The sequence below is a fragment of the Streptomyces sp. NPDC055189 genome (assembly GCF_053606765.1).
In genome coordinates, this window is sequence record NZ_JBSGSG010000073.1 from 1 (window position 1) to 49,403 (window position 49,403).

Consider the following 49,403-nt stretch of genomic DNA (forward strand, 5'->3'; position numbering starts at 1 on the left):
TTCTCATCCCACTGGCGGGGGCGGCCGGTATCCGGCCGCACCGGCCAGAGACCTTTCAAGAACTTCCGAGGAGACACAAGACCGTGACGGACATCGTCGACGAGCTGAAGTGGCGGGGTCTTTTCTCCCTGTCCACTGACGAAGATGCACTGCGCAAGGCGCTCGCGGACGGTCCCGTCACGTTCTATTGCGGCTTCGACCCCACCGCGGCAAGCCTGCACGTCGGGCACCTGGTGCAGGTCCTCACGGTCCGCCGCCTCCAGCACGCCGGTCACCGTCCGCTCGCTCTCGTGGGCGGCGCCACGGGCCAGATCGGTGACCCGCGGCCGACCGCCGAGCGCACCCTGAACGACCCGGAGACGGTCGCGAACTGGGTGGCCCGGCTGCGCTCGCAGATCGAGCCGTTCCTGTCCTTCGAGGGCGAGAACGCCGCGCTGATGGTCAACAACCTGGACTGGACCGCGGGGATGTCCGCGATCGAGTTCCTGCGGGACATCGGCAAGCACTTCCGTGTGAACAAGATGCTGACCAAGGACTCCGTGGCCCGCCGCCTGGAGTCCCGGGAAGGCATCTCGTACACGGAGTTCAGCTACCAGCTCCTCCAGGGCATGGACTTCCTGGAGCTCTACCGGCGCTACGGCTGCACGCTGCAGACCGGCGGCAGCGACCAGTGGGGCAACCTCACGGCGGGCATCGACCTGATCCACCGCCTGGAGCCGGACGCCACGGTGCACGCCGTCGGCACGCCGCTGATGGTCAAGGCCGACGGCACCAAGTTCGGCAAGTCCGAGAGCGGCGCCGTCTGGCTCGACCCGGAGATGACCACGCCGTACGCGTTCTACCAGTTCTGGCTGAACGTGGACGACCGCGACGTCTCGACGTACTCGCGCATCCTCAGCTTCAAGTCCCGCGAGGAGCTCGAAGAGCTCGAGAAGCTCACCGATGAGCGTCCGCAGGCCCGTGCGGCCCAGCGCGCGCTCGCCGAGGAGCTGACGACGCTGGTGCACGGCGCCGACCAGTGCGCCGCGGTCATCGCCGCGTCCAAGGCGCTGTTCGGCCAGGGCGAGCTCGGCGACCTCGACGAGGCGACGCTGAGCGCGGCCCTCTCCGAGCTGCCGCGGGTGCAGGTCGGCGAGCTCGGTCCGGTGGTGGACCTCCTCGCGGAGGTCGGCCTGGTGGCGAGCAAGTCCGCGGCCCGGCGCACGGTCAAGGAGGGCGGTGCCTACGTGAACAACGCGAAGGTCGCCTCCGAGGACGCCGTGCCGTCCCGCGACGAGCTCCTGCACGGGCGCTGGCTTGTGCTGCGCCGGGGCAAGAAGAACCTGGGGGCGGTCGAGGTCACCGCGGGCTGACAAGCCACGCGCGAAGGGGGCCGGTCCGTACGGACCGGCCCCCTTCGCATGCCGCGTAGCCGCAGGTCAGGCCCGCTGCTGTTTGTTGCCTCGGATCATCTTGTACAGCATGTCTCCGACGCCCACGACGACGAGAGCCGCCACGAGTTGCAGGGCGTGCCGACCCCAGTCGATGCCCTTGGTGTCAGCGATGCCGAACCCAGAGGCAAGCGAGTTGCCGATGATCGCGCCGATGATGCCGAAGATCGTGGTCAGCCAGAGCGGACTGTGCTGCTTTCCGGGCAGGATCGCCTTGGCGATCAAGCCCAGCACGAATCCGACGACGATGGCCCACAACCAGCTCATAGCTGCCTCCTCATCCGGCTCAACATGAGCATTACGGTCAGTGTCGACCGATCCTCCATACGGCGCATGTCGGGCGCCCCCATACGTGGCCCGGCGCAGGCAGGACACCGAGAAGGGACCTGCCCCGGTCTCGAAGGCTGCGCAGCCCCGGCGTAACGTGGAGCAGGTCCGGGCCGGGGAGCGTCCGGCTTCTTGTGAGCAGGCGGTGGAATGTGATGCGGAAGCAGAGCGGCGCCCAGGTTTTCCGGATCACAGGGGCCCGGCAGGGTCTCGCGGACGATGTGCGCGGCAGGCAACGCCGGTACGTGATCTCGATGTCGATCCGTACTCTTTCGGTCATCGCCGCGGCGGTGCTGTGGAACGTCGAGCGGCATGTCGCCCTCGTCGCTCTGGTGCTCGGCATCCTCCTGCCGTACATCTCCGTCGTGATCGCCAACGCGGGCCGGGAGAGCGTCCCCTCGTTGCCGTCGACCTTCGTACCGGCACCATCCCGGCCAATTCTTCCGCCGCCGCCGGCGCGCGACGAGTCCGCGGAACCCGTCCCGGAAGGCGGCAGCGGCCCCGCACCGGGCGGTCCCAACACTCCGTACGGCCATCAGAACTGACCGTCGACGTTGCGCCAAGCTCAAGAAAAGCTCAGATCAATCATGTAGTTCCGGTGCCGGGTACCGGGTCCCCCATGACATACTTCGTACGCGCTCCGCATCCCCCGTCGGAGCGACAGACCGACGCCGGGCAGCTCCCCCCGTGGCTGCTCGGCGTCGCCTTGTTTTGAACGCATTTGGACGTTACCTGTGAGCGACGAAACACCGATCTGTTCCGCCAAGGGCTGCCGCGCCGCCGCCGTGTGGGTGCTCGCGTGGAACAACCCGAAGATCCACACTCCGGAGCGCCGCAAGACGTGGCTCGCATGTGAGGAACACCGCGAGCACCTCTCCCAATTCCTGGGCGTGCGCAGCATGTTGAAGGACGTCGTGCCGCTGGCGGAGTGGGAAGCCCGGAGCGAGTCCTCCGACTCCTAGCCGGTCCCCGACTCACTCCTGGCCCCCTGTCAGGCCCCGGCTTCTAGCCGCCGATCGCCGACATCGGGCGGTCGGGCTGCAGGAACGTCGGGTCGTCGAGGCCCGAGCCCGCCTTCTTGCCCCACATCGCGAGCTTCCATATGCGTGCGATCGCCTCGTCCGAGCCGTCCTGGCTGTCTTCGCCGTTGGCCCGCAGGGCCCCGCGCAGGTCCGTCTCCTCGGTGGCGAACAGGCAGGTGCGGACCTGGCCGTCGGCCGTGAGCCGGGTGCGATCGCAGGCCGAGCAGAAGGGGCGGGTCACGGAGGCGATGACGCCGACGCGATGCGGTCCGCCGTCCACGAGCCAGCGCTCGGCCGGTGCGGAGCCGCGCTCGCCGGAGCCCTCTTCGGTGAGCTCGAAGCGCGTACGCAGCGACTGCAGGATGTCACCGGCGGTGATCATTCCGTCGCGCTTCCAGCCGTGCTGGGCGTCCAGCGGCATCTGCTCGATGAATCGCAGTTCGTAGTCGTTCTCGACGGCCCAGGCGAGCAGGTCGGGGGCCTCGTCGTCGTTCAGGCCGGGCATCAGGACCGTATTCACCTTGACCGGGGTCAGGCCGGCGTCACGGGCGGCTTCGAGGCCCTCCAGGACGTCCTTGTGGCGGTCGCGGCGGGTGAGGGTCTTGAAGACGTCGGGGCGCAGCGTGTCCAGGGAGACGTTCACCCGGTCCAGGCCCGCGGCCTTGAGGGCCTTCGCGGTGCGCTTGAGGCCGATGCCGTTCGTCGTCAGGGACATCTTGGGGCGCGGCTCCAGCTGGGCGCAGCGCTCGACGATGCCGACGAGGCCGGGGCGCAGCAGGGGCTCGCCGCCGGTGAAGCGGACCTCGGTGATGCCGAGCTGCGTCACGGCGATGCGCACGAGGCGGACGATTTCGTCGTCACTGAGGAGCTCCGACTTGGACAGCCACTGCAGGCCTTCTTCGGGCATGCAGTACGTGCAGCGCAGGTTGCATTTGTCCGTCAGCGAAACCCGCAGATCGGTGGCCACTCGGCCGTAGGTGTCGATGAGCACGTGGGCCCCCTCCCTGATCCTGTGCAGCCGGTTCGGTTCAGATACCACGAGCCTACGTGACGGGACCGACAGCGTCGGGGGCCCGATCCCACGAGGAGCGGCACGGCCGCGTCGTAGAGATCTACCAATGATCTACGACGCGGCCGCTGACCTGCGCGTTTCAGAGGGACGAAGAGACCTCAGTGGGCTCCGGTACCGGTGAGGGACCGAACCTCCAGTTCCGCGTACTTGCCCTTGTCGGCCTCCTCCTTCGAGAGCATCGTGCCGATCCAGCCGAGCAGGAAGCCCAGCGGGATGGAGATGAGGCCCGGGTTCTCCAGCGGGAAGAAGTCGAAGTTCGCGTCGGGGAACATCGAGGTGGGCTTGCCCGAGACGACCGGCGAGAACAGCACGAGGCCGACCGCGGCCACGAGTCCGCCGTAGATCGACCAGAGCGCTCCCTGCGTGGTGAACCGCTTCCAGAAGAGGCTGTAGAGGATCGTCGGCAGGTTCGCCGAGGCCGCGACGGCGAAGGCGAGTGCGACCAGGCCCGCCACGTTGAGATCACGGGCCAGGGCACCGAGGGCGATGGAGACGATGCCGATGAAGACGGTCGACCAGCGGGCGGCCTTCATCTCCTCCTTCTCGGTGGCCTTGCCCTTGCGGATGACGTTGGCGTAGATGTCGTGCGCGAACGAGGACGACGAGGCCAGGGTGAGCCCCGCGACGACCGCGAGGATCGTGGCGAAGGCGACCGCGGAGATCACGGCGAGCAGGATCGCGCCGCCGGTGGAGTCGCCACCGCCGCCGATCTCCAGGGCGGCGAGGGGCGCCGCGGTGTTGCCCGCCTTGTTCGAGGCGATGATGTCGCCGGGCTTGAGCAGGGCGGCGGCGCCGAAGCCGAGGACGATCGTCATCAGGTAGAAGGCGCCGATGATGCCGATCGCCCAGTTCACGGACTTACGCGCGGCCTTGGCGGTCGGCACCGTGTAGAAGCGGATCAGGATGTGCGGCAGTCCCGCGGTGCCGAGCACCAGGGCGATGCCGAGGGAGAGGAAGTCCAGCTTCGAGGTGCCGCTCGCGCCGTACTTGAGGCCGGGCTCCAGGAAGGCCGAGCCCTTGCCGCTGTTGGAGGCTGCGGTGCCGAGCAGGTCGGAGACGTTGAAGTTGAACTTCAGCAGGATCAGGAAGGTGATCAGGACGGTGCCCGCGATGAGCAGCACGGCCTTGACCATCTGCACCCACGTGGTGCCCTTCATGCCGCCGATGGTGACGTAGACGATCATCAGGACGCCGACGAGGGCGACGATGAGGATCTTGCCCGCGTCGCTGGTGATGCCGAGCAGCAGCGAGACCAGGACGCCGGCGCCCGCCATCTGCGCGAGCAGGTAGAAGATCGAGACGACGATCGTGGAGGTGCCCGCGGCGGTGCGCACCGGACGCTGGCGCATGCGATAGGCCAGCACGTCGCCCATCGTGTAGCGGCCGGAGTTGCGCAGCGGCTCGGCGACCAGGAGGAGCGCCACCAGCCAGGCGACCAGGAACCCGATGGAGTACAGGAAGCCGTCGTACCCGAAGAGCGCGATGGCGCCCGCGATGCCGAGGAAGGACGCGGCGGACATGTAGTCGCCGGAGATCGCCAGGCCGTTCTGGAAGCCGGTGAACTGGCGGCCGCCCGCGTAGAAGTCGGCGGCGCTCTTGGTCTGGCGCCCCGCCCAGACGGTGATGCAGAGGGTCGCGACGACGAAGGCCGCGAAGAGGCTGATGATCAGCGTCCGGTGCTCGGAGGCGTCGGACGCCGCCGCCAGGACAGTGGTGTTCAGCGCGGGGCTCATGCGCCGGCCTCCATACGGGACTTGATCGCCTCGGCCTTGGGGTCGAGCTTGGCTGCGGCGTGGCGCGAGTAGAACCAGGCGATGAGGAACGTGGTCAGGAACTGCGCGAGGCCCAGGACCAGGGCGACGTTGATGTTGCCGAACAGCTTGGTGCCCATGAAGTCGCCCGCGTAGTTCGACAGCAGGACGTACGCGAGGTACCAGACGATGAAGGCGACGGTCAGCGGGAAGGCGAAGGAGCGGTGCGCCTTGCGGAGTTCACCGAACTCGGGGCTCGCTTGCTCCTCGAGGAATTCTGCCGTGGTCGGCGCGTACGGAACGGGGGCTTCTCCGTCCTTGGACGGTGGGGATGCTTCGGGGGCCACGGAGTCTCCTCGTGGTGCGGGTGCGGTGGGGACGGACAGCTGATCCATTGACTCTCTCTGATCCGGCAGTGATGCGGATCACGTAAGCCACGGATGGCGATGCTAAGGCCACGGGACGTGATCCGACAGGGGTCGATGTTGGTTCCGTTACCTGTTCAACGTCTCGGCGGCACGCCCGGCGCGGTGCTACGGACCGATTTCTTCCGGAATCCATTGCTGGCCTGGGAGTTCGGGGGATAACTTCACCCTGCACGACCCGTCATGTACCTGCCCGATCACGAGATGTGTTCGGGCAGTTCACGTATCCGGATGATGTGGAGATCCCATGGCTCATCTGCGTTCCAGACGTCGCATCGCGCTCAGCGTGCCCCTCGGTATCGCGCTCGCGGCGTCGGTCGGCTTCGCTCCGGGCGTCGCGACCGCGGCCCCCGACGCTCCCGCCACCGCGTCGGCGAAGGCCGAGGCCCCCAAGCTGGCGTACGTCGTCAACACCCGCACAGACTCCAAGACCATCGCGTACGTCAAGAAGGCGATCGCCAGGGCGGACGGCACCGTCGTCGTCGCGTACCCGAAGATCGGCGTCATCGTCGCGCACTCGGCCAACCCCGACTTCGGCAAGCAGCTGCGCAAGGTCAAGGGGGTCCAGTCCGCGGGCGCGACCCGCACCTCGCCCCTGACGGCCGCGGGCACCACGGAGGAGGGCGCACCGACCCTCCTGTCGAAGTCCGAGGCCAAGGCACTGAAGGCGAAGGCGGGTGCGGCCGCCGAGCCGCTCGAGGCCGACCAGTGGGATCTGCGCGCGATAGGCGCCGACAAGGCGGCGAAGATAAACCCGGGCAGCAAGAAGGTCACCGTCGGCGTCATCGATACCGGAGTCGACGACACCCACGCCGACCTCGCGCCCAACTTCTCGGCCTCGCAGTCGGCGAGCTGTGTCGGCGGCAAGGCGGACACCTCGCCCGGCGCCTGGCGCCCGGAGAAGCCGGACCACTACCACGGCACGCACGTGGCCGGCGAGATAGCCGCCGCCCGCAACGACGTGGGCGTCGCGGGTGTCGCGCCCGGCGTGAAGGTCGCGGGCATCAAGGTGGCCGACCCGGTCAGCGAGCTGTTCTACCCGGAGAGCGTCGTCTGCGCCTTCGTGTTCGCGGCCGACAAGGGCATCGAGGTCACGAACAACAGCTACTACGTGGACCCGTGGCTCTACAACTGCATGGACGACCCCGACCAGCGGGCCATCGTCGACGCGGTCAACCGGGCCCAGCTGTACGCCCAGAAGAAGGGCACCCTGAACCTCGCGTCCGCGGGCAACTCCAACCACGACCTCGCCGCCGACGAGATCCTGGACGACTCCAGCCCGGACGACTCGACGCCGGTGCCCCGCACCATCGACCCGTCCGAGTGCTTCGACATCCCGACGCAGCTGCCGGGCGTGGTCACGGTCAGCGCGACGGGCGTGCAGAACCTCAAGTCGTACTACTCGACGTACGGCCAGGGCGTCATCGACGTCGCGGCGCCGGGCGGCGACGCCCGCCAGATCCCGGCCGACACCCCGTCGAAGAACGGCCGCATCCTCTCCACGATGCCGGGCAACCAGTACGGCTGGCTGCAGGGCACCTCGATGGCGTCCCCGCACGCCGCGGGCGTGGCGGCGCTCCTGAAGTCGACGCACCCCAAGGCGAGCCCCGCCGAGATCCAGCGGCTTCTCAAGAAGCAGGCCGACAACCCGGGCTGCCCGACGACTCCGTACGACCCGGACGGTGACGGCAAGGTCGACGCCGTCTGCGAGGGCGGCAAGAACAAGAACGGCTTCTACGGCAGCGGGATCGTCGACGCGCTCGACGCCGTGAAGAAGTGAGGGGCACGCGCACCATGACCGCACCTTTCACGCGCTCCCGGCGCGTGCTCGCACTCCCGCTCGGCATGGCGGTGGCCTCGGCCGTCGCCTTCCTGCCGGGCACGGCGTCGGCTCAGCCCGATGCCGCGTCACGGCCGGGCGGCCCCGTGCCGTCCGTCGTGTCGGCACTCGGCGCGTCCCTCACGGACGGCACGTCGATGAGCTACGTCGTCAACGTCCGCGCCGGGCACGGCGGTTCGCCGTCCGCCAAGACGTCGGCGTACGTGAAGAAGGCCATCGCCAAGGCGGGCGGCAAGGTCGTCATCGCGTACGACAGGATCGGCGTGATCGTCGTCCACTCGTCGAACGCGGGGTTCGCCAAGGAGATCCGCAAGGCGAAGGGCGTCGCGTCGGCGGGGGCCACCCGCACGGCGCCGCTGTCCGCGCAGTCCGACGACGCGCTCGAGGCCGACCGGCCGCTGAGCGCGGCCGAGGCAGAGAAGGCCGCAGGACAGGCCGGGGCGGGCCAGGACGAGCTGGAGCCGCTCCAGTGGGACCTGCCCGCCATCAAGGCGGACAAGGCCCACAAGGAGTCGCTTGGCAGCTCGAAGGTCACCGTCGGGGTCCTGGACTCCGGGGTGGACGACACGCACCCGGACATCGCGCCGAACTTCGACGCGAAGGCGTCCGCGAGCTGCCTGGGCGGCGTGCCCGTGCAGAAGGGCGACGCGTGGCGTCCGGTGGCCGGCGAGAGCGACCACGGCATGCACGTGGCGGGCACGATCGCCGCCGCGAAGAACGGCACCGGCGTCACCGGTGTCGCTCCGGGCGTGAAGGTGGCGAGCCTGAAGGTGGCCGAGCCGGCGACCGGCATGTACTACACGGAGGCCGTCGTCTGCGGCTTCATGTGGGCGGCCGAGCACGGCGTCGACGTCACCAACTCCAGCTATTACACCGACCCGTGGCTCTTCAACTGCAAGACGGACGCCGACCAGAAGGCCCTGGTCGACGCCGTCGGGCGGGCCACCCGGTACGCGGAGCGCAAGGGCGCGGTGAACGTCGCGGCGGCCGGTAACGCCGAGACGGACCTCGCGCAGGACGAGATCGTGGACGACTCGAGCCCGGACGACACGACGCCCACGGAACGGACGATAAAGACCGCGGACTGCTTCGACCTTCCGTCGCAGCTTCCGGGAGTCGTGACCGTCTCGGCCACGGGCGCGAAGGGCATCAAGTCCTCGTACTCGAACTACGGCAAGGGCGTCGTCGACATCGCGGCGCCGGGCGGCGACTCGACGAAGTACCAGACGCCGGACGCACCGGCCACGGACGGCCGCATCCTGTCGACCCTCCCGGGCGGCAAGTTCGGCTACAAGGCGGGTACGTCGATGGCGTCCCCGCACGCCGCGGGTGTCGCCGCGCTCATCAAGTCGGCTCACCCGCACGCGTCTTCGGCCAAGGTGAAGGCGCTGCTCTACGGCGAGGCCGACGCCATGAAGTGCACCGATCCGTACGACATCGACGGTGACGGCAAGGTCGACGCGGTCTGCGCGGGCGGCAAGAACAGGAACGGCTTCTACGGCGTGGGCATGATCGACGCGCTTGACGCCGTGCGGAAGTAACCCTCCTGCGTGAGGAGTCGGGCCGGGCGGTCGCGGACCGCCCGGCCCTTCGCGAGAGGATCTCGTTCCATGTATGAGTACAAGGACTCCGGGTTCGTCCGCGCCGACACGGAACACTGGGTGGCGGGGCGCCTTCGGCCGCGGTGGGAAGTGGTGCTCGGTTTTGTCGGCATGATCCTTTACGTGCCGTTCTGGATCGCGCTCGCGGCGGTGGTGATAGCCGGGGTCATCGTGGCGTTGCTCCTCGGGGAGATCGTCGGGTCGGTCAGCGACTCGGGCGAGAAGAAGCTGGACGGCATGGCGGACAGCATGCTGGAGCGTCTGAGGATGCCGCGCTGGTGCGTGACCTGGCCCGAGCTGCTCCACGAAGGGGACACGGCGTACTACCGCGCACGGGTCGACAAGGTCGTGGGCCGGTGGACGGCTCGCGCGTCCGCCCCCGGTAAGCCGAAGAATCCGGCCCCTGTCGCTTGCGAGATCACGTGGCGCAACTACCGCGGTGTGGGCGGCCATTACGTCGTCGAGACCGCGACCGCCCAGGGGTGGGAGCTGCGGCCGTCCGATCCGCGGGAGTCGGTCAGGCTGTGGTGGTCGGCGGCCACGCGGGGCGAGGCGGACGCGACCACGGCGCAGTAAGTGGCCTGGCGGGTGGAATGGGAATACGCCAGTTGTTTGCCAGGACTTGCCCGTTTAGGGGGTGCCTGGTGAAGATCTTGTAGTGAGCTCCATACAACCGTCCGCCGACCCCGGCGGCGAAGCCTCGGCCGACGCGACAGCCGCCACGCCCCGTGCCGCGCACCGCGCCTTGCGCCGCCCCTCGACGGGCAACGCCGTCGCCGTGCTGATCCTGGTGGCCGTCGCCGCCGCCGTCCCGCTGCTCGGCCCTTCCGCGGCCCTGAACGGCACCGGCGAGGCCGAGGCGCCCGGTACGGCCGGGATCACTTTCCTGCGGACGGTCATGTTCGCCGCGCTGTGCGTGCAGTTGGGCGAGGTGTACGCGATACGCCTGGCCCGCCGGGTGCCGGGGGCGCCGCTGGAGCGGGAGCCGCGGAGCTGGGCGGCGTACGCGGCGGGCGCGGGCCTCGTCGCCGCGCTCGGCCTCGCCTCGGTGGTGGCCACCGGCAACCTGGTGCCGCATCAGCTCTCCGACATGGACATCGGCGGCCTCTACGCCTCGCGGGACGGCAGGCTGGCGCTCCTGGAGGTCAACGCCTTCATCGCGGCGCTGCTGTGCGCCCGCTCCCGGCGCCCGTCCACCGCCGCGCTTCCGCTGGCCGCGGTGATCGTGGCGGAGGCGTTGCGGGCCCACCCGCCGGCCGAGGACACCCCGCTCATCGGCACCGGTCTGACGCTGGTGCATCTGACCTGCGGGGTGCTGTGGGCGGGCGGCCTGCTTCAGGTGCTGCGCATGCTGCGCCTGTGGCGGCCCTCCGCTCCGGAGGCGGGCGCGGCGGTACTGGGGCTCTACGCGCGCGTGGCGGCCGTTCTGCTCGCCGCCATCACCGTGACGGGGGTGTGCAGCACCCTGCGGCGGATGCCTGCGGGCACGGTCCTGGATCAGCTGACGGACACGGCCTACGGGCGCACGCTGCTGGCCAAGGTGCTCCTCGTGGTGGCCGTGGCCGTCCTCGCGCTGCTCGCGCGACTGCGGCTGAGCAGGGCAGCCGATCCGACCTCCGCCTACTCCCCCGCCCGTTGGGAGGTCATCGCCCTCGGGGCCGTCGTGGCGGTGTCGGCGCTGCTCACGGCGTTGCCGCTGCCGATTCGCTGGTGAGGCGTGCGGGCTGCCGGGACCACGCCGCCAGTACGCCGCAGGCCAGCAGGAATTGAGCGGCGATGTAGGTGAGCATGATCCAGAAGTCGGGACGGGGTGCCTGCGGCCACTCGGCGATGCCGGTCGCGATGAGGGTGTCCGACAGGAGGAACAGCGCGCCGCCCGCCGCCGCGGTGAGGCCCAGCCTCGTGGCCCCGAACGCCATCGCGGTGAGCAGGAGGCTGTAGCCCGCCACCGGGCCGCGCATGTCCGCGGGGAGGTCCGGCCAGAGGAGTACGACCGTGCAGATCAGCGCGGTGGCGTACGCGGCCACCAGCCACCCTCCTCCCCGCGCGGGTGCTGTGCCGTGGCGCTTGAACAGGGTGAGGTAGCAGACGTGGCCCGCCGCGAAGGAGCCCATTCCGGCGAGGAACGCGGGGTCGGCGTCGAGCAGGAGGAGGGTGTCGCCTCCCCAGCCGAAGAGGAGCGCGGCGGTCAGGAGGCGCGGGCCTTTGACTGCTACTACGTAGGCCGCCAGGAGCGGCATGAGCAGGGGCTTGAAGAGGGTGTGGGCCGCGTCTGAGCCTGCCAGGAGTGCGGTCAGGTCGCCCAGCGCGGCGAGGCTGAATGCCACGAGGAGCAGCTTGGCCTTGGTGGACGCTGCTTCTTCGGTGCCCGGCATCGAGGGTTGTGCCCACCCGTTCCGCCCTGCGGAACGCCTGCCCACAACGGGACCGGGGCTCACGCCGCGGTCTCCGTCACCGGCTCCGTTGTTGGCTTGGGGGCCTCGAGGGGCTGTGGTTGCCAGCCCGGACCGCGGAACAGCCTTCCGCCCCGTTCGCGCCAGCTCGTCGCCCGCCTGAGGTCCTTTGCTATCGCCGCGTACTCGTGTGTGGCCACCCGCAGCGGGTTGTACGTGGCGATGTTCTTCGTCAGGCCGTAGACCGGGCGGTCCGTCTCCGCCACCCAGGAGCCGAACATACGGTCCCAGATGATCAGGATGCCGCCGAAGTTGCGGTCCAGGTAGCCGCCCTGCGACGCGTGATGGACGCGGTGGTGGGAGGGAGTGTTGAAGACGAACTCGAAGGGGCGCGGCAGCTTGTCGATGCGTTCGGTGTGGATCCAGAACTGGTAGACGAGGTTCGCCGACGAGCAGAACGCGAGCGCCGCAGGATGCACGCCGAGGGCGATCAGCGGGACGTAGAACGGCCAGACGGTCAGGCTCGTCCAGGGCTGGCGCAGCGCCGTCGTGAGGTTGAACTTGCGGCTGGAGTGGTGCACGACGTGGCAGGCCCACAGGATGCGGATGACGTGGTGTCCGCGGTGCGACCAGTAGTAGAAGAAGTCCTGCGCGAGCAGCATCAGCGGGATCGTCCACCACAGGACGGGGATGTGCAGCGGCGTCAGCGCGTACACCGCCGTGTAGATCGCGACGATGGGGATCTTCCACAGGAGGTCGAATACGAGGCTGCCGAGCCCCATGGTGATGGAGGTGGCGGCGTCCTTCGTCTCGTACCCGGCCTCGTCCTCGTCGGGATGGATCCGCACGCTCACGATCTCCACGACGGTGAGCAGCACGAAGGCAGGTATGGACCACAGCACGACATCGGGCAGGTTCGGCGGCATGCGTGCACCGTAAGGGCCCGTTGTCGGCCGCCGCTAGACGTAGTTACCGACAAGTATTACCAGCGGTAAAGAAGTGGATGTTGGCAGTCCCCGCCAAAAGCGGGCGCTTAAACACAGGCGGTTACTCGGTAAAACCCGGTCGCTCGGACACCCACGGTCACTCAGACACCGACCGCCCCGAGCAACGCGCCCGCCCCGTACGTCACCGCCATCGCGAGCGCCCCTCCCCCCATGTTGCGCAGCACGGCGGGCCGCACCTTCGCGGAGCCGAGCCGCGCGCTGCTCCACCCCGTGAGGGCGAGCGCGGCAAGGACCGAGACGACGGTGACCGCCAGGCGCCAGTCGGCGGGCGGCAGGACGATCGCAAGGAGCGGAAGCAGCGCGCCCACCGTGAAGGCCACGAAGCTGGCCCAGGCGGCATGCCAGGGGTTGGTGAGTTCGTCGGGGTCGATACCGAGCTCCACGCGCGCGTGCGCCCGCAGCGCGTCCCGCTCGGTGAGCTGCTCGGCCGCCTCCCTCGCCACCTCGCGGCTCAGCCCCCGGTCCGCGAGCAGATCCGTCAGCTCGGTCAGTTCGGCCTCGGGCTGCTCCCGCAGCTCGCGCTTCTCCAGGGCGAGGGCCGCCTTCTCGGAGTCGCGCTGGGTGGACACGGAGACGTACTCGCCCGCCGCCATCGACATCGACCCGGCGAGCAGCCCCGCGAGACCAGCCGTGAGCAGCGCGCTGCGATCGCCCGTGGCGCCCGCGACACCGACGACGATTCCCGCCGTGGAGACGATGCCGTCGTTGGCCCCGAGCACCGCCGCGCGCAGCCAGTTGAGGCGGGAGGCCAGAGCGCCGCCATGTGGTTCGTCGTGTCCAGCTGCCTGATCGCTCACCCGGGGAGGGTCTCACCCCCGGGTGAGCGAGTCCGGCAGGGGCACGCCGTCACCGCGTCCGGCGGAGGCACGCCCTCACCGGCTCCCGCCGAGGCACGCCGTCACCAGACGCGCGCCGATCCTCCCGAGGCGAACACCGGGCTCGTCGCGCCTGCCGGTGTCTCCTTGAGGGGTTCCTCCAGCTCCCGGACCGTCGGCCCCACGCGCGCGGCGACCTCCCCGAGCCGCTCCAGGTCGAAGCCGTAGACGCGGGCCGCGTTGCCGCCGACCATCGCCGCGATCTCGTCCTTCGGCATGCCCGCGTAGGCGATGCGGAGTCCCTCGCGCGAGAAGGGGTGCGTGCCTTCGTCGTGCGGGTAGTCGCTGCCCCACATGATCTTGTCGATGCCGATCCGGTCCCTCATCTGCGCCTCGTGCGGACGCATGAAGCTCGCGCCGACGAAGCAGTTGTCGCGCCAGACCTCGGACGGCCCCTTGCCCATCGCGTCGGCGAGCCCCGCACCGAACTTCGACTCCGCCGTACCGCCGGCGCCCGCCTTGGAGGCCGCCGCGACAAGACGCCCGTGGTAGTAGTCCAGCATGTCGAGCACGCCCGGGATCCAGCCCGAGCCCTGCTCCGTGAGCACGAGCCGCAGCTCCGGGTGGCGTCGGAAGGCGCCGCCGAACACCAGGTGCCACAGCGCCCGGTGCGAGAACCACGTCGTCTCCACCATGAAGACGGCCCGCGCGGCCGGTTCCTCGCCGAGGGGCGGCGAGGCCGACCCCGCATGGTGGTTGACCGGCACGCCGCGCTCGGCACAGGCCGCCCAGATCGGGTCGTACGTGACCGAGTAGAGCTCCGCGAGTCCGCTGCCCGGCGGCGTGCCGGGCAGCAGAAGGCCGCCGTTCAGGCCCGCGTCGGCGGCCCAGTGGATCTCCTTGACGGCCTCGTCCACGTCGTTCAGGAGGATCTGGAAGACACCCGCCCTGCGCCCCGGGGCCGCCGCGCAGAAGTCGGCGAGCCAGCGGTTGTGGGCGCGCAGGCCCGCCCAGCGCTGCTCGAACTCAGCGCGCGTGGGCGCCGGTGCCATCAGGGAGGCGCTCGGGAAGAAGGGCGGGATGGTGTTCGGGAAGACGACCTCGCCGACGATGCCGTCCTGTTCGAGCTCGGCCACGCGGCGGTCCGAGTTCCAGTTGCGGTCGGCGGTGTCGGCGAGCAGGTCCTCGTACGGATTGACGTACGTGGCGGCCCACGCGTCGAACGCGTCGTGGTGGCCCGACGCCAAGTAGGGCTTGTAGTCCAGGAGATCGGCGCCCGCGTGGCAGTCGGCGGAGATGACGGTGTAGCGCTCCTCGGGCCCGCCTTCGGTCCTGTTCTCGCTCATGTCTGTGCCCCCAGTACCGGGAAGTCGTGGTCGGTCAGCCAGTGGCGTCCGACGTCGCGCGAGCGCGCCCAGGACGCCTCGACCGCCGACTGGTCGTCCTGCTGACCCAGTTCGGCGGGCGTCGGGCCGATCCGGCGGGCCAGCGGCGCCAGCTTCTCGGTGTCGAAACCGAAGACCTCGGCGGCCGCCAGACCCAGCATCCGGCGGGTCTCCCCCACCGGGATGTCGTGGAAGGTCTTCTTCAGCCACGTGCGCGTGTCGGGCCAGGTGCCTTCGGGGTGCGGGAAGTCGCTGCCCCAGAGGATGTTGTCGACGCCGATCTCGTAGCGCTGGGCGAGTTCGCGGCGCTTGGTATTGGTGGCGCAGATGAAGAGCTGTCGGTCCAGGTACTCGTGCGGGGGCCGCTTGAGCTCCGCGAACGGGGAGAGCTTCTTGCCGCCGTGCGCGCCCAGGTAGAGGCGGTCCATGAACCACAGGAGGTTCGGCAGCCACCAGCAGCCGGATTCCGCGACGCCGAACTTCAGCCCCGGATGGCGTTCGAAGACACCGGACCAGAGCATGAACCACAGCGGCCTCGCGGGCCACCAGGTCACTTCGGAGACGTAGATCCCCAGGTGGTCCCCGTACTCGTGGCGGGGCGCCGCCCCGGAGTGGGTCACCATCGGCATCGCACACTCGGCGGCCGCCGCCCACACGGGGTCGTAACGCCGGTCGTGGTAGGGGGCCTTGTCGACCCACATGGAAGGGATCATCAGCGCGCCGAGCCCGGACTCCTTGGCCCGGTGGATCTCGGCGACGACACGGTCGACCTCCCCGGTGACCGGCAACAGGGCGACACCGCAGTGCCGTTCGGGATGCTCGGAGACGAACTCGGCGAGCCAGCGGTTGTGCGCCTGCGCGCCCGCCATGCCGAGCTCCGGATCCTGGTCCCCGGAGAGGCCGAGGCCCACCCCGAAGGGCGCCGCCGTCTGGCTGTCGACGGCGTCCGCGTCGGGGAAGACGACCTCGGCGGCCACCCCGTCGCCGTCGAGCTCCTTGAGGCGCTGGGCGGTGTCCCAGCCGCCGCGCAGGCCCTCTTCGTTGTCCTCGAACCACTTGGCGGCGAACGCGTCGTTACGGATGCCGAGCCGCGTCGCCTCCTCGCGCCGGGCGCCGCGCTCCCCCAGGAACTGGTCGAAGTCCCGGTGGAACCGGCTGTCGAGATAGGGCCGGTACTCCTCGGTGGGCAGCCCGGCGTGGCAGTCGGAGGAGATGATCAGGTACGGGTCGTTCTGCTGATCGTTCTGCTGAGTCGTCATGGGCACGCCCCTCAGTCGGTCCTCAGTCAGTCCAGGATGAAGTTCTCGAGGTACGCCGGGTCGGCGCGGTCCAGCATCGACTGCGACCTGGCCTTGATCTGCCGGTCGCTGTGCTCGCTCCGCGGAAGCAGCCAGAAACGCCCGGCCGCGATCCCCTCCGCCACGAAGTCCGCGACCTCCTCGACCGGCGTGAACGCCACCTCCTTGCCCGCGTCCTTCATCGCGGACTCCCACTGGTCGAGGCTGCGGTAAGGCGTCTTGCGCGGGCGGGACTTGGCATAGCGGTCGGGGCGGTTGCGGTGCGACTCCCACAGCCCTGTACGCAGCATGTGCGGCCCCGGGAAGAGCACGGAGGCACCCACGCGCGCGTGCTCCGCCTTCAGATGCGCGTACAGGGACTCCGTCATCGTCACGACGGCCGCCTTGGTGACCGCGTACACGGACGCCGTCGGCAGCGGTGCGATGCCGCCGTCACCGGAGGACGTGTTGACGACGTGGCCGGGCTCGCCGCCCGCGATCATCCGGGGCACGAAGGCCTGGATGCCGTGGAAGACACCCCACACGTTGACCTCGAACGCCCACTTCCAGTCGTTCGGCTCGTGCTCCCACATGCGGCCCTCGGCGCCCGAGCCGACACCCGCGTTGTTGCACAGCACATGGACGGCGCCGAACTTCTCGTACGCCGCGTCCGCGAGGGCGAAGACCTGCTCGCGCGAGCCGACGTCGACCACGCGCGCGTGCACGCTCGCCCCGTCCTCGCGAAGACCGGCCGCCGCCTTCTCCAGGGCGCCCTCTTCGACGTCCGCGAGGACCACCTTCAGGCCGCCCGCCGCGAACCGCCGCGCCATGGCGAGACCGATGCCGCTCGCCGCACCCGTGACGACGGCGACTTGCCCTTGACGCAACTCCATGTCAGACGCTCCCCTCGGGCGGGCCGTCGAGGATCTGCTGCGGGTCGTCGTAGCGCTGGTGGATGTACGGAAGCAGCGCCTGCGCGCTGACCCGCTCGGCCACCCGGCCCTGCTGGTCGGTGGTCTTCTCACCGATGGTGATCTCGACGACCGCGCGTACGGGGAGGTCGGCGACCGGGTCGTACATCGACTCGCGCAGCACGACGTCCCCGGTGATGCCCTCCAGCTTGCGCGCCTTCTCGTTGCGCACGCAGTGCACGAGCACCGGATCCGCGTCGAAGCCCGAACCGTCCACCGCGGGCAGGAACTTGAAGTAGAAGTCCGTCTTCTGCACCGGATCGGGAATCGGCAGGGTGCCGCTGACCGCGCCGCGCACCTCCACGAAGGCGATGCCGTGCCGCGCCAGCGAGGCGCGGATGACCAGGCCGTCGCGCTCCACCTCGACCTCGCCCAGCTTCTTCGGCTCCCCGAAGACCTCACGCCCGCCGATCAGCGCCCGCTCGTGGGTCATCGGCATGACAAGGGGATACCAGCCCTCCACCCCCTCGTGCGCGGCGGCGACGGCCACCGAGCCCGCGCCGAGCGGATAGCCGGGCAGGTCGACCTTGCTGATGTTGGCCCGCACCAGGGGGCGCTGCCCGGGCTTCAGCGGGGGCGGCAGGACGGCCGCCACCGCGTCCGGATCGCTCTCCCAGACGGCCACCACACCGGTGGACCAGATGTCGGGCAGCTTCGAACTCGCGGTGCGCGCCGCGGCGATCTCCGCCTCGGTGCGCGCTCCGTAACGTACGCGTGCCATGTCGTACCACCCTTCGTCAGGACTACAAGAGGTCTTGCGGGCGGTTCTGTAACACAGTTACAACAGGAGGCGTGAAGAGTGAAGAGACGCGTACGCATCCGGACCGGGAACGCGGGCATCTCGACCGGGAACAGGTACTCGCCGCCGCCACGGCGCTCGTGAAACAGCACGGCCCTGCGGCCCTGACGATGCGCAGGCTCGCCGCCGAACTCGGCACCGCCGTCACCTCGATCTACTGGCACGTCGGCAACCGCGAGTCACTCCTTGACGCCCTCGTCGAGCGCACCCTCGCCGACCTCGGCGCCATCCGGCCCACCGGCCGCACCCCCGACCGGCGCATCGTCTCCGTGGCCCGCGCCCTGCGCCGGCAGCTGCGCGGCCACCCGCACCTCGTCGCGATGGTGCACGAACGCGGCCTCACCGAGCGGATGTTCCTGCCCGCCCAGCAGGTCCTGGTCCACGAAGTGCACGCGGCGGGCCTGCGCGGCACCCGCGCCGCCGACGCCGTACGCGCCGTGCAGGTCCACGTCGTCGGCCACGTCCTGGTCGAGCGGTACCGCGAACGCGCGCCCGTGCAGCGGCCCGGCGAGGAAGAGCTGTGGGGCGCGCGGACGGCCGAAGAGGACCCGGCACTGGCCCGCGCGCTCGCCCGGCCCGCCGACCCCGAGGCGCTGTTCACCCTGTCGGTGAACGCACTGGTGTCCGGACTTCTCGGCCCCGGAGCCACCCCTGCCGGCGACGGAACCGGCCACGCGACCGACCCGCGCACCGGACCGGGGAGCTGACTGTCAGTCGCGGCCCGTATCCTCATGGACCATGCTCGAAGACCAGACGACCGCAGCGTCCGCAGCCACCTGGCCGGCCGCGTACCCAACGGGGTACGCGGTCGTCGACGTCGAGACCACAGGCCTCGCCCGCGACGACCGCATAGTGTCGGCTGCCGTCTACCGCGTGGACGCCCGGGGCGAGGTGGAGGACCACTGGTACACCCTGGTCAACCCTCAGCGCGACCCCGGACCCGTCTGGATCCACGGCCTCACCAGCGACCTCCTCGCGGACGCGCCGCTCTTCAAGGACATCGCCGAGGAGTTCGCCGCGCGTCTGGCCGACCGCGTCCTGGTCGCACACAACGCCGTCTTCGACTGGTCGATGATCGCCAGGGAGTACGCACGCGCGGAGCTCACCGCCCCCGTGCGCCAGCGCCTGTGCACCATCGCCCTCTCCAAGGAACTGCGGCTCCCGCTGCCCAACCACAAGCTGGAGTCGCTCGCCGCGCACTTCGGCGTCGAACAGCGCCAGGCGCACAACGCGCTGGACGACGCGCGCGTGCTCGCCGAGGCGTTCCGGCCCAGCCTCAAGGCCGCGGCCAGCGGCGGGGTGCGGCTGCCGCTCCTGGAGTGCCTGCCGCTCACCGAGTGGTCCGACGGGGCGCCCCGGATCGTCCGCCAGCCGACCGGACCGGGCTCCGCGTCCTCCCCGTACTCCTCGTACGGTCCGGGCAGTTGGCGCCCCTCACGCAAGCGGCCCGCCTGCCCGTACCCCAACCCGGGACGGTACGAACCGGGCAAAGCACTCCAACAGGGCATGCGTGTCGCGTTCTCCGGCGACACCTCCGTCGAGCGCGAGCTCCTGGAGGACCGGGCGGTCGAGGCCGGCCTGCACATCGCCACGAGCGTGTCGCGGCTGACCAGCCTGCTCGTCACGAACGACCCGGATTCGGGCACCTCCAAGACCGTGAAGGCACGCTCCTTCGGCACGCCCGTCATCGACGAGGCCGCGTTCGGCCAGCTCCTCCAGGACGTCGCTCCGGCGGCGGAAGGCTGAGCCGCCCGCGGACGTCAGACGGGTGATTATCGGCCCGGCTTGCGCCTGCTTGCTCGCATGCGGGCGTCTCGCGTCCCACCCTGTGGCGCATGGCACGTTGCGAGGTCTGCGGAAACGACTACGGCATGTCCTTCGAGGTTCATGCCCAAGGGGCAGTGCACGTCTTCGACTGCTTCTCCTGCGCCATTCACCGCATGGCGCCCATCTGTGAGCACTGCCGGTGCCGGATCATCGGCCAGGGCGTGGAGGTGCAGGAGAAGTGGTACTGCGGTGCGCACTGCTCGCGCGCGGAGGGGCAGGTGGGAATCGTCGACAGGGTGTGACCCGGGCGCCGGGCCACGGACTCCCGCCGCCAGGTCACGGACTCCCGCCACCGGCCCGGAGTACCCCACTCCCGTGCACCCCATGGCCGAGTTGTACCGTCATGGGGTGTACCGCTTCCTGTTGACCCGGCAGTGGGTGATCCTTACCCTCATCGGCCTGGTTCTCATCCCCACGATGATCGAGCTGGGCTTCTGGCAGTTGCACCGCCACGAGCACCGCGTCGCCCAGAACGCGGAGATCTCGAAGGCGCTGGACGCGAAGCCGGTCCCGGCCGAGCGGCTGACCTCGCCCGGCCACTCCGTGGCGGACTCCGAGCGCTACCGCAGGGTGAGCGCACACGGCACGTACGACACGAAGGACGAGGTCGTCGTGCGGCGCCGCACGAACTCCGACGAGGAGATCGGCTTCCACGTCCTGACCCCGTTCGTCCTCGACAACGGCAAGGTCCTGCTGGTCAACCGGGGCTGGATCCCGGCGAACGGACCGCAGACCGAGTTCCCGAAGGTCCCCGCGGCGCCCAAGGGAGAGATCACCGTCACCGGCCGCCTGATGGCCGACGAGACGTCCGCGCAGAGCGGCATCAAGAACATCCAGGGGCTGCCGGACCGTCAGATCATGCTGATCAGCAGCGGGCAGCAGGCGCACAGCCTCGGCAAGGAGGTGCTCGGCGGCTATGTCGAGCTGACCTCGCCGGAGCCCCCCGGGGACTCCCCCCAGCTGATCGGCGAGCCCGAGCACGGCGACATCGGCCCGCACATGGCGTACGCCGTCCAGTGGTGGCTGTTCTGCACGGGCGTTCCCATCGGCTGGGTGGTCCTGGTGCGCAGGGAAGTGAAGGACCGCCGCGCGGCCGCCGCGGAGGCGCCCGCTCCGGAGGCCACGCCCGCTTCCGTGTAGCGCCACCGCCGGCCGTCGGGTTCCGCCCTCGCGTTCCGCCCTCGTGAAGCGGCAGGATGGGGCCATGGATCTTGGACTGAAGGACCGCGTCTACGTCATCACCGGAGCCACCCGTGGCCTGGGCAACGCCGCCGCGCGTGCGCTGGTCGCGGACGGCGCGAAGGTACTGATCACCGGCCGGGATGAGAAGACGGTCGCCGAGGCGGCGGGCGAGCTCGGCGACAACGCACGCGGCATCGCGGCGGACAACGCCGATCCGGCCGTCGCCGACCGGCTCATCGCCGCCGCGCGTGAGCATTTCGGCCGCTTCGACGGTGTGCTGATCAGTGTCGGCGGGCCCGCGCCGGGCTTTGTCGCCGACAACACCGACGAGCAGTGGGAGTCGGCCTTCGAGTCGGTCTTCCTCGGGGCGGTCCGCCTCGCCCGCGGCGCGGCGGCGGAACTCGGTGAGGGCGGCGTCATCGGCTTCGTCCTCTCCGCGTCCGTGCACGAGCCGATCCCGGGGCTGACCATCTCCAACGGGCTGCGGCCGGGGCTCGCGGGCTTCGCGAAGTCGCTCTCCGACGAGGTCGGGCCGCGGGGCATCCGCGTCGTCGGGCTGCTTCCGTCCCGTATCGACACGGACCGGGTGCGGCAGCTGGACGGTCTCTCCGCTGACCCCGAGGCGACCCGGGCGGGCCACGAGTCGCGGATTCCGCTGCGGCGGTACGGAACCCCGGAGGAGTTCGGGAAGACCGCGGCGTTCTTCCTCTCGCCCGCGGCGTCCTACCTGACGGGTGTCATGCTGCCGGTGGACGGTGGCGCGCGGCACGGGTTCTGAACCCCGTACGACCTCGCGCGAACTCGCACAAGATGTCCCGGAATACCGGACGGGCTGGATCATCCAGCCCGTCCGGCGTTCGGAGACATGCGGTCAACTGACCCGCTCGGCCCGATGCTTCACGCCCCGCAGCTGTACCACCGCTGGCAGCCGGTCCAGGCCCGCCGAATCCCTCGCGTGCGCCAGCGCCTCGGCGGAGAGCAGATGCAGCGCCTCCCCCGGCGTCGCGTGGGGCTCCAGCTGCAGGGACACCCGCGCCTCCGGGGCGTTGCGGCGGCCCGTCAGCCAGACCGCGGCCCGCTGCACGCCCTCCAGCGACTCCGCCTCCCCCACCAGTACGTTCTCCAGGGCCCGCCCGCGCAGCAGCGCCCCCTCGCCGTCGCCGGTCTCCACGAGCACCTCGGCCAGCCTCCGCCGCCGGAACTGCGCCACCAGCCACCACAGCGCGAGCAGCAGGCACACCGCGAGTACGGCGATCACCGTGGGCCAGAACCAGCCCTCGTCGCGCCACCGGTCCCGGTCCGCGTCGCTCAGCAGGACGTCACGCTTCCCGTCGTGGATCCACCAGGAGGGCGGCGACGCCCCGAGTCCGACTGCGAGCACCGAAGCGCCCCCGAGGACGAGCACCAGGCCGATCAGGCCGAGGACCACACGATTGACCGTCTTCAGCATCGCGCTCAGCCCTTCCTGCCGGGCCGCGCCACCCGCACCGAGAGCGCGGGGCCGCGGCCGAGACCCAGGTCCCTGATGCCGTCGGCCAGCGTGGCGTCCAGATCGCCGCGTACGTCGTCGAGTTCACGGAAGTGCGAGACGGCGTGGACGTCCACCTTGGAGCGCTTCATGCGGACCCGCACCGACTGCACGCCGGACACGTCCATTGCCCGGTCCCGCAGCACCATCGCGGCGGCGCCCCGGTGCAGCCCCGCCCGGACGTCCGGGTCCTCGCGCCGCATGGCGAGCACCGCCCGGAGGCCGGGGGTCGCGGCGAGCACGATCAGCCACAGCCCGGCGGCCACGGCAACCCCGGCGCCGACGAGGACCGCCGTGTCCTTCAGCGGCCGCTCGGCGAGTTCACGGGCGAGGTCGCCCCGCCACGCCATGGCGGAGTGTCCGGCCCGCACCGCCGCGATGTCGTACAGCAAGAGCCCCGCGCCGCCGAGGAGCAGCAGTGCGAGGACGGTGGCGGGCACGCGCCGGGGTGACCAGAAGCGGGTCGCCTTCGTGTCGTCGGCCAGGGTGGGCGGCGGGTCGTACGACGCCGCGGACGCCGACTGGTCCAGTTCGCTCTCGGCACGTTCGACGACGGGCACCGGCTGCGTACCGCCCGCACCGCCCGCCACATGAGACCCCTGAGCCTCGCTCATCGCGTCCTCCCCTGTGCCGCGCCGTGCACGTGTGCCGAGTGCAGCCGCTCGACCCGGACCGCGACCTCGGGCACTTCCATTCCCGCCAACGCCTTTACCCGCTCGGCGACTTGGCGACGCACCGCACCGCACTGCCCGCCGATGTCCGAGGGGTATGCGAGATCGACGCTGACGCGCACGCGGGCGACGTCATGGCGGACGGTGACGTCCGCGTGCGGCGGCGAGCCGTTCGCGGGCACCTCCGTCAGCGCCTCACGTGCCGCCTGCGCCGCGATCTTCGCGACGACCCGGTCGGCGATCCGGGTCGCACCGCGTTCGCCGGGCGCGACCTGTGCCGCCACGGTTCACCGCCGCCGGTCGTCGCCACGGGTACGGAAGAAGTCGCCGAGCTCCAGGTCCCCCTCGAGGAACCGGCCCGCGACAAACCCTATGGCGCCCAATGCGGCCACCAGCAGAAACGCCCCGAACCCGCCGAAGTACCCGGCGAAGCCGAGTGCCATTCCGGCCACCATGCCGATCACGGCCATGCTCATCGTGCGCTCCTAGAGTTTGCGCTCCCGGCGACAGCATTACTGAAAGCGGCCCTATGGGTGAAGACGGCACTGCTACTGAAGGCGGCCCTTCTACTGAAGGCGGCCTTGCGGCTCATCGTCTTCCTCGTCCGGGAGCTTCACGTCGCTCACCGCGATGTTGACCTCGACGACCTCAAGCCCTGTCATGCGCTCGACCGCCGAGATGACGTTCTCCCGGACGGCCCGCGTGACGTCCGCGATGGAGACGCCGTACTCGACGACGATCTCCAGGTCGAGCGCCGTCTGCACCTCGCCGACCTCGGCCTTCACGCCGCGCGAGACGGACTTGGAGCCCGAACCGCCGGGCACCCGGTCGCGCACGGCCCCGAAGGTCCTGGCGAGCCCGCCGCCCATGGCGTGCACGCCGACGACATCGCGGGCCGCGAGCCCGGCGATCTTCTCGACGACACCGTCCGCGATGGTGGTGCGCCCGCGGGTGGCGGGGTCTCCGCCGCCCCTCCTGGTCGAGCCGCTCTTCCCCGTCGCCTCGTCGGGTGACTCCTTCGTGAGGGTCTCCTGAGGCCGGTTCCGCTGTCCGGTGTCGCTCATCGCCGTCTGTCCCTTTCGAAAGGGGATCTGCTCCTTCGCCCACACTAAGTGCGGTTACGTCCTCGCGCGCCAGGGATGCGGCAGGCTGGGGCAATGACCGGTGACGGATGGACCCATGCGGTACGGCGGCAGCTCGGCCTGGGGCGAGTTCTTCCTCTGGGCGGCCCCGGTGACGGCGCCTGGCTGACCGAGGCGTGCGCGGGCGGGGTACTGCGCCATGCGGCGGACCAGGTGAGCGGCGTACGTCTCGGCGACCTGCGCCTCGCACTCGCCGACCCGTCGAAGGCGGACGTCTCCGCCGTACCGGCCCCGCCGAGCGCGCTGCCGCCGGGCCCGCTGCGGATCACGGCGGAGTTCGCGGCCGTGCCGGCCGAGCCGCTTCCCGCGGCGGCGGCCCGGCTGCGTACGGCGCTGTTCGCGGCGGCCGACGAGCGGCTGGGCCTGGTGGTCGAAGAGGTGGACCTCAGCGTGACGACGCTGCTCGACGCGGGGCAGGCCCCCGTCCGCGTACCACTGGACACGACGGACACGGAGACTCCGCCGGACGGGGCGCAGCCGGCCTCCAAGGGCGGGGACGAGGCCCGCGCGGCGAGCACGGCGCTCGCGGTGCCGGGCGTGCGGCGGCTGACCGGCGCCCTGGGCGGGCTCGGCCGCGCCGTGCACATCGACGAGTTGCCGACGACGGACACCGCGCTGCCGCGTCGCCACGCGCGCGTGGAGCTGGCGACGGACCGCGGGCACCGCGCCCTGGACGTGGCACTCGCGGTCCGCACGGCGGTCGGCAAGGCGCTGAAGGACCACCCTTCGGTGGCCGTACTGGTCACCGCGGTGGAGTGAGGACGGGTCACCGCGGTGAGGTGACGGCGTCAGTCGCCGAGCTCAGTCGCCGAGCCCCGCCAGGTCCCGCAGACGGCGCCCCTGCGCGGCACGCTCGGCGGTGCGCTGCTCCTCGTAGGTGCGACCGGCCACGCCCTGCAGGAGGGCCTTGGTCTCGATGACGGCGTCACGCGGCGCGGTGAGGAGTGCGGCCGCCAGGTCGCTCACGGACGCGTCGAGCTGGTCGGCGGGCACGACGAGGTTGGCCAGGCCGACGCGCTCGGCCTCGGGCGCGTGGACGAACCGCCCGGTGGCGCAGATCTCCAGGGCACGGGCGTAGCCGACAAGACCCACGAGGGGGTGCGTGCCGGTGAGGTCGGGCACCAGGCCCAGACTGGTCTCGCGCATGGCGAACTGCACGTCGTCGGCGGCGATCCGCAGGTCGCAGGCGAGCGCGAGCTGGAAGCCCGCACCGATGGCGTGCCCCTGCACGGCGGCGATGGACACGATGTCACTGCGCCGCCACCAGGTGAACGCCTCCTGGTACTCCGCGATCGTCGCGTCGAGGACGTCGTCCTCACCGCGCGCCAGATCGATGAATGACGGCTCACCGTCGAAGCCCTCGGGCGTGAACGCCTGCCGGTCGAGGCCCGCGGAGAAGGACTTGCCCTCACCGCGGAGCACGACGACACGGACACTGCCCGGCAACAACCGGCCTGCCTCGGCCAACGCCCTCCACAGCGCGGGAGATTGGGCGTTGCGCTTGGCCGGGTTGGCCAGCGTCACCGTGGCGACGGCCTCGTCGACAGTCAGGCGTACGCCGTCCTTGTCGAGTACCGGTGCGGATCCGCCGAGTTCACTGCCGGGCGAAACCATGGGGGCCTCCGATGGTGGTGTGCGGTCGGTCGGGACGCGCGGACGCGCCCGTAAGTGACTGCACAGTAACCACCCGACCGATCAGAGGATCGACCGGGTGGCCACCGTCGGAGCCGGTGAACCGCCCGCAGCCGTCAGCCGGCTGCGGCCTTCTTGCCTCGCGTCGCCCCGCCGCGTCCCCGCAGCGTGACTCCGGACTCGCTGAGCATGCGGTGCACAAAACCGTACGAACGGCCGGTCTCCTCGGCCAACGCCCGGATGCTCGCACCGCCGTCGTACTTCTTCTTCAGGTCTGCCGCGAGCTTGTCGCGCGCGGCGCCGGTTACCCGGCTGCCCTTCTTCAGAGTCTCGGCCACCCGTGCCTCCTCATGGGAAGTGCGCTCTGGACTTCTCATGATCACCCCTTCCGGGCTTCCTGGCCACCCATTCGGCAAGGTCCGTACGACGAGGTTTCCCGCAAGGGAAGGCGACACCACGAGCGGAATTACTGATTCCGTGTGCCGAATTCCATGCGGCTGAATGAGTTGAGGGAAGAACCACCAGGTCAGCGCGGTGGCTGGCGAGAAACGTGTCCGAGGCCACGACCTCAGGGGAAATCCGTGTATCCCACACTTCGGTACGAGGAGACCTCACACAGATGAAGGATCACGGATCGGCCGAATGATCCATACGCAGTGGATCAGTTATTCGATCAACCAATGTGGACACCCCGGCTGCCCGTACGGGCACCGCGTTGCCCGGATCAGGCGAGCGCGACCAGATCCGCGTAGTCCTGGCCCCACAGGTCCTCGACCCCGTCGGGCAGCAGGATGATCCGCTCCGGCTGGAGCGCCTCCACCGCGCCCTCGTCGTGCGTGACGAGGACGACCGCGCCCTTGTAGGTGCGCAGGGCGCCGAGGATCTCCTCGCGGCTGGCCGGGTCGAGGTTGTTCGTGGGCTCGTCGAGGAGGAGCACGTTGGCGGAGGAGACCACCAGGGTCGCCAGGGCCAGACGGGTCTTCTCGCCACCGGACAGGACACCCGCGGGCTTGTCGACGTCGTCGCCGGAGAAGAGGAACGAACCGAGCGTCTTGCGCACCGCCACGAGGTCAAGGTCGGGGGCGGCCGAGCGCATGTTCTCCAGGACCGTGCGCTCCGGGTCGAGGGTCTCGTGCTCCTGGGCGTAGTAGCCGAGCTTGAGGCCGTGGCCCTCGATGATCTGCCCGGTGTCGGGCTTCTCGGCGCCGCCGAGGAGCCGCAGGAGCGTGGTCTTGCCCGCGCCGTTGAGGCCGAGGATGACGACGCGGGAGCCCTTGTCGATGGCCAGGTCGACGTCCGTGAAGATCTCCAGGGAGCCGTACGACTTGGAGAGGCCCTCGGCCATCAGCGGCGTCTTGCCGCAGGGCGAGGGGTCCGGGAAGCGCAGCTTGGCGACCTTGTCGCTCTGGCGTACCTCGTCGAGGCCCGCGAGAAGCTTGTCGGCACGCTTGGCCATGTTCTGCGCGGCGACGGTCTTGGTGGCCTTGGCGCGCATCTTGTCGGCCTGCGAGTGCAGCTGGCTCGCCTTCTTCTCGGCGTTCTGGCGCTCGCGCTTGCGGCGCTTCTCGTCGGACTCGCGCTGCTGCTGGTAGAGCCGCCAGCCCATGTTGTAGACGTCGATCTGGGCGCGGTTGGCGTCCAGATAGAAGACCTTGTTGACGACCGTCTCGACCAGTTCGACGTCGTGGGAGATCACGATGAAGCCGCCGCGGTAGGACTTGAGGTAGTCCCTGAGCCAGACGATGGAGTCGGCGTCGAGGTGGTTGGTCGGCTCGTCGAGGAGCAGGGTGTCGGCGTCCGAGAAGAGGATGCGGGCCAGCTCGACGCGGCGGCGCTGACCACCGGAGAGCGTGTGCAGGGGCTGGCCGAGCACACGGTCGGGGAGGCTGAGCGCGGCGGCGATGGTGGCGGCCTCGGCCTCGGCGGCGTACCCGCCCTTGGTGAGGAACTCCGTCTCCTGGCGCTCGTACTGCTTCATCGCCTTGTCGCGGGTGGCGCCGGAGCCGTTGGCGATGCGCTGTTCGTTCTCACGCATCTTGCGGATGAGGGTGTCCAGGCCGCGGGCGGAGAGGATGCGGTCGCGGGCCAGCACGTCCAGGTCGCCGGTGCGGGGGTCCTGCGGGAGGTAGCCGACCTCTCCGGAGCGGCTGATGGTGCCGCCGGCCGGGACGCCCTCACCGGCGAGGCACTTGGTGAGCGTGGTCTTGCCCGCTCCGTTGCGGCCCACCAGGCCGATGCGGTCGCCCTTGGCGATACGGAAGGTGGCGTTCTCGATGAGGATGCGGGCGCCGGCGCGCAGCTCGATGCCGGAAGCGGTGATCACGGACAGACTCCTGGGCAGGGGGGGATGGACGGCGGAAAGAGGGAAGGCGATCACGCCGTCTAATGCACGAGGAGAATGGCCATGAGGCCAATTCTAACGGTGCGGTGCAAGCTCTTTTCCAGCCTGGGCCCTTACGCCGCCGGGGACGCCGCCCGGCAGCTCGTTGCCCAGGGGCGTACGCCGGGGCACGATCCGGCCGAGGTCGTCCACGGCGATCAGCTGTGAGGTCCACGGCGTCGCGGCGTCGCCGCAGGGCTGGGCGACCATCAGGGCGTCGCGGTGGCGCACGGAGCGGGCGGGTTCGAAGGCGCAGCCCGGCTCGGCGGGCAGCACCCAGCGCAGGTCGCCGTCGGCGCTGCGGTAGGCGGCGATGCGCTGCGGAGTGACGACGGCGAGCATGCGCCCGCGGGGGTCGAGCCGGTTGAGGACTCCGGCGGCGCCGCGGGCGGCGGGGGTGCGCAGCCAGGCGGCGCTGCCGGGGATGGCGCGGTGCCAGCGGACCGCGCTGCCGTCGGCGCGTGCGGTGTCGGTGACCAGGCCGTCGTTCCAGAGCGCGATGGCGTGCTCCGGGGCGGAGAGCAGGGCGAGCGGACGGGCTCCTTCGCGCTTGTACGTCCAGCGGGGCCGGCCCGTCTCCTTGTCGTACGCCTGGAGGGCGCGGCCCCTGGTCCGCAGGCCGGGGGCGGGCGCACCGGCGTCCACGCGCGCGTGGACGCTGACGTGATCCCCGTAGGGCGCCGGTCGCGAGTGGTGGGCGGCGGTGATGAGCGGCAGGGCGAGGAGGCCGAGGACCACCGGGAGCGCGAGCCGGGAGCCGCGGCGGGCGGGCACCTGTCCCACGGACCCGGACCCGGACCCGGTCATCCCGAACGGCACTACGGACACGACGCCCCCCTCTTCGGCATCTCTGCCGGTACCTCTGCCCACGCAACAGGCGCAGAGCGTAGCGGCGGTGTCACCGTGCGGGTCCGGGCGGCGGCCGCGACACGGCGCGCGGTCCGGCCGGGGTCCCCCGTTCGGACCCCCGTCCGGCGCCTCCCGAGGTCGGGCATATCAGGATGAAGGCGCCGACATCTCGGCACAGGGCGACGAGACGCCGCCCCGGATGCGAGGCAGAGGGTGGTGCGCCCATGCAGTTCGACGACGACGCCGATCTGGACACGTCCGAGGTACAGGACGTGCGGAACAGCCGGATTCCCGGCGGCAAGGCGACGGTCGGCGGCGGCATCGCGGGCCTGATCGCGCTGGTCCTGGGGCTGCTCTTCGGGGTCGGCCCGGACCAGCTCGGCCTCTCGTCCGGCAACGAGGAGCCCGCCGCGACGTCCTCGTCCCTCGCACAGGTCCAGCAGAGCTGCCGTACGGGCGAGGACGCGAACACCAAGGACGACTGCCGCATGGTGGCCGTGGTCAACAGCGTGCAGGACTACTGGCGCCCGGAGTTCCGGCGCAGGCAGGGCACCTACTCCGACGCGCCGACCGTTCTGTACACCAGCCGGGTGGGCACGGCGTGCGGCGCCGCGTCGTCGGCGGTCGGCCCGTTCTACTGCCCCGGTGACCGGAAGGTCTATCTGGACCTGGGCTTCTTCGACGAACTGCGGACCAAGTTCGGCTCCAGCGGCGGGCCCTTCGCGCAGGCGTACGTCGTGGCGCACGAGTACGGGCACCACGTGCAGAACCTGATGGGCACGCTGGAGCGCTCGCAGGACGGGCGTACGGGGCAGAACAGCAACGCCGTGAAGGTGGAGCTGCAGGCCGACTGCTACGCGGGCGTCTGGGCCCGGCACGCGACCCGTACCGCCGACGACAAGACGGGCAAGCCGCTGATCACCAGCCTCGACGACGCGGACATCCGCGAGGGCCTGGACGCGGCGGCCGCGGTGGGCGACGACCGCATCCAGGAGAAGTTCCAGGGCCGGGTCACCCCCGAGTCCTGGACGCACGGCTCGGCCGAGCAGCGCCAGCAGTGGTTCTACCAGGGCTACCGCACCGGCGACATGGGGCAGTGCAACACCTTCCGGTGAGGCATCCCCGGGCCCCGGTAGTCGGACGGGACAGTGCTCAGACGCCGCCGGTGTGCACCTGGAAGGCCGCCCGGCGCACGGCCTTGGCGAGCGCAGGGTCGGGGTGGGCCGCGGCCAGGGCCACCAGGACCTGGACGGTGCGGGGATGGCCGATGCGCCGGACCTCGTCCAGGAGCGCGGGCACCGTGGGCTGCACCGCGGACTCCAGGTGCCGGACGAGCAGATGCGTCTCCCCGTGGTCGGCGACCGCCGCGGCGGTGTCGACCCACAGCCACGTCGACTCGTCCCTGGTCAGGACCAGGTGGACGTCCTCGGGGTCGGCGCCCTCCTGCTCGGCGAGCCAGATGAGGGCGTAGGGCCGCAGGGAGGCCTCGTCCACGACGGACCGCACCTCCGCCTCGGCCGGGGCGCCGACGACCCGCAGGGCCTCGAAGGCGAGGCCGCGCAGGAGGGCGTCCTCGCCGCGGGCCGCGTCCAGGAGCTCGCTGACGGCGCTGCCGACGGGGCGGGCCGCCAGCCACGCGCGGTATTCGGAGCGGGCCGCGTTCGGGCGCAGGCGCGCGCAGCCGCGGAGCATGTCGTCGGCGGACTGCTCGATGTTGCCCGCCGGGCTCTGCGCGGCCACGCAGATCTGCTCCAGCTTGACCCAGACCGCCCAGCTGCCGAGCGGCGTGAGCGTGGCCTGCCCTTCGGCGAACGTCAGCGCGCCGACGGCGGCGAGGCCGCGCAGCGCCCAGTCCAGGAGGGTGGCAAGGGCCGGGGTCTCGGCCGGGTCGACCGGCTCGGGCTGCGGGCCGTAGGGGATCTCGCAGCGCTCCGTGCGCAGTTCGGTGACGCGCTGGTCCAGGAGGTCCAGGAGCTGGGGCACGGGCACGGGGCCCGCGGAGAGCTGCAGCAGGGTGAGGAGCTGCGGCATGGCCTCGACGGTCTCGGCCACGGTGGCGGGCGCCAGTTCGCGCGATGCCGCGTGGGCGAGCGACCAGGCGTCGAAGAGGGCGACCCAGCCGCGCAGCACCGCGGCGTCGTCGCGGTCCCAGGCGCGCAGCCGCCAGCCGGGGCGCGCGCTGTCGCCGTGCACCTCGATGAGGCCGGCGAGGCGTGCGGTGTCCCAGTCGGCGCGCACCTGATCCGGGGTCAGCGCGAGGTCCGCCGCGGCGCGTTCGGCGGTGGCGGCGGAGAGGGTGCCCCTGCCGTCGGGTGCCGCTCCGGCGCCGCTGCGTCCGGGGCGCAGGGAAGTGTCGGCCCAGCGGGCGACGCGGACGGCATCGGCGAGGCGCCTGCGCGCCATCCTGGCCAGCTCGCCGGGGGCGGGTGTGCCCTCGGGCGGCCGGGGTGCGGGACGGCGCGCGCGCTGCTGCGTCACGGCGCCGGGGGCGGTCAGGGGCCGCGCTGTGCCGCGCTCCGCCCCCGCTCGCCTCTCGGCCCTGGGGGATTGAGCGCGGACGAGTCGGAGCCTTGAGTCGCGCGGGATACGGGACGTCACGGGAGCAGTCTTCCTGTTGACGGTCCGAAAACCCAAACGGAATGCCTCCGCAGGGCTTCGGAGCGCTGCCCAAGAGGGCTCTCGCGCGCTACATGAGGGGCGTGAGGAAGCGCCGCAGCGCCTCTTCGTACCCTGCGGGGTCGGCGTTCCACATGGCTCCGTGGGGCGCATCCGGAACGGTGTGGAGAGTGACCAGTTCCGGGCGCCTCCCGGCCAGTTGACGGGACGGCGTCCAGGGCGCGATCACGTCGTCGGGGCCGTGGAAGAGGAGCGTGGGGACCTTGAGCGCCCCGGGGTCCGCGGTCTCCAGGATGCGGTCGCCGCGCAGCCCGGTGCGGCCCTGCGCGGCACGCACGGCGAGCGGAAGCAGGAGCCCTGGCGTGCGCCGGGCGGCGGCGAGCGCGCGCAGGGTGGTCTCCCAGTTGAGCACCGGGGAGTCCAGGACGAGTCCGCTGATCCTCTCGCGCAGGGCCGAGTGCGCCGCGGCGTGCAGGGCCATGGCGGCGCCGGTGGACCAGCCGTGCAGGATCACGTTCTGCGCGCCGTGTCGCACGGCGTAGCGGATGGCGGCGTCCAGGTCACGCCACTCGGTCTCGCCGAGGTGGCCGAGGCCGTCCGGGGAGCGGGGCGCGCCGAGGTCGCCCCGGTAGGCGATGTCGAGCACCGGGAACTGCTGGTGGTGCAGGAAGTCCATGACGACCATGGGGTGCTCGCGGGTCGTGCCGAGGCCGTGCACAGTGATCACCCAGGTGTCGCGGACCCCCGGCACGAACCAGGCGGGCAGACCGCCGAGTTCGCCGGGGATGTCGATGTCCGCGTGGTCGATGTCCAGGGCGGCGTGCGGGTCGCCGATGTGGACCTGCGGGGTGAGCCAGACCTTGTCGCCGGGTTCCAGGGAGCCGTGCGTGACGCGCTCCAGGCGGCGTACGACGGTGTCCGCCTCGTGCGGTGCGGCGTCCAGGACGGGGCCGATCACGGCATGGCTGCCGTTGCCGCTGAGGCCGTACGTGCCGGGGCGCAGGCTCGCCAGGGCACGGGTCAGGGTGATCTGGCCCGCGGCGGTCGAGTGGACCGTGAGGCGGGGCTCGGTCGGCAGCGGCCGGCCCGCCGGCGGCTTCAGGGCCGCGTTGCTGGCGAACCGGCCCGCGGCGACGGCGGCTGCGCCGCCCAGGAGGGCGGTCGTGACGGCGGTGACGGCCGTTGCCGTCGCTTTGGCTGGGCGCACCTGCCCAGTGTCCGGCGAGCGGGTGGCCACGGCCAGTGGGCGTAGCCCGCGGGGTGACGTCATGCCGTCCGCGTACCCGCAGGTGATGTGCCGAATCCGTGGCCCCGCGGGACGCAGCCGCCCCGGACACGGCCCTCGGCGCGGGACACAACCGCCCCGGAAACGGCCCTCACCGCTGGCCGTAGCCCCGCAATCTGTCCTCCGCTTCCCGCAGCTGCCCAGCGGTCAGGAGCGTCGGGGCGCGGCCGGGGACCGCGCTGGCCGTCAGCCAGAGGCGGGACATCCACTCCAGCTGTGCCGTGCGGTCGTACGCCTGGTCCAGGGTGGCTCCGTACGTGATGGTCCCGTGGTTCTGGAGCAGGCAGCCCGTGCGTTCCCTGAGGGCCCGGAGCATGTTCTCGGCCAACTCGTCGGAGCCGTAGGGCGCATACCGGGCAACCCGGACCGGACCGCCGAGTGCGGCCGCCATGTAGTGGATGGGCGGGAGCTCCGGGACGAGGGTGGAGACGGCGGTGGCGTGCACCGCGTGGGTGTGGACCACGGCTCCGGCGTCCGTGGTGCGGTAGACGGCCAGGTGCATGGGCAGTTCGCTGGTGGGGGCGAGGTCGCCGAAGAGCTGGTTGCCGTCCGCGTCGACACCGACCGCGTCCCGCGGTCCGAGGCGGTCGTACGGCACTCCGCTGGGGGTGACCAGGATCGCGCCGCCTGCGCCGCCGACGCGCACCGAGACGTTGCCCGACGTGCCGACCACCAGGCCGTCCGTCACCGTCCTGCGGGCCGCGGCCACCAGCTCGCCCCACGCCCGCCCGATCGCGTCCTGCCGGTCGTCGCCCCGCTCCCGCCAGTCGTCGCCCCGCTGCCCCGTCACGCCCCGCTGCTCCGTCATGCGGCGATCCTGCCAGCCGCGGGCGGCGGCACCGTAGTACGGAGCCCGGGAGTCCGTAAGAGCACAAATGCGCACACATCCCTCTCTGGCGGCGATTGGCCGACGGTCAACCGACATACGGCGATCTTCCAGTAGCCTCCGGGAGATTTGTCCCGCACGTCGCCATAGGGGGTAAATATGGCTCGTGACCACAAACCGTCCCACCGCCGAGCCCGCGTCATCGCGGCCTCAGTAGCGACTCTGGCTCTCGGGGGCACCGCCCTCACCGAGGTTCCGGTTTCGGCGGCGGGCAAGCCCAGAGGGCATGACGTCTCGTCGCACCAGAAGCACGTCAACTGGAATAGGGCCAAGAACAAAGGCGCACGCTTCGTCTACATCAAGGCCACCGAGTCCCACACGTACCGCAACCCCCGCTTCAAGCGGCAGTACAACGGCTCGCGCAACGCGGGGATCGTCCGGGGCGCGTACCACTTCGCCGTGCCGAGCAAGTCGTCCGGCAGGAAGCAGGCCGTGTACTTCATGAAGCACGGCGGACGGTGGCGGGCGGACGGCTGGACACTGCCGCCCGCGCTGGACATCGAGCGCAACCCGTACGGCAAGCGCAAGTGCTACGGCATCAGCAGGACCGGCATGGTCAACTGGATCAAGTCCTTCAGCAATGAGGTGAAGCGGCAGTCGGGGCGGCGCCCCGTGATCTACACGACCACCAAGTGGTGGAACGACTGCACGGGCGGCAGCCGCGCCTTCGGATCGAATCACGCGCTGTGGCTGGCGCGCTGGTCGTCGACGTCCGGGCCGCTGCCGAGGGGCTGGTCGTACCTCACGTTCTGGCAGTACGACAACGGCGGCAGGCTGCCGGGTGACCAGAATCTCTTCAACGGCTCGCTGAACCAATTGAAGAGGTTCGCCCGCGGGTAGTGCGAGGGTGGTCGGGAACCTCTGGAAGCCCGGATTCCGGGCCTCGCGGCGCCGCTCCGGTCGATCTTCGTCAGGGCCATGACGGAACCGGAGTGGCGGCCCCCCGGATTGGGTCACCGCACGGCCCGACCCAGTTCACTTTCCGTTCACCCTGCTTGCCTACGTTCCACTTGCCACTGACGTCCAACAGAAGCCTGGGTAAATGGAACACATCACGCTTCTCCTCGGGATCGTGATCGTTACCGCTCTCGTGTTCGACTTCACGAACGGTTTCCACGACACAGCCAACGCGATGGCCACAACCATCTCGACTGGCGCTCTCAAGCCCAAGACGGCGGTGGCCATGTCCGCCGTGCTGAATCTCGTCGGCGCTTTCCTCTCGGTCGAGGTCGCCAAGACCATCTCCGGCGGCATCGTCAACGAGGACGGACTGAAGACAGAGGTGATCTTCGCGGCCCTGGTGGGCGCGATCCTCTGGAATCTCCTCACCTGGCTGGTGGGCCTGCCCTCCAGCTCCTCCCACGCACTCTTCGGCGGCCTCATCGGTGCCGCCGTCATGTCGATGGGCTGGTCGTCGATCAACGGCGGCACCGTCGTCACCAAGATCCTGATCCCCGCGATCGCCGCGCCCCTGGTGGCCGGCATCGCAGCGACGCTGGCCACGCGCCTGACGTACCGCATCGGGCGCAACACCGACACCAAGGCGACCGCCAAGGGCTACCGCGCCGGTCAGATCGCATCGGCGGGCCTCGTCTCGCTGGCGCACGGCACGAACGACGCGCAGAAGACCATGGGCATCATCACGCTCGCCCTGATCACCGGCGGCGTCCTGAACCCCGGCGCGAACCCCCCGATGTGGGTCATCGTCTCGGCCGGCATCGCCATCGCGCTCGGCACCTACCTCGGCGGCTGGCGCATCATCCGCACCATGGGCAAGGGCCTGACCGACCTCGCGCCGCAGCAGGGCTTCGCCGCCCAGACCAGCGCCGCGACCGCGATCCTCGCCTCCTCGCACATCGGCTTCTCGCTCTCCACCACCCAGGTCTGCTCGGGCGCCGTGATGGGCGCGGGCCTCGGCCGCAAGGGCGGTGTGGTCCGCTGGTCCACGGCGACCCGCATGTTCGTCGCCTGGGGCCTCACGCTCCCGGCCGCCGGTCTGGTCGGCGCGGGCGCGGAGTTCCTCACCAAGCAGGGCCCCTGGGGCGTCGGCGTGACCGCCGCGCTCCTGGTGATCGGCTCCGCCGTCATCTGGATGCTGTCCCGGCGCAACGCCGTGGACCACACGAACGTCGCCGACGACGAGATCGGCGGCTCTCCGGCCGCCGAGCCCGCCGGCGTCGTGACCACCGCGATGGCCGCCGTCACTCCGCCGCCCACCGGGTCGGCCGTGGCGAGCGCCGACGTCGACTTCGTCAAGGCCACCATTGCGGCCCCGACCGGCACCGTGGCGGACCCCGCCCGGCCCGCCACGGTGTAAGGACTCAGCATGGACATCGACTGGGCAGCTCTCGGCTCCGTCTTCGGAGTCAGCCTCGCGGTGACGGTGGCCCTGGTGGGCCTGTTCACCCTCGGCATCGTCGCCCTCTCCAAGCGCGAGGCGGCAACGACGTCCGGTGCCTCCGCGACCGCGGGCAGCGCCCCGGCAGCGGCACGCACGGGCGCGTACGTCTGCTTCGCGCTCTGCGCGGCGGCCGTGGCGTACGGGATCTATCTGATCGTCGCCTGACAGCCGCTCCGGCCTCACAAGAGCCGGGTGGGACGCACCTCTCGCGGTGCGCCCCACCCGGCTTTTCGCGTGTCAAAAACCCCTCACTTCACACGATCGGGCACATGCGATGCGGCGAAGTGACATATGGCATAATGGGACCTAGCTGTCTGCTAGCGTCGGCTGCACATATGGCTTTCTGCCGTATGCCAATAAATCAACAGCCGTGACGACAGCGAGGAGCCACCATGTCGAGGGATGTCGACCCGAGCTTGAACCGCCGCAGGCTGCGCATCGCGCTTCGCAAGGCCCGCGACGCCGCGGAGCTATCACAGGGCCAGGCCGCCAAAGGCCTTGACTGGTCGTTGTCCAAGATCATGAGGATCGAGCAGGGCACGGTCAGTCTTTCCGTCACCGATCTGCGCGCCCTCCTCCAGCAGTACGGAGTGACGGACCCGGATCTCGGCGCGGAGCTCGAAGAAGCCGCCCGCGGTTCGAAGGGGCCCAGCTGGTGGGCCAAGTACCACGAAGTCATCGGACAGCAGTTCAGCCAGTATCTGGGTTACGAGAGCGCCGCCGCGTCCTTCCGCACATACAACCCGATCATCGTGCCCGGCCTTCTGCAGACGGACGAATACGCGATGGCGCTCCTCGCCCCGCGCGTCAGCGAGACGCGGGCACGCAAGATCGTGGAGCTGCGGACCGCACGCCAGGAGCGGGCCCTGGAGGGCGAGGACCCGCCGTACACGTTCTTCATCGTCGACGAGGCCGCCCTGCACCGGCAGGTCGGCGGACCGCGCGTGCAGCGCGCCCAGCTGCAGCGCCTCATCGAGATCTCGGACCGCCCGAAGGTGTCCCTCCAGGTACTGCCGTTCACGTCAGGTGCCCACTACTCCACCCTGAGCAGCTTCATCCTGCTCGGCTTCCTGGACGACGAAGACCTGCTCTTCCTTGAAGCACAGGGAAACCAGTCGATCCGTGACGACCACGAACTGATCGTGCGTCACCAGGAGTGCTTCGAGTCTCTCCGCGAGACCGCGTACGCCGGAGAGCAGGCCATCGACCTGATCAATCGGATCAGGGACGGCATTGACAGCTGATCTCCCGGACCCAAGGAGTCCGGGAGGGGCGAGGAGGCCTCAAGATGCCAGCCGCGTTGCGAGAGTGGTGGTGGGGGATCCTCGCGGCCATCAGGCAGGTGCCGTGGCGAAGCGGTGATCCGGATGGTGCGCAAGGTGCCGGTGGGGCCTCCAGCGGGAGCGGCACCGGCGCGGCCGACGGTGGCACCGCCGAGGCAGGTGGCGAGCAGCCGACTGCCGTCGGTCCCTCCTACAACCAACTCGTCCGCGAGGCCATGACCGACCAGGGCCGCACGGAGCGGATGGACACGCTGGACCGCCATCGCACGGACGACAGCGTCCGGATGTTCACGACCAGGATCGTCTACTGCACCGGCTGCATACTCGTCCTGGTGCTGACGCTGGCCGGGGTGCTCGTCATCCTGAGCGTCGTCGGCATGACGGGCTTCTGGACGGTCGGCTCGGTGATCGCCGTCTTCTCGGCCCCTGTCGTCGCGCTGAGCCGCCAGCTCACCCGGCTGATCTCGCTGACAGGGGCGACGCCCACGCTCAGCGACGACCGCCGTGCTGTGGTGCCCGCCCAGCGGCCCGAGCCCGGGGCCGGTGATCATGCCTGAGCTCGGCCAGGCCCCACCAGAAACCCATGAACACGGCGGCTGCCATGGCCACGAAGGCCCAGACGGCAAGCCGGGCGGCCGTTCCTTCGACGAGGAGCGAAGCCGCCGCGCCGACCAGGGCGGCAGCGGCGCCGAGCAACGCACACCCCGCCACGACCACGACGACCCCGGATGCCTTGCGTTTCCCCCCGTGCACACCGCCCACCAGGTGCCGCATTTCGGCGAGGTGATGCTCGGTCATCCTGTTCCCCCTCCCTCTCCCCCCGCACGAACGAGAGCGCTCAGGAACGCCTGCCAGCGCTCACCGGAGAAGACGACGCGTGGCCCCGACGGGTTCTGCGAATCACGGATGATCACCGCCTCCCGCACGAAGGCCACTTCGACGCAGTCTCCGGATTCGCTGTAACTGCTCCGGTGCCATGACCATCCGGACAAACTTTTACTGGACACGCCGACCTCCCCCGGCCGGAGAGCCGGCCTCCCTCGACGCGTGCCCATCGTCCTTCGCCCACGCCGACGCACGATAGTGCCGTGATCTTGGAAGGCCGACAGGTCCGCCGAGAACCACCGCACCACGTAACGACCCGGACCGAATCACGCTTGGACCGCTCTCCGGTTGTCGTGTTCCAGTCTAGGAAAGTTCAATTTCCAGGCCTAGGGAAAAATCGGCCTCATGTGGGCCTCGGCACACTCTCCCGTCCCAGGTCAACGGCAAGTTGACGGGCGTACGCGGGCGTGGTGGACTGCCGGAGCCATTACGGCGGCAGAAGAGGAAGCCGGTGCGAATCCGGCGCGGTCCCGCCACTGTCACCGAGGAGACGACTCCTCGGAAGCCAGGAACTCTCGCCGCCGATCTCGTCGAATCAGGGCGCGGACACCCTGAGTGAGGACATATCGCCATGCGCGGCCGCCCGTTGCCGGTCTCTGTGCCCCTGCCTGCTCCCCTCCGCGTCACGGCCGGCTGAAGCCATGAGTGCCGATCGCGACTTCGCGTACGGCGCCGCCGCCGGCCTCCTCGGTGATCTGTTCCTCGGCGATCCCCGCCGCGGGCATCCGGTCGCCGTGTTCGGGCGTGGCGCGGGCGTCGTCGAGCGTGTGCTGTGGCGCGACCACCGCGGGTGGGGCGCCCTGCACGCCGTGGTGTGCGCCGGGGGTGCGGCCGGTGCCGCCGCTCTGGCCTCTTGTCTCGTACGTGATTCACGCGCCGCGTCCGTCGCGCTGACCGCCGCCACCACCTGGGCCGTGGTCGGCGGCACCTCGCTTGGTCGTGAGGCGCGGGCCATCGGCGGGGCGCTCGCCGCCGGGGACGTCGAGGTCGCCAGGGAGCGGCTTCCGCATCTGTGCGGGCGGGATCCGCAGGCCCTGGACGCCGACGGCATCGCGCGGGCCGTGGTCGAGTCGGTCGCCGAGAACACCTCCGATGCCGTGGTCGGCGCCCTGGTGTGGGGCGCGCTCGGCGGGGTTCCGGGGCTTGTCGGTTTCCGGGCCGTGAACACGCTCGATGCCATGGTCGGGCACAAGTCCGCGAAGTACCGGCGCTACGGGTGGGCCTCCGCGCGCCTCGATGATGTTCTGGGGTGGCCAGGGGCCCGGCTCACCGCGGTTCTCGCGGCTGCCGCCGGGGATGCGCCCCGTGGCGCCCTGCGGGCCTGGCGCGCGGACGCCGCCAAGCATCCCAGCCCCAACGCGGGACCCGTGGAGGCCTCCTTCGCGGGGGCGTTGGGGGTGCGGCTCGGGGGGAGCCTCTCGTACGGAGGCCGGGTCGAGCACCGGCCCGTCCTGAACGGGGACGGGCGTGCCGTCGAAGTCGCCGACATCGAACGGGCCGTGAAGCTGTCGCGCCGGGTGGGGCTGCTTGCCCTGGGGGTCGCGGCAGTGGTGAGCACTATGCGGAAGGGCGGGGCCTGATGAGTGGTGGGCTGCTCGTTGCCGGTACCACGTCGGATGCCGGGAAGAGCGTGATCACCGCCGGGATCTGCCGGTGGCTGGCCCGTAAAGGGGTCTCGGTCGCGCCGTTCAAGGCGCAGAACATGTCCCTCAACTCCTTCGTCACGCGCGAGGGGGCGGAGATCGGGCGGGCCCAGGCCATGCAGGCACAGGCCGCCCGCGTCGAACCGAGCGCGCTGATGAACCCCGTGCTGCTCAAGCCGGGCAGTGACCGCAGCAGCCAGGTCGTCCTCATGGGCAAGCCCGTGGGCGAGATGAGCGCGCGCGGGTTCTTCGGGGGGTCTGGGGGGTCGTCCCCCGGGAAAGGGCTGCACGGCGGGCGCCAGGAGCAGTTGCTCTCCACCGTCGTGGGATGCCTCGAAGAACTCCGGGGCAGCTATGACGCCGTGATCTGCGAAGGCGCGGGCAGTCCCGCCGAGATCAATCTGCGGCGCACGGACATCGTGAACATGGGCATCGCGCGGGCCGCCCGCTTCCCCGTCGTCGTGGTCGGCGACATCGACCGCGGGGGCGTCTTCGCCTCCTTCTTCGGGACCACCGCGCTGCTGAGTGCAGAGGACCAGGAGCTGGTCGCCGGGTATCTCGTCAACAAGTTCCGGGGCGACGTATCGCTGCTCGAACCCGGGCTCGACATGCTCCATGAGCTCACCGGGCGGCGCACGTTCGGTGTGCTGCCGTTCCAGCGCGGCCTCGGCATCGACGAGGAGGACGGCCTGAGGGTGTCCCTGCGGGGCGCCGTACGGGAGTCCGTCGTCGCTCCCCCGGTCGGCGACGACGTGCTGCGGGTCGCCGTCTGTGCCGTACCGCTGATGTCGAACTTCACGGACGTGGACGCGCTGGCAGCCGAACCCGGCGTCGTCGTGCGGTTCGTGGACAGGGCCGAGGAACTCGTCGACGCCGATCTCGTGGTCGTACCGGGGACGCGCGGCACCGTCCGCGCCCTGCAGTGGCTGCGCGAGCGCGGCCTCGCGGACGCCATCGCGCGGCGCGCGGCCGAGGGACGCCCCGTGCTCGGCATCTGCGGCGGCTTCCAGGCGCTCGGCGAGCACATCGAGGACGACGTCGAGTCGCGGGCGGGAGCCGTGGACGGGCTCGGTCTGCTGCCCGTGCGCGTCCGGTTCGAACGGGAGAAGACCCTCGCGCGGCCCGTCGGCGAGGCGCTCGGCGAACCCGTCGAGGGGTACGAGATCCATCACGGCGTCGCCGAAGTCCTGGGCGGAGAGCCCTTCTTGGACGGCTGCCGCGTCGGCGAGGTGTGGGGCACGCACTGGCACGGCTCCCTGGAGAGCGACGCGTTCCGGCGCCGCTTCCTGACCGAGGTCGCCCGCGCCGCCGGACGCCGCTTCGTGCCCGCGCCCGACACCAGCTTCGCCGCGCTGCGCGAAGAGCAGCTCGACCTGCTCGGCGACCTGATCGAGCAGCACGCGGACACCGACGCGCTGCTCCGCCTGATCGAGACCGGCGCCCCGTCCGGCCTCCCCTTCATCGCACCCGGGGCGCCCGCACGACCGGCGGAGGGGGACGGGTGAGAGCCGCTGTCCCCCGGGCGAGAGCTGCCGCCCCTTGCCCCGCCCCGAACCACGTCATGGAGGCCTTGTGAGTACCCCCTATCCGTTCACCGCCCTCGTCGGGCAGGACGACCTGCGGCTCGCCCTGCTGCTCAACGCCGTCTCGCCGGCCGTCGGCGGAGTGCTCGTGCGCGGCGAGAAGGGCACCGCCAAGTCCACCGCCGTGCGCGCGCTCTCCGCCCTGCTGCCGCAGGTGCCCGTCGTCGCCGGCTGCCGCTTCTCCTGCGACCCGGCCGCCCCGGACCCCGCCTGCCCCGACGGTCCGCACGACGCCGGCGGCGCATCGGTGCGGGACGCGCGGATGGTCGAGCTGCCGGTCGGGGCCTCCGAGGACCGGCTCGTCGGGGCGCTCGACATCGAGCGGGCGCTCGCCGAGGGCGTCAAGGCCTTCGAGCCGGGGCTGCTCGCCGACGCCCACCGCGGCATCCTCTACGTCGACGAAGTCAACCTGCTGCACGACCACTTGGTCGACCTGCTGCTCGACGCCGCCGCCATGGGCGCCTCGTACGTCGAGCGCGAGGGCGTCTCCGTTCGGCATGCCGCGCGGTTCCTGCTCGTGGGCACCATGAACCCCGAAGAGGGCGAACTGCGCCCGCAGTTGCTCGACCGGTTCGGGCTCACCGTCGAGGTCGCCGCCTCGCGCGAGACCGATCAGCGGGTCGAGGTCGTGCGACGGCGGCTCGCGTACGACGACGACGCGGAGGGGTTCGCCGCGCGCTGGCACGAGGACGAGTCCGCGCTGCGGGACCGGATCGTCGCGGCGCGGGCGCTCCTTCCCCAAGTGACCCTCGGCGACGGGGCGTTGCGGCAGATCGCCGCCACCTGTGCGGCCTTCGAGGTCGACGGGATGCGGGCCGACATCGTGATGGCGCGTACGGCGACGGCGCTCGCCGCCTGGGCCGGGCGCACCGACGTACTCGCCGAGGACGTACGGCAGGCCGCTCTCCTCGCGCTTCCGCACCGGCGCCGCCGTAACCCCTTCGACGCCCCTGGCCTCGACGAGGACAAGCTCGACGACACGCTTGAGCAGAACGGCGACGACGAGGACGGGACGGACGGGGACGACGACCCCGACGGTCCGGGCGGGGGCGGCGTGCCGCCTCAGGGCGAGCCCGAAGCACCCGATGCCCCGGCGCCTGACGCGCACGACTCCCCCGCCGACGACGGCGGGAGCGACAGCGGGCAGGACGAAGACGCCTCCCCCGCGCAGGCTCCCGCCGCGGCGGCCGGCGAGCAGCAGGCCGTCGGGGCCTCCGAGCCGTTCCGTACGAAGATGCTGAGCGTGCCCGGCCTCGGTGAGGGTGCGGCCGGGCGGCGCTCCCGGGCACGGACCGAGCACGGGCGCACCACGGGAGCCCGGCGCCCGCAGGGAGCGCTGACCAAGCTGCACCTGGCGGCCACCGTGCAGGCCGCTGCCCCGCACCAGCGGGCGCGCGGCCGTTCTGGGCGGGGGCTCGTCGTACGGCGGGACGATCTGCGGCAGGCGACGCGGGAGGGGCGTGAGGGGAACCTCGTGCTCTTCGTGGTGGACGCCTCCGGGTCGATGGCCGCCCGTAAGCGGATGAGTGCCGTGAAGGGAGCGGTGCTCTCGCTGCTGCTCGATGCCTACCAGCGCCGGGACAAGGTCGGGCTCGTCACCTTCCGGGGTGCCGAAGCCGAGGTGGCGTTGCCGCCGACCTCGTCCGTCGACGCCGCTGCCGCCCGTCTGGAGACGCTGCCCACGGGCGGGCGTACGCCGATCGCGGCCGGGCTGCTCAGGGCGCACGAGGTGCTGCGGGTCGAGCGCCTCCGGGACCCGGCACGGCGTCCGCTGGTCGTGGTCGTCACGGACGGCAGGGCCACGGGAGGCGTGGAGCCGGTGGCCACGGCAGGGCGCGCCGCGCGGCTCTTCCAGGCTGCCGGGGTCGCCTCCGTGGTCGTCGACTGCGAGTCGGGGCACATCCGGCTCGGGCTCGCGGGGCAGCTGGCGGGCGAGCTCGGCGGAACGGCCGTGACACTCGACGAGCTGCGGGCGGAGTCCATCGCCGGGCTGGTCAAGGACGTACAGGGAACACAGATGAGGAGCGTGGCCTGATGCCGCAGGGACAGCCGAACGTGGTACCGGACGACGGGCTCACCACGCGTCAGCGGCGCAACCGGCCGCTGGTCATGGTGCACACCGGGATCGGCAAGGGGAAGTCCACCGCCGCTTTCGGCATGGCGCTGCGGGCCTGGAATCAGGGCTGGCCCATCGGCGTCTTCCAGTTCGTGAAGTCGGCGAAGTGGAAGGTCGGCGAAGAGAACGCCCTCAAGGTGCTCGGGGCGTCCGACGAGGGCGGGTCGGTCACCTGGAACAAGATGGGCGAGGGCTGGTCGTGGATCCAGCGGGAGCCCGCCGAGGGCGAGCCCAGCCACGAGGACAAGGCCCGCGAGGGGTGGGAGCAGGTCAAGCGCGACCTCGCCGCCGAGACGTACTCGCTGTACGTCCTCGACGAGTTCGCCTACCTCCTGCACTGGGGGTGGATCGACGTGGACGAGGTGATCGAGGTCCTGCGGGACCGTCCCGGGCACCAGCACGTCGTCATCACCGGGCGCTACGCACCCGAGGCCCTGGTCGAGTTCGCCGATCTCGTCACCGACATGTCCAAGGTCAAGCACCCGATGGACGCCGGTCAGAAGGGCCAGAGGGGCATCGAGTGGTAGCTCGGCTTGTCGTTGCCGCGCCGTCCTCCGGAAGCGGGAAGACGACCGTGGCCACCGGGTTGATGGCCGCGTTCTCGGCGACAGGGCTCGCGGTGTCCCCGCACAAGGTGGGGCCCGACTACATAGACCCCGGCTACCACTCGCTGGCCACGGGTCGCCCCGGACGCAACCTCGACGCGTACATGTGCGGGCCGCAGATGGTGGCGCCCTTGTTCAACCACGGGGCACGCGGGGCCGATCTCGCGGTGGTCGAGGGCGTCATGGGGCTGTACGACGGGGTCTCCGGGCAGGGTGAACTCGCCTCGACCGCGCATGTCTCCAAGCTGCTGCGGGCGCCCGTGGTGCTCGTCGTCGACGCGTCCTCGCAGTCCCGTTCCGTGGCCGCGCTCGTGCACGGGTTCGCGTCCTGGGACCCGGAGGTGCGGATCGGGGGCGTGATCCTCAACAAGGTGGGGTCCGCGCGCCACGAGGAGCTGCTGCGGGACGCCCTCGGCGAGTCCGGGGTGCCCGTCCTCGGCGCGCTCGGCCGTGTGGGGCAGGTCAGGACGCCCTCGCGGCATCTGGGGCTCGTCCCTGTGGCCGAGCGGCAGACCGAAGCCGTCGAGTCGGTGGACGCCCTGGCCGCCCGGGTGCGGGAGGGCTGCGATCTCGACGCGATTCTCGCGCTGGCGCGCAGTGCGCCCGCGATGACCGGTGAGACGTGGGAGCCGGGCGTGGGAGCCACTCGTACGCCGGACGAGCCGTTGAGCGGCGGCGGGCGCAGGCCCGTGGTCGCCGTCGCGGGCGGGGCCGCGTTCTCGTTCTCGTACACCGAGCACACCGAGCTGCTCACCGCCGCCGGCGCCGATGTCGTCATCTTCGATCCGCTGCACGACGAGGAACTGCCGCCCGGCACCGCCGGGCTGATCATCGGGGGCGGGTTCCCCGAGGTGTACGCGCCCGAGCTCTCCGCCAACGAACCGCTGCGCAAGGCAGTCGCCGACCTTGCGCTGAGCGGGGCTCCCGTCGCCGCCGAGTGCGCCGGGCTGCTCTACCTGACCCGGGAGCTGGACGGGAAGCCGATGTGCGGCGTGCTCGACGTGCGCTCCCGCATGTCGGAGCGGCTCACGCTCGGCTACCGCGACGCCGTCGCCGTGTCCGAGAGCCCGCTCGCGGCGGTCGGCACGCGGATGCGCGGGCACGAGTTCCACCGCACCGTCGTCGAACCGGGCGCGGGGGCGGCGCCCGCCTGGGGGATGCACTCCCCCGAGCGGCGCGTCGAAGGCTTCGTGCAGCAGGGCGTGCACGCGAGCTATCTGCACACGCACTGGGCGGCCGAGCCCGGCATCGCCCGCCGGTTCGTGGAGAAGTGCGCGCAGGAGGGCGCGGGGTGAGACCGGCCCGCGCCGCGGCCTCACTCCGCGATGCCCACCACCAGCCAGATGAACCCGGCCCCCGCCACCGTGCACAGCAGCGTCGAGCGCGCCGGATGGTCGTGGTGCGCCTCCGGGAGGATCTCCGCGGCGGCCAGGTAGAGCAGTGCGCCGCCGAAGAAGCCGAGATACGCGCCGAGCAGTTGCTCCGGAATGGTGAACAGGAGCGTCGACGCGGCGCCCACGACCGGGGCCACCGCGTCCGCGAAGAGCATCGCGAGGGCCTTGCGGCGGGCGTTCCCGTACAGACTGGTGAGCGTGTACGTGTTGAAGCCGTCCGCGAAGTCATGGGCGACGACCGCGAGCGCGACCGCCACGCCCATGCCGCCGCCGACCTGGAACGCGGCGCCGATCGCGACGCCGTCCATCACGCTGTGTCCGACCATCGCCCCGGCCGCCGTCAGGCCCACCTGCGGGACCCGGCCGTTCGTGTGCGCGTCCGCCCCGTGGGCGGCCTGGCGGCCCGCGAGGAGACGTTCCACCAGGTGCGCGGCGAGGAAGCCCGCGACGAACAGGAGCAGCGCCGCCGGTACGCCGAAGACCGGCTCCCCCGCGGCGTCCAGCGCCTCGGGGAGCAGGTCGAGGCCGACCACGCCGAGCATCAGACCGCCCGCGAGCCCCAGGACGAGGTGGCGCCGGTCGGTGACCCGCTGGGCCGTCCAGCCGCCCACCAGGGTCATCACAAAGGCGCCGAGCGCCACGAACACCGCCATGCGCCCTTGCTAGCCGATTGACCCCCTGCCCCGCACATCCACATCCGGCCGCGGAGCACGCCCCGACCCGTTTCCGTCCCGTACGAGAAGAGCCCGAGCCCATGGCAGACACCGAAGCCGCCACCGGCGGGGCCCCCTCGGCGATGTCCCTCGAACAGGTGGCGGCCGTCCACGAGCCGGCCGCCGGGATCGGTGCGCGGAGCCTCGTGGTGGGCGTCGGGGCCGGCAAAGGCGCGCCCGCGGATGAAATTCTCGGCCTGGTGGAGGACACCCTCAGGGACGCGGGGCTCTCCCCGGCCTGCGTCGCCGCGCTGGCGACCGTCGACACCAAGGCCGATGAGCCCGGCATCGTCGCGGCGGCGGCGCGGCTCGGGGTACCGGTCGTGACGTACGCGGCCGACGAGCTGGCAGGTGTCGAGGTGCCCAACCCCTCCTACGCGCCGCTCGCCGCGACGGGTACACCTTCCGTGGCGGAGGCCTCCGCATTGTGCGGCGGCGGTGAACTCCTCGTGCCCAAGCAGAAGTCGGCGCCGGGCGGGCGCGCGTCCATGGCAACCTGTGCCGTCGCGCGCCACGCGTCTCCCATGCGGGGCGCCGCCAGTGTCCGCACGTCATCCGAACGGAACAGGCACAGCAATCAAGGAGTTCCAGTGACCAGCCCGCCCGCACTGCTCATCGCCGGACACGGCATCAGGGACGAGGCCGGGGCGGACGCCTTCCAGGACTTCGTACGGGAACTCGCCCGCCGTGACCCCGGACTCCCGGTCGCCGGGGGCTTCGTCGACCCGTCGTCGCCGTCGCTCGGCGACGCGGTCACCGACCTGGTGGCGCGGGGGGCGGAACGTGTCGCGGCCCTGCCGCTGACGCTGGTTCCGGCCGGGCCCGCCGAAGGCGACCTCCGCGCGGCGCTCGCCCGTGCGAAGGGACGCCACCCCGAGGTCTCGTACTCCTGCGGCCGGCCGCTCGGCCCGCATCCCTGGCTCCTGAAGGTGCTCGGCCGCCGCCTGGACGAGGCGCTCGGCGGTGCGGCCCGCACGCCCCGGGACCGCGCGAACGTCACGGTGCTCCTGGTGGGCGCCGGTTCGGCCGACCCGCAGGCCAACGCCGAGGTGCACAGGGCGGCCCGGCTGCTGTGGGAGGGGCGCGGTTACGCGGGCGTGGAGACGGCGTTCGTGTCGCTCGCCGCGCCGGACGTGCCCTCCGGCCTCGACCGCTGTGTCCGCCTGGGCGCGACGCGGATCGTCGTCCTGCCCTACTTCCTGTTCACCGGCGCCGTGCCGGAGCGCATCCTCCAGCAGACGGACGGCTGGGCGGCGGCACACCCCGGCATCGAGGTGCACCCGGCGAACGTGATCGGCCCCGCCGAGGAGCTGCTCGATCTCGTCATGGAGCGCTACCGGGAGGCGGCGGCCGACGGCGACGCGCTGACGCCGACGCCGACGGACTCCGCTGCCGGAATTGATCACGTACCTCACGTACCTCACGCACCTCACGCACCTCACGCACCTCACGCACCTCACGTACCCCATGCATATGCCCGCTGAGCACGACGGCGGGCCGGACCTGCGGCATCACGGGGATGCCGAGGTCCGCGGCGCCGCCGCCGGTATCACCGACCTCGCGGTGAACGTCCGCGCGAACACCCCGCCCGCCTGGCTCAAGCGGCATCTGGCCGCCTCGCTCGACGGCCTGGCCGCCTACCCGGACGGCCGGGCGGCACGGGCCGCGGTGGCGGCGCGGCACGGCGTGACGCCGGACCGGGTGCTGCTCACGTCGGGCGCTGCGGAGGCGTTCGTGCTGCTCGCGCGCGCCCTGAAGGTGCGTCAGCCGGTGGTGGTGCACCCGCAGTTCACCGAGCCCGAAGCGGCGCTGCGGGATGCGGGGCATGCGGTGGGGCGGGTGCTGCTCCGGGAGGGGGACGGCTTCCGGCTCTCGGGGGCGGCGGTCCCGGAGGGCGCCGACCTGGTCGTGATCGGCAACCCGACGAACCCGACGTCGGTGCTCCACCCGGCCGCCTCGATCGCCTCGCTCGCCCGCCCCGGACGGTTCCTGGTGGTGGACGAGGCGTTCATGGACGCGGTGCCGGACGAGCGGGAGGCCCTTGCGGGCCGTACGGACGTGCCGGGGCTCGTGGTGCTGCGCAGTCTCACCAAGACGTGGGGCCTCGCGGGGCTGCGGATCGGTTACGTCCTGTCCGATCCGGAGACGATCGCGACGCTTGCGGGGGCGCAGCCGCTCTGGCCGGTTTCCTCGCCCGCGCTTGTGGCGGCGGAGGCGTGTGTGGCGCCTCGCGCGTTGGCTGAGGCGTCTGCGGCGGCGCGGCAGATCGCCTCGGACCGGGCCCATCTTCTCTCCGGGCTCCGGGAGTTCGCCCCCTTCGGGCTGCGGGCCGTGGAGCCCGCGGAGGGCCCCTTCATCCTGCTCCGGGCCCCCGGGGCCCTCGCCCTGCGCGACCGCCTGCGGGAAGGGGGCTTCGCCTTGCGGCGGGGGGATACGTTTCCGGGGCTCGGGGACGAGTGGCTTCGGGTGGCGGTGCGGGATGCGGGGGTCACGGATCGGCTGCTTGAGGCGTTGCGGGGGGCGTTGACCGGGTGATTCATCCCCAACCCCGCCCCTTCCCGAGAACCCGCTCGGCGCGGGGGCCCTGTGCCTTGTACGTGCCGTCATCACCGGCTCCGCCGAGTTCGTCCTGAAACGCCGGACGGGCTGAATGCATTCAGCCCGTCC

At 71.2% G+C, this 49,403-nt stretch carries 52 protein-coding genes, 1 pseudogene and 1 riboswitch; of the genes and pseudogenes, 27 read left to right on the forward strand and 26 right to left on the reverse strand.

Translation table 11 applies throughout. From position 1 onward, the window contains the following. Positions 1 to 83 precede the first annotated feature (83 nt). On the forward strand, positions 84 to 1,352 hold the full coding sequence (tyrS, locus tag ACWFR3_RS35295; protein WP_453738780.1) for a tyrosine--tRNA ligase: 1,269 nt from the start codon (positions 84 to 86) through the stop codon (positions 1,350 to 1,352). A gap of 66 nt (positions 1,353 to 1,418) precedes the next feature. On the opposite strand, the gene ACWFR3_RS35300 is transcribed toward tyrS, so the two are convergent. Beyond that, a complete protein-coding gene (locus ACWFR3_RS35300; RefSeq protein ID WP_383280725.1) occupies positions 1,419 to 1,697 on the reverse strand; it encodes a GlsB/YeaQ/YmgE family stress response membrane protein in 279 nt (92 codons plus the stop codon). Positions 1,698 to 1,912: 215 nt separating this feature from the next. Between ACWFR3_RS35300 and ACWFR3_RS35305 the strand changes: the two genes are divergently transcribed. Further along, positions 1,913 to 2,302: a DUF3099 domain-containing protein gene (locus ACWFR3_RS35305; RefSeq protein WP_453738781.1), complete on the forward strand. Its 390-nt coding sequence runs from the start codon at positions 1,913 to 1,915 to the stop codon at positions 2,300 to 2,302. 189 nt (positions 2,303 to 2,491) lie between these two features. After that, positions 2,492 to 2,719 carry a hypothetical protein gene (locus ACWFR3_RS35310; protein ID WP_365853339.1) on the forward strand — a complete coding sequence of 76 codons (228 nt, stop codon included), beginning with the start codon at positions 2,492 to 2,494 and terminating at the stop codon, positions 2,717 to 2,719. Positions 2,720 to 2,762: 43 nt separating this feature from the next. On the opposite strand, the gene moaA is transcribed toward ACWFR3_RS35310, so the two are convergent. The 3 genes from moaA to ACWFR3_RS35325 all read right to left on the reverse strand — a co-directional run bounded on the left by moaA (position 2,763) and on the right by ACWFR3_RS35325 (position 5,949). Beyond that, positions 2,763 to 3,770 (reverse strand): GTP 3',8-cyclase MoaA, encoded by a 1,008-nt coding sequence (gene moaA, locus ACWFR3_RS35315; protein ID WP_453738782.1) that lies wholly within the window; start codon positions 3,768 to 3,770, stop codon positions 2,763 to 2,765. A 179-nt stretch (positions 3,771 to 3,949) separates the two neighbouring features. Continuing rightward, the gene (locus ACWFR3_RS35320; protein ID WP_453738783.1) at positions 3,950 to 5,584 is read right to left on the reverse strand and encodes a solute symporter family protein; all 1,635 of its coding nucleotides are present in this window, start codon (positions 5,582 to 5,584) and stop codon (positions 3,950 to 3,952) included. Continuing rightward, complete coding sequence (locus ACWFR3_RS35325) at positions 5,581 to 5,949, reverse strand: DUF485 domain-containing protein (protein ID WP_453738784.1); 369 nt, start codon at positions 5,947 to 5,949, stop codon at positions 5,581 to 5,583. Before ACWFR3_RS35325 ends, ACWFR3_RS35320 begins: the two co-directional genes overlap by 4 nt. A gap of 325 nt (positions 5,950 to 6,274) precedes the next feature. On the opposite strand from ACWFR3_RS35325, the gene ACWFR3_RS35330 reads away from it, so the two are divergent. From ACWFR3_RS35330 to ACWFR3_RS35345, 4 genes are all read left to right on the forward strand, one after another. Continuing rightward, positions 6,275 to 7,807 carry a S8 family peptidase gene (locus tag ACWFR3_RS35330; RefSeq protein WP_453738785.1) on the forward strand — a complete coding sequence of 511 codons (1,533 nt, stop codon included), beginning with the start codon at positions 6,275 to 6,277 and terminating at the stop codon, positions 7,805 to 7,807. 14 nt (positions 7,808 to 7,821) lie between these two features. Beyond that, positions 7,822 to 9,408, forward strand: a complete 1,587-nt coding sequence (locus tag ACWFR3_RS35335) for a S8 family peptidase (RefSeq protein ID WP_453738786.1) — start codon at positions 7,822 to 7,824, stop codon at positions 9,406 to 9,408. 69 nt (positions 9,409 to 9,477) lie between these two features. Beyond that, positions 9,478 to 10,044, forward strand: coding sequence for a hypothetical protein (locus ACWFR3_RS35340; protein ID WP_453738787.1), 567 nt, complete (start codon positions 9,478 to 9,480; stop codon positions 10,042 to 10,044). A gap of 169 nt (positions 10,045 to 10,213) precedes the next feature. Further along, positions 10,214 to 11,182, forward strand: a complete 969-nt coding sequence (locus tag ACWFR3_RS35345; RefSeq protein ID WP_453738823.1) for a CopD family protein — start codon at positions 10,214 to 10,216, stop codon at positions 11,180 to 11,182. Here the strand turns inward: ACWFR3_RS35345 and ACWFR3_RS35350 are convergent. From ACWFR3_RS35350 to ACWFR3_RS35380, 7 genes are all read right to left on the reverse strand, one after another. Continuing rightward, a complete protein-coding gene (locus ACWFR3_RS35350; RefSeq protein WP_453738788.1) occupies positions 11,151 to 11,843 on the reverse strand; it encodes a lysoplasmalogenase in 693 nt (230 codons plus the stop codon). The genes ACWFR3_RS35345 and ACWFR3_RS35350 overlap by 32 nt on opposite strands. 59 nt (positions 11,844 to 11,902) lie before the next feature. Then, positions 11,903 to 12,787 carry a sterol desaturase family protein gene (locus ACWFR3_RS35355; protein WP_453738789.1) on the reverse strand — a complete coding sequence of 295 codons (885 nt, stop codon included), beginning with the start codon at positions 12,785 to 12,787 and terminating at the stop codon, positions 11,903 to 11,905. 161 nt (positions 12,788 to 12,948) lie between these two features. Beyond that, complete coding sequence (locus ACWFR3_RS35360; RefSeq protein ID WP_453738790.1) at positions 12,949 to 13,665, reverse strand: VIT1/CCC1 transporter family protein; 717 nt, start codon at positions 13,663 to 13,665, stop codon at positions 12,949 to 12,951. 101 nt (positions 13,666 to 13,766) lie between these two features. Continuing rightward, positions 13,767 to 15,029, reverse strand: coding sequence for an amidohydrolase family protein (locus ACWFR3_RS35365; RefSeq protein WP_453738791.1), 1,263 nt, complete (start codon positions 15,027 to 15,029; stop codon positions 13,767 to 13,769). Continuing rightward, positions 15,026 to 16,327, reverse strand: coding sequence for an amidohydrolase family protein (locus ACWFR3_RS35370; protein ID WP_453738792.1), 1,302 nt, complete (start codon positions 16,325 to 16,327; stop codon positions 15,026 to 15,028). Before ACWFR3_RS35370 ends, ACWFR3_RS35365 begins: the two co-directional genes overlap by 4 nt. 26 nt (positions 16,328 to 16,353) lie before the next feature. After that, entirely contained in the window at positions 16,354 to 17,238 is an 885-nt protein-coding gene (locus tag ACWFR3_RS35375; protein ID WP_453738793.1) for an SDR family NAD(P)-dependent oxidoreductase, read from the reverse strand. Position 17,239: 1 nt separating this feature from the next. After that, positions 17,240 to 18,037, reverse strand: a complete 798-nt coding sequence (locus tag ACWFR3_RS35380) for an acetoacetate decarboxylase family protein (protein WP_453738794.1) — start codon at positions 18,035 to 18,037, stop codon at positions 17,240 to 17,242. A gap of 71 nt (positions 18,038 to 18,108) precedes the next feature. Here ACWFR3_RS35380 and ACWFR3_RS35385 point away from each other — a divergent pair, with 71 nt between their 5' ends. The 5 genes from ACWFR3_RS35385 (at position 18,109) to ACWFR3_RS35405 (ending at position 21,902) form a co-directional block, all read left to right on the forward strand. After that, entirely contained in the window at positions 18,109 to 18,822 is a 714-nt protein-coding gene (locus ACWFR3_RS35385) for a TetR/AcrR family transcriptional regulator (protein ID WP_453738795.1), read from the forward strand. 31 nt (positions 18,823 to 18,853) lie between these two features. Then, positions 18,854 to 19,861: a DEDDh family exonuclease gene (locus ACWFR3_RS35390; RefSeq protein ID WP_453738796.1), complete on the forward strand. Its 1,008-nt coding sequence runs from the start codon at positions 18,854 to 18,856 to the stop codon at positions 19,859 to 19,861. A gap of 89 nt (positions 19,862 to 19,950) precedes the next feature. Continuing rightward, complete coding sequence (locus tag ACWFR3_RS35395; protein ID WP_365853305.1) at positions 19,951 to 20,184, forward strand: hypothetical protein; 234 nt, start codon at positions 19,951 to 19,953, stop codon at positions 20,182 to 20,184. 106 nt (positions 20,185 to 20,290) lie between these two features. After that, the gene (locus tag ACWFR3_RS35400; RefSeq protein WP_453738824.1) at positions 20,291 to 21,082 is read left to right on the forward strand and encodes an SURF1 family cytochrome oxidase biogenesis protein; all 792 of its coding nucleotides are present in this window, start codon (positions 20,291 to 20,293) and stop codon (positions 21,080 to 21,082) included. A gap of 64 nt (positions 21,083 to 21,146) precedes the next feature. After that, positions 21,147 to 21,902, forward strand: coding sequence for an SDR family oxidoreductase (locus ACWFR3_RS35405; protein ID WP_453738797.1), 756 nt, complete (start codon positions 21,147 to 21,149; stop codon positions 21,900 to 21,902). A 93-nt stretch (positions 21,903 to 21,995) separates the two neighbouring features. Here the strand turns inward: ACWFR3_RS35405 and amaP are convergent, their stop codons facing one another. The 5 genes from amaP to ACWFR3_RS35430 form a co-directional block, all read right to left on the reverse strand. Beyond that, the gene (gene amaP, locus ACWFR3_RS35410) at positions 21,996 to 22,574 is read right to left on the reverse strand and encodes an alkaline shock response membrane anchor protein AmaP (RefSeq protein WP_453738798.1); all 579 of its coding nucleotides are present in this window, start codon (positions 22,572 to 22,574) and stop codon (positions 21,996 to 21,998) included. Positions 22,575 to 22,579: 5 nt separating this feature from the next. Next, positions 22,580 to 23,266, reverse strand: a complete 687-nt coding sequence (locus tag ACWFR3_RS35415) for a DUF6286 domain-containing protein (RefSeq protein WP_453738799.1) — start codon at positions 23,264 to 23,266, stop codon at positions 22,580 to 22,582. After that, entirely contained in the window at positions 23,263 to 23,607 is a 345-nt protein-coding gene (locus ACWFR3_RS35420; protein ID WP_453738800.1) for a hypothetical protein, read from the reverse strand. Before ACWFR3_RS35420 ends, ACWFR3_RS35415 begins: the two co-directional genes overlap by 4 nt. 3 nt (positions 23,608 to 23,610) lie before the next feature. Next, positions 23,611 to 23,799, reverse strand: a complete 189-nt coding sequence (locus tag ACWFR3_RS35425) for a hypothetical protein (RefSeq protein ID WP_249590721.1) — start codon at positions 23,797 to 23,799, stop codon at positions 23,611 to 23,613. A 90-nt stretch (positions 23,800 to 23,889) separates the two neighbouring features. After that, a complete protein-coding gene (locus tag ACWFR3_RS35430) occupies positions 23,890 to 24,387 on the reverse strand; it encodes an Asp23/Gls24 family envelope stress response protein (protein WP_453738801.1) in 498 nt (165 codons plus the stop codon). A 93-nt stretch (positions 24,388 to 24,480) separates the two neighbouring features. Here ACWFR3_RS35430 and ACWFR3_RS35435 point away from each other — a divergent pair, with 93 nt between their 5' ends. Further along, positions 24,481 to 25,224, forward strand: a complete 744-nt coding sequence (locus ACWFR3_RS35435; protein ID WP_453738802.1) for a nucleopolyhedrovirus P10 family protein — start codon at positions 24,481 to 24,483, stop codon at positions 25,222 to 25,224. 42 nt (positions 25,225 to 25,266) lie between these two features. On the opposite strand, the gene ACWFR3_RS35440 is transcribed toward ACWFR3_RS35435, so the two are convergent. The 4 genes from ACWFR3_RS35440 to ACWFR3_RS35455 all read right to left on the reverse strand — a co-directional run bounded on the left by ACWFR3_RS35440 (position 25,267) and on the right by ACWFR3_RS35455 (position 29,305). Beyond that, a complete protein-coding gene (locus ACWFR3_RS35440; protein ID WP_453738803.1) occupies positions 25,267 to 26,079 on the reverse strand; it encodes an enoyl-CoA hydratase/isomerase family protein in 813 nt (270 codons plus the stop codon). A 134-nt stretch (positions 26,080 to 26,213) separates the two neighbouring features. Continuing rightward, a complete protein-coding gene (locus tag ACWFR3_RS35445; protein ID WP_055550175.1) occupies positions 26,214 to 26,435 on the reverse strand; it encodes a helix-turn-helix domain-containing protein in 222 nt (73 codons plus the stop codon). Positions 26,436 to 26,821: 386 nt separating this feature from the next. Next, positions 26,822 to 28,420: an ABC-F family ATP-binding cassette domain-containing protein gene (locus ACWFR3_RS35450; protein ID WP_453738804.1), complete on the reverse strand. Its 1,599-nt coding sequence runs from the start codon at positions 28,418 to 28,420 to the stop codon at positions 26,822 to 26,824. Between the two features lie 93 nt (positions 28,421 to 28,513). Continuing rightward, complete coding sequence (locus ACWFR3_RS35455; protein ID WP_453738805.1) at positions 28,514 to 29,305, reverse strand: outer membrane protein assembly factor BamB family protein; 792 nt, start codon at positions 29,303 to 29,305, stop codon at positions 28,514 to 28,516. Between the two features lie 245 nt (positions 29,306 to 29,550). On the opposite strand from ACWFR3_RS35455, the gene ypfJ reads away from it, so the two are divergent. Continuing rightward, a complete protein-coding gene (gene ypfJ / locus ACWFR3_RS35460; RefSeq protein WP_453738806.1) occupies positions 29,551 to 30,441 on the forward strand; it encodes a KPN_02809 family neutral zinc metallopeptidase in 891 nt (296 codons plus the stop codon). Positions 30,442 to 30,478: 37 nt separating this feature from the next. On the opposite strand, the gene ACWFR3_RS35465 is transcribed toward ypfJ, so the two are convergent. The 3 genes from ACWFR3_RS35465 to ACWFR3_RS35475 form a co-directional block, all read right to left on the reverse strand. Further along, positions 30,479 to 31,924, reverse strand: a complete 1,446-nt coding sequence (locus ACWFR3_RS35465) for a hypothetical protein (protein ID WP_453738807.1) — start codon at positions 31,922 to 31,924, stop codon at positions 30,479 to 30,481. A gap of 88 nt (positions 31,925 to 32,012) precedes the next feature. After that, the gene (locus ACWFR3_RS35470; RefSeq protein ID WP_453738808.1) at positions 32,013 to 33,149 is read right to left on the reverse strand and encodes an alpha/beta hydrolase family protein; all 1,137 of its coding nucleotides are present in this window, start codon (positions 33,147 to 33,149) and stop codon (positions 32,013 to 32,015) included. 169 nt (positions 33,150 to 33,318) lie between these two features. After that, positions 33,319 to 34,035, reverse strand: coding sequence for a class II aldolase/adducin family protein (locus tag ACWFR3_RS35475; protein ID WP_453738809.1), 717 nt, complete (start codon positions 34,033 to 34,035; stop codon positions 33,319 to 33,321). Positions 34,036 to 34,212: 177 nt separating this feature from the next. Here ACWFR3_RS35475 and ACWFR3_RS35480 point away from each other — a divergent pair, with 177 nt between their 5' ends. The 5 genes from ACWFR3_RS35480 (at position 34,213) to ACWFR3_RS35500 (ending at position 38,354) form a co-directional block, all read left to right on the forward strand. Further along, positions 34,213 to 34,953, forward strand: coding sequence for a lysozyme (locus ACWFR3_RS35480; RefSeq protein WP_453738810.1), 741 nt, complete (start codon positions 34,213 to 34,215; stop codon positions 34,951 to 34,953). Positions 34,954 to 35,155: 202 nt separating this feature from the next. After that, the gene (locus tag ACWFR3_RS35485) at positions 35,156 to 36,430 is read left to right on the forward strand and encodes an anion permease (RefSeq protein WP_453738811.1); all 1,275 of its coding nucleotides are present in this window, start codon (positions 35,156 to 35,158) and stop codon (positions 36,428 to 36,430) included. A gap of 9 nt (positions 36,431 to 36,439) precedes the next feature. Next, complete coding sequence (locus tag ACWFR3_RS35490; protein ID WP_453738812.1) at positions 36,440 to 36,679, forward strand: hypothetical protein; 240 nt, start codon at positions 36,440 to 36,442, stop codon at positions 36,677 to 36,679. A gap of 227 nt (positions 36,680 to 36,906) precedes the next feature. After that, positions 36,907 to 37,758 carry a helix-turn-helix domain-containing protein gene (locus tag ACWFR3_RS35495; protein WP_453738813.1) on the forward strand — a complete coding sequence of 284 codons (852 nt, stop codon included), beginning with the start codon at positions 36,907 to 36,909 and terminating at the stop codon, positions 37,756 to 37,758. Positions 37,759 to 37,802: 44 nt separating this feature from the next. Beyond that, positions 37,803 to 38,354, forward strand: a complete 552-nt coding sequence (locus ACWFR3_RS35500; RefSeq protein ID WP_453738814.1) for a hypothetical protein — start codon at positions 37,803 to 37,805, stop codon at positions 38,352 to 38,354. On the opposite strand, the gene ACWFR3_RS35505 is transcribed toward ACWFR3_RS35500, so the two are convergent. Further along, positions 38,287 to 38,595, reverse strand: a complete 309-nt coding sequence (locus ACWFR3_RS35505) for a hypothetical protein (protein ID WP_453738815.1) — start codon at positions 38,593 to 38,595, stop codon at positions 38,287 to 38,289. The genes ACWFR3_RS35500 and ACWFR3_RS35505 overlap by 68 nt on opposite strands. After that, complete coding sequence (locus tag ACWFR3_RS35510) at positions 38,592 to 38,852, reverse strand: DUF397 domain-containing protein (RefSeq protein WP_453738825.1); 261 nt, start codon at positions 38,850 to 38,852, stop codon at positions 38,592 to 38,594. Before ACWFR3_RS35510 ends, ACWFR3_RS35505 begins: the two co-directional genes overlap by 4 nt. A 224-nt stretch (positions 38,853 to 39,076) precedes the next feature. Next, a riboswitch (cobalamin riboswitch) is annotated at positions 39,077 to 39,219 on the forward strand. A 104-nt stretch (positions 39,220 to 39,323) separates the two neighbouring features. On the opposite strand from ACWFR3_RS35510, the gene ACWFR3_RS35515 reads away from it, so the two are divergent. The 5 genes from ACWFR3_RS35515 (at position 39,324) to ACWFR3_RS35535 (ending at position 45,924) form a co-directional block, all read left to right on the forward strand. After that, positions 39,324 to 40,262, forward strand: a complete 939-nt coding sequence (locus tag ACWFR3_RS35515) for a cobalamin biosynthesis protein (protein ID WP_453738816.1) — start codon at positions 39,324 to 39,326, stop codon at positions 40,260 to 40,262. Continuing rightward, on the forward strand, positions 40,262 to 41,830 hold the full coding sequence (locus ACWFR3_RS35520) for a cobyric acid synthase (RefSeq protein ID WP_453738817.1): 1,569 nt from the start codon (positions 40,262 to 40,264) through the stop codon (positions 41,828 to 41,830). Before ACWFR3_RS35515 ends, ACWFR3_RS35520 begins: the two co-directional genes overlap by 1 nt. 67 nt (positions 41,831 to 41,897) lie before the next feature. Beyond that, a complete protein-coding gene (locus tag ACWFR3_RS35525) occupies positions 41,898 to 43,943 on the forward strand; it encodes a putative cobaltochelatase (RefSeq protein ID WP_453738818.1) in 2,046 nt (681 codons plus the stop codon). After that, positions 43,943 to 44,551, forward strand: a complete 609-nt coding sequence (cobO, locus tag ACWFR3_RS35530; RefSeq protein ID WP_453738819.1) for a cob(I)yrinic acid a,c-diamide adenosyltransferase — start codon at positions 43,943 to 43,945, stop codon at positions 44,549 to 44,551. Before ACWFR3_RS35525 ends, cobO begins: the two co-directional genes overlap by 1 nt. Beyond that, on the forward strand, positions 44,545 to 45,924 hold the full coding sequence (locus ACWFR3_RS35535) for a cobyrinate a,c-diamide synthase (protein WP_453738820.1): 1,380 nt from the start codon (positions 44,545 to 44,547) through the stop codon (positions 45,922 to 45,924). The genes cobO and ACWFR3_RS35535 overlap by 7 nt, the downstream gene beginning before the upstream one ends. Positions 45,925 to 45,944: 20 nt before the next feature. Here ACWFR3_RS35535 and ACWFR3_RS35540 read toward each other — a convergent pair whose 3' ends face one another. Beyond that, a complete protein-coding gene (locus ACWFR3_RS35540; protein WP_453738821.1) occupies positions 45,945 to 46,676 on the reverse strand; it encodes a ZIP family metal transporter in 732 nt (243 codons plus the stop codon). A 143-nt stretch (positions 46,677 to 46,819) separates the two neighbouring features. On the opposite strand from ACWFR3_RS35540, the pseudogene ACWFR3_RS35545 reads away from it, so the two are divergent. From ACWFR3_RS35545 to cobC, 3 genes and pseudogenes are all read left to right on the forward strand, one after another. Beyond that, positions 46,820 to 47,185: pseudogene (locus ACWFR3_RS35545) on the forward strand (cobalamin biosynthesis protein); the annotation flags it as partial. Between the two features lie 141 nt (positions 47,186 to 47,326). After that, complete coding sequence (locus ACWFR3_RS35550) at positions 47,327 to 48,220, forward strand: sirohydrochlorin chelatase (RefSeq protein ID WP_453738826.1); 894 nt, start codon at positions 47,327 to 47,329, stop codon at positions 48,218 to 48,220. Then, positions 48,210 to 49,271: an Rv2231c family pyridoxal phosphate-dependent protein CobC gene (cobC, locus tag ACWFR3_RS35555; protein ID WP_453738822.1), complete on the forward strand. Its 1,062-nt coding sequence runs from the start codon at positions 48,210 to 48,212 to the stop codon at positions 49,269 to 49,271. Before ACWFR3_RS35550 ends, cobC begins: the two co-directional genes overlap by 11 nt. Positions 49,272 to 49,403 lie beyond the last annotated feature (132 nt).

What these genes read in the sequence shown, in the direction of transcription:
- ACWFR3_RS35335 (WP_453738786.1), top strand. Translation starts at nt 7,822, where the DNA reads ATGACCGCACCTTTCACGCGCTCCCGGCGCGTGCTCGCACTCCCGCTC.
- ACWFR3_RS35355 (WP_453738789.1), bottom strand. Translation starts at nt 12,787, where the DNA reads ATGCCGCCGAACCTGCCCGATGTCGTGCTGTGGTCCATACCTGCCTTC.
- ACWFR3_RS35510 (WP_453738825.1), bottom strand. Translation starts at nt 38,852, where the DNA reads ATGGGCACGCGTCGAGGGAGGCCGGCTCTCCGGCCGGGGGAGGTCGGC.
- ACWFR3_RS35485 (WP_453738811.1), top strand. Translation starts at nt 35,156, where the DNA reads ATGGAACACATCACGCTTCTCCTCGGGATCGTGATCGTTACCGCTCTC.
- ACWFR3_RS35380 (WP_453738794.1), bottom strand. Translation starts at nt 18,037, where the DNA reads ATGGCACGCGTACGTTACGGAGCGCGCACCGAGGCGGAGATCGCCGCG.
- ACWFR3_RS35495 (WP_453738813.1), top strand. Translation starts at nt 36,907, where the DNA reads ATGTCGAGGGATGTCGACCCGAGCTTGAACCGCCGCAGGCTGCGCATC.
- ACWFR3_RS35480 (WP_453738810.1), top strand. Translation starts at nt 34,213, where the DNA reads ATGGCTCGTGACCACAAACCGTCCCACCGCCGAGCCCGCGTCATCGCG.
- ACWFR3_RS35520 (WP_453738817.1), top strand. Translation starts at nt 40,262, where the DNA reads ATGAGTGGTGGGCTGCTCGTTGCCGGTACCACGTCGGATGCCGGGAAG.
- ACWFR3_RS35415 (WP_453738799.1), bottom strand. Translation starts at nt 23,266, where the DNA reads ATGAGCGAGGCTCAGGGGTCTCATGTGGCGGGCGGTGCGGGCGGTACG.
- ACWFR3_RS35350 (WP_453738788.1), bottom strand. Translation starts at nt 11,843, where the DNA reads ATGCCGGGCACCGAAGAAGCAGCGTCCACCAAGGCCAAGCTGCTCCTC.
- ACWFR3_RS35390 (WP_453738796.1), top strand. Translation starts at nt 18,854, where the DNA reads ATGCTCGAAGACCAGACGACCGCAGCGTCCGCAGCCACCTGGCCGGCC.
- ACWFR3_RS35395 (WP_365853305.1), top strand. Translation starts at nt 19,951, where the DNA reads ATGGCACGTTGCGAGGTCTGCGGAAACGACTACGGCATGTCCTTCGAG.
- ACWFR3_RS35370 (WP_453738792.1), bottom strand. Translation starts at nt 16,327, where the DNA reads ATGACGACTCAGCAGAACGATCAGCAGAACGACCCGTACCTGATCATC.
- ACWFR3_RS35340 (WP_453738787.1), top strand. Translation starts at nt 9,478, where the DNA reads ATGTATGAGTACAAGGACTCCGGGTTCGTCCGCGCCGACACGGAACAC.
- ACWFR3_RS35375 (WP_453738793.1), bottom strand. Translation starts at nt 17,238, where the DNA reads ATGGAGTTGCGTCAAGGGCAAGTCGCCGTCGTCACGGGTGCGGCGAGC.
- ACWFR3_RS35365 (WP_453738791.1), bottom strand. Translation starts at nt 15,029, where the DNA reads ATGAGCGAGAACAGGACCGAAGGCGGGCCCGAGGAGCGCTACACCGTC.
- ACWFR3_RS35515 (WP_453738816.1), top strand. Translation starts at nt 39,324, where the DNA reads ATGAGTGCCGATCGCGACTTCGCGTACGGCGCCGCCGCCGGCCTCCTC.
- ACWFR3_RS35430 (WP_453738801.1), bottom strand. Translation starts at nt 24,387, where the DNA reads ATGAGCGACACCGGACAGCGGAACCGGCCTCAGGAGACCCTCACGAAG.
- ACWFR3_RS35320 (WP_453738783.1), bottom strand. Translation starts at nt 5,584, where the DNA reads ATGAGCCCCGCGCTGAACACCACTGTCCTGGCGGCGGCGTCCGACGCC.
- ACWFR3_RS35505 (WP_453738815.1), bottom strand. Translation starts at nt 38,595, where the DNA reads ATGACCGAGCATCACCTCGCCGAAATGCGGCACCTGGTGGGCGGTGTG.
- ACWFR3_RS35435 (WP_453738802.1), top strand. Translation starts at nt 24,481, where the DNA reads ATGACCGGTGACGGATGGACCCATGCGGTACGGCGGCAGCTCGGCCTG.
- ACWFR3_RS35540 (WP_453738821.1), bottom strand. Translation starts at nt 46,676, where the DNA reads ATGGCGGTGTTCGTGGCGCTCGGCGCCTTTGTGATGACCCTGGTGGGC.
- ACWFR3_RS35425 (WP_249590721.1), bottom strand. Translation starts at nt 23,799, where the DNA reads ATGAGCATGGCCGTGATCGGCATGGTGGCCGGAATGGCACTCGGCTTC.
- cobO (WP_453738819.1), top strand. Translation starts at nt 43,943, where the DNA reads ATGCCGCAGGGACAGCCGAACGTGGTACCGGACGACGGGCTCACCACG.
- amaP (WP_453738798.1), bottom strand. Translation starts at nt 22,574, where the DNA reads ATGCTGAAGACGGTCAATCGTGTGGTCCTCGGCCTGATCGGCCTGGTG.
- cobC (WP_453738822.1), top strand. Translation starts at nt 48,210, where the DNA reads ATGCCCGCTGAGCACGACGGCGGGCCGGACCTGCGGCATCACGGGGAT.
- ACWFR3_RS35500 (WP_453738814.1), top strand. Translation starts at nt 37,803, where the DNA reads ATGCCAGCCGCGTTGCGAGAGTGGTGGTGGGGGATCCTCGCGGCCATC.
- ACWFR3_RS35490 (WP_453738812.1), top strand. Translation starts at nt 36,440, where the DNA reads ATGGACATCGACTGGGCAGCTCTCGGCTCCGTCTTCGGAGTCAGCCTC.
- ACWFR3_RS35440 (WP_453738803.1), bottom strand. Translation starts at nt 26,079, where the DNA reads ATGGTTTCGCCCGGCAGTGAACTCGGCGGATCCGCACCGGTACTCGAC.
- ACWFR3_RS35475 (WP_453738809.1), bottom strand. Translation starts at nt 34,035, where the DNA reads ATGACGGAGCAGCGGGGCGTGACGGGGCAGCGGGGCGACGACTGGCGG.
- ACWFR3_RS35305 (WP_453738781.1), top strand. Translation starts at nt 1,913, where the DNA reads ATGCGGAAGCAGAGCGGCGCCCAGGTTTTCCGGATCACAGGGGCCCGG.
- ACWFR3_RS35300 (WP_383280725.1), bottom strand. Translation starts at nt 1,697, where the DNA reads ATGAGCTGGTTGTGGGCCATCGTCGTCGGATTCGTGCTGGGCTTGATC.
- ACWFR3_RS35330 (WP_453738785.1), top strand. Translation starts at nt 6,275, where the DNA reads ATGGCTCATCTGCGTTCCAGACGTCGCATCGCGCTCAGCGTGCCCCTC.
- ypfJ (WP_453738806.1), top strand. Translation starts at nt 29,551, where the DNA reads ATGCAGTTCGACGACGACGCCGATCTGGACACGTCCGAGGTACAGGAC.
- ACWFR3_RS35405 (WP_453738797.1), top strand. Translation starts at nt 21,147, where the DNA reads ATGGATCTTGGACTGAAGGACCGCGTCTACGTCATCACCGGAGCCACC.